The organism is Chryseobacterium sp. c4a, assembly GCF_009900745.1.
GTDB lineage: Bacteria > Bacteroidota > Bacteroidia > Flavobacteriales > Weeksellaceae > Chryseobacterium.
On the sequence record NZ_WXVU01000001.1, the window covers coordinates 288,357 to 346,027 of the forward strand.

43 protein-coding genes and 1 tRNA gene (2 of these 44 cut by a window edge) are annotated in these 57,671 nt (G+C 34.5%); 30 read left to right on the top strand and 14 right to left on the bottom strand.

Going from position 1 to position 57,671, the window contains the following annotated elements; translation table 11 throughout:
* From GTR01_RS01415 to GTR01_RS01435, 5 genes are all read left to right on the top strand, one after another.
* Nucleotides 1-427, top strand: the 3' end of a protein-coding gene (locus GTR01_RS01415; protein WP_160136093.1) for a SusC/RagA family TonB-linked outer membrane protein. Its footprint begins 2,627 nt before the window's first position; 427 of the gene's 3,054 nt are visible here — the last part of the coding sequence; the start codon falls outside the window, past its left edge; the stop codon is at nt 425-427.
* A 13-nt stretch (nt 428-440) separates the two neighbouring features.
* A complete protein-coding gene (locus GTR01_RS01420; RefSeq protein ID WP_160136094.1) occupies nt 441-2,081 on the top strand; it encodes a SusD/RagB family nutrient-binding outer membrane lipoprotein in 1,641 nt (546 codons plus the stop codon).
* A gap of 647 nt (nt 2,082-2,728) precedes the next feature.
* Entirely contained in the window at nt 2,729-5,689 is a 2,961-nt protein-coding gene (locus GTR01_RS01425) for a SusC/RagA family TonB-linked outer membrane protein (RefSeq protein WP_160136095.1), read from the top strand.
* 4 nt (nt 5,690-5,693) lie between these two features.
* Complete coding sequence (locus tag GTR01_RS01430; protein WP_160136096.1) at nt 5,694-7,154, top strand: SusD/RagB family nutrient-binding outer membrane lipoprotein; 1,461 nt, start codon at nt 5,694-5,696, stop codon at nt 7,152-7,154.
* 60 nt (nt 7,155-7,214) lie between these two features.
* Nucleotides 7,215-7,661, top strand: coding sequence for a lipocalin family protein (locus tag GTR01_RS01435; RefSeq protein WP_160136097.1), 447 nt, complete (start codon nt 7,215-7,217; stop codon nt 7,659-7,661).
* 82 nt (nt 7,662-7,743) lie between these two features.
* Here GTR01_RS01435 and GTR01_RS01440 read toward each other — a convergent pair whose 3' ends face one another.
* Complete coding sequence (locus GTR01_RS01440; protein WP_160136098.1) at nt 7,744-7,902, bottom strand: bacteriocin-like protein; 159 nt, start codon at nt 7,900-7,902, stop codon at nt 7,744-7,746.
* A gap of 162 nt (nt 7,903-8,064) precedes the next feature.
* Between GTR01_RS01440 and argS the strand changes: the two genes are divergently transcribed.
* On the top strand, nt 8,065-9,825 hold the full coding sequence (argS, locus tag GTR01_RS01445) for an arginine--tRNA ligase (RefSeq protein ID WP_160136099.1): 1,761 nt from the start codon (nt 8,065-8,067) through the stop codon (nt 9,823-9,825).
* 100 nt (nt 9,826-9,925) lie between these two features.
* Here the strand turns inward: argS and GTR01_RS01450 are convergent, their stop codons facing one another.
* From GTR01_RS01450 to ccoN, 5 genes are all read right to left on the bottom strand, one after another.
* On the bottom strand, nt 9,926-10,861 hold the full coding sequence (locus tag GTR01_RS01450; protein ID WP_160136100.1) for a YihY/virulence factor BrkB family protein: 936 nt from the start codon (nt 10,859-10,861) through the stop codon (nt 9,926-9,928).
* Nucleotide 10,862: 1 nt separating this feature from the next.
* On the bottom strand, nt 10,863-13,190 hold the full coding sequence (locus tag GTR01_RS01455; RefSeq protein ID WP_160136101.1) for a BamA/TamA family outer membrane protein: 2,328 nt from the start codon (nt 13,188-13,190) through the stop codon (nt 10,863-10,865).
* On the bottom strand, nt 13,190-18,217 hold the full coding sequence (locus GTR01_RS01460) for a translocation/assembly module TamB (protein WP_160136102.1): 5,028 nt from the start codon (nt 18,215-18,217) through the stop codon (nt 13,190-13,192). The genes GTR01_RS01455 and GTR01_RS01460 overlap by 1 nt, the downstream gene beginning before the upstream one ends.
* Nucleotides 18,218-18,516: 299 nt before the next feature.
* Nucleotides 18,517-19,404, bottom strand: a complete 888-nt coding sequence (locus GTR01_RS01465) for a cbb3-type cytochrome c oxidase N-terminal domain-containing protein (protein WP_160136103.1) — start codon at nt 19,402-19,404, stop codon at nt 18,517-18,519.
* An 18-nt stretch (nt 19,405-19,422) separates the two neighbouring features.
* Complete coding sequence (gene ccoN / locus GTR01_RS01470; protein WP_160136104.1) at nt 19,423-21,702, bottom strand: cytochrome-c oxidase, cbb3-type subunit I; 2,280 nt, start codon at nt 21,700-21,702, stop codon at nt 19,423-19,425.
* 180 nt (nt 21,703-21,882) lie between these two features.
* Here ccoN and GTR01_RS01475 point away from each other — a divergent pair, with 180 nt between their 5' ends.
* The 14 genes from GTR01_RS01475 to GTR01_RS01540 all read left to right on the top strand — a co-directional run bounded on the left by GTR01_RS01475 (nt 21,883) and on the right by GTR01_RS01540 (nt 35,816).
* Entirely contained in the window at nt 21,883-22,182 is a 300-nt protein-coding gene (locus GTR01_RS01475; protein ID WP_228452132.1) for a helix-turn-helix domain-containing protein, read from the top strand.
* Nucleotides 22,183-22,450: 268 nt separating this feature from the next.
* Entirely contained in the window at nt 22,451-25,420 is a 2,970-nt protein-coding gene (locus tag GTR01_RS01480; RefSeq protein ID WP_160136105.1) for a sensor histidine kinase, read from the top strand.
* On the top strand, nt 25,417-26,031 hold the full coding sequence (locus GTR01_RS01485; RefSeq protein ID WP_160136106.1) for a response regulator transcription factor: 615 nt from the start codon (nt 25,417-25,419) through the stop codon (nt 26,029-26,031). The genes GTR01_RS01480 and GTR01_RS01485 overlap by 4 nt, the downstream gene beginning before the upstream one ends.
* Nucleotides 26,032-26,211: 180 nt before the next feature.
* Nucleotides 26,212-27,141: a hypothetical protein gene (locus GTR01_RS01490; RefSeq protein ID WP_160136107.1), complete on the top strand. Its 930-nt coding sequence runs from the start codon at nt 26,212-26,214 to the stop codon at nt 27,139-27,141.
* Nucleotides 27,142-27,215: 74 nt separating this feature from the next.
* Nucleotides 27,216-28,040, top strand: coding sequence for a hypothetical protein (locus GTR01_RS01495; RefSeq protein WP_160136108.1), 825 nt, complete (start codon nt 27,216-27,218; stop codon nt 28,038-28,040).
* 123 nt (nt 28,041-28,163) lie between these two features.
* Entirely contained in the window at nt 28,164-29,582 is a 1,419-nt protein-coding gene (locus GTR01_RS01500) for an amino acid permease (protein ID WP_160136109.1), read from the top strand.
* Between the two features lie 86 nt (nt 29,583-29,668).
* On the top strand, nt 29,669-30,628 hold the full coding sequence (locus GTR01_RS01505; protein WP_160136110.1) for a DUF2268 domain-containing putative Zn-dependent protease: 960 nt from the start codon (nt 29,669-29,671) through the stop codon (nt 30,626-30,628).
* Between the two features lie 118 nt (nt 30,629-30,746).
* Nucleotides 30,747-31,535: a GyrI-like domain-containing protein gene (locus GTR01_RS01510; protein WP_160136111.1), complete on the top strand. Its 789-nt coding sequence runs from the start codon at nt 30,747-30,749 to the stop codon at nt 31,533-31,535.
* 104 nt (nt 31,536-31,639) lie between these two features.
* Nucleotides 31,640-32,254 carry a hypothetical protein gene (locus GTR01_RS01515; protein ID WP_160136112.1) on the top strand — a complete coding sequence of 205 codons (615 nt, stop codon included), beginning with the start codon at nt 31,640-31,642 and terminating at the stop codon, nt 32,252-32,254.
* Between the two features lie 4 nt (nt 32,255-32,258).
* Nucleotides 32,259-33,368 carry an agmatine/peptidylarginine deiminase gene (locus tag GTR01_RS01520; protein ID WP_160136113.1) on the top strand — a complete coding sequence of 370 codons (1,110 nt, stop codon included), beginning with the start codon at nt 32,259-32,261 and terminating at the stop codon, nt 33,366-33,368.
* A gap of 361 nt (nt 33,369-33,729) precedes the next feature.
* Nucleotides 33,730-34,362, top strand: a complete 633-nt coding sequence (locus tag GTR01_RS01525; protein ID WP_160136114.1) for an HdeD family acid-resistance protein — start codon at nt 33,730-33,732, stop codon at nt 34,360-34,362.
* A 142-nt stretch (nt 34,363-34,504) separates the two neighbouring features.
* Nucleotides 34,505-34,897 carry an ACT domain-containing protein gene (locus tag GTR01_RS01530; protein WP_160136115.1) on the top strand — a complete coding sequence of 131 codons (393 nt, stop codon included), beginning with the start codon at nt 34,505-34,507 and terminating at the stop codon, nt 34,895-34,897.
* Nucleotides 34,898-34,932: 35 nt separating this feature from the next.
* Nucleotides 34,933-35,253 carry a hypothetical protein gene (locus GTR01_RS01535; protein ID WP_160136116.1) on the top strand — a complete coding sequence of 107 codons (321 nt, stop codon included), beginning with the start codon at nt 34,933-34,935 and terminating at the stop codon, nt 35,251-35,253.
* Nucleotides 35,254-35,612: 359 nt separating this feature from the next.
* A complete protein-coding gene (locus tag GTR01_RS01540) occupies nt 35,613-35,816 on the top strand; it encodes a hypothetical protein (RefSeq protein ID WP_160136117.1) in 204 nt (67 codons plus the stop codon).
* A gap of 139 nt (nt 35,817-35,955) precedes the next feature.
* Here GTR01_RS01540 and GTR01_RS01545 read toward each other — a convergent pair whose 3' ends face one another.
* Nucleotides 35,956-38,361, bottom strand: coding sequence for a thiamine pyrophosphate-dependent enzyme (locus GTR01_RS01545; protein ID WP_160136118.1), 2,406 nt, complete (start codon nt 38,359-38,361; stop codon nt 35,956-35,958).
* Nucleotides 38,362-38,543: 182 nt separating this feature from the next.
* Between GTR01_RS01545 and GTR01_RS01550 the strand changes: the two genes are divergently transcribed.
* Entirely contained in the window at nt 38,544-39,434 is an 891-nt protein-coding gene (locus GTR01_RS01550; RefSeq protein WP_160136119.1) for a helix-turn-helix domain-containing protein, read from the top strand.
* Between the two features lie 91 nt (nt 39,435-39,525).
* Here the strand turns inward: GTR01_RS01550 and GTR01_RS01555 are convergent.
* Nucleotides 39,526-39,596, bottom strand: a tRNA-Gln gene (locus GTR01_RS01555).
* A gap of 98 nt (nt 39,597-39,694) precedes the next feature.
* Between GTR01_RS01555 and GTR01_RS01560 the strand changes: the two genes are divergently transcribed.
* The 5 genes from GTR01_RS01560 to GTR01_RS01580 all read left to right on the top strand — a co-directional run bounded on the left by GTR01_RS01560 (nt 39,695) and on the right by GTR01_RS01580 (nt 43,752).
* Complete coding sequence (locus GTR01_RS01560; RefSeq protein WP_160136120.1) at nt 39,695-40,723, top strand: AMP-binding protein; 1,029 nt, start codon at nt 39,695-39,697, stop codon at nt 40,721-40,723.
* A gap of 50 nt (nt 40,724-40,773) precedes the next feature.
* The gene (arfB, locus tag GTR01_RS01565; RefSeq protein WP_160136121.1) at nt 40,774-41,166 is read left to right on the top strand and encodes an alternative ribosome rescue aminoacyl-tRNA hydrolase ArfB; all 393 of its coding nucleotides are present in this window, start codon (nt 40,774-40,776) and stop codon (nt 41,164-41,166) included.
* 47 nt (nt 41,167-41,213) lie between these two features.
* Nucleotides 41,214-41,852 (top strand): hypothetical protein, encoded by a 639-nt coding sequence (locus GTR01_RS01570; RefSeq protein ID WP_160136122.1) that lies wholly within the window; start codon nt 41,214-41,216, stop codon nt 41,850-41,852.
* A gap of 294 nt (nt 41,853-42,146) precedes the next feature.
* On the top strand, nt 42,147-42,527 hold the full coding sequence (locus GTR01_RS01575) for a GreA/GreB family elongation factor (RefSeq protein WP_160136123.1): 381 nt from the start codon (nt 42,147-42,149) through the stop codon (nt 42,525-42,527).
* Nucleotides 42,528-42,777: 250 nt separating this feature from the next.
* On the top strand, nt 42,778-43,752 hold the full coding sequence (locus GTR01_RS01580) for a deoxyhypusine synthase family protein (protein ID WP_129054518.1): 975 nt from the start codon (nt 42,778-42,780) through the stop codon (nt 43,750-43,752).
* A 469-nt stretch (nt 43,753-44,221) separates the two neighbouring features.
* Here the strand turns inward: GTR01_RS01580 and GTR01_RS24475 are convergent, their stop codons facing one another.
* The gene (locus tag GTR01_RS24475; RefSeq protein ID WP_185155083.1) at nt 44,222-44,368 is read right to left on the bottom strand and encodes a hypothetical protein; all 147 of its coding nucleotides are present in this window, start codon (nt 44,366-44,368) and stop codon (nt 44,222-44,224) included.
* 88 nt (nt 44,369-44,456) lie between these two features.
* Here GTR01_RS24475 and GTR01_RS01585 point away from each other — a divergent pair, with 88 nt between their 5' ends.
* Complete coding sequence (locus GTR01_RS01585) at nt 44,457-44,753, top strand: MGMT family protein (protein ID WP_160136124.1); 297 nt, start codon at nt 44,457-44,459, stop codon at nt 44,751-44,753.
* A gap of 450 nt (nt 44,754-45,203) precedes the next feature.
* On the opposite strand, the gene GTR01_RS01590 is transcribed toward GTR01_RS01585, so the two are convergent.
* Both GTR01_RS01590 and htpG read right to left on the bottom strand, forming a co-directional pair.
* Nucleotides 45,204-45,608: a helix-turn-helix transcriptional regulator gene (locus GTR01_RS01590; protein WP_160136125.1), complete on the bottom strand. Its 405-nt coding sequence runs from the start codon at nt 45,606-45,608 to the stop codon at nt 45,204-45,206.
* A 266-nt stretch (nt 45,609-45,874) separates the two neighbouring features.
* A complete protein-coding gene (gene htpG, locus GTR01_RS01595; protein ID WP_160136126.1) occupies nt 45,875-47,767 on the bottom strand; it encodes a molecular chaperone HtpG in 1,893 nt (630 codons plus the stop codon).
* A 153-nt stretch (nt 47,768-47,920) separates the two neighbouring features.
* On the opposite strand from htpG, the gene GTR01_RS01600 reads away from it, so the two are divergent.
* Together GTR01_RS01600 and GTR01_RS01605 are read left to right on the top strand one after the other, a co-directional pair.
* Nucleotides 47,921-50,803 carry a prolyl oligopeptidase family serine peptidase gene (locus tag GTR01_RS01600; protein WP_160136127.1) on the top strand — a complete coding sequence of 961 codons (2,883 nt, stop codon included), beginning with the start codon at nt 47,921-47,923 and terminating at the stop codon, nt 50,801-50,803.
* A gap of 153 nt (nt 50,804-50,956) precedes the next feature.
* Nucleotides 50,957-52,405: a hypothetical protein gene (locus tag GTR01_RS01605; protein WP_160136128.1), complete on the top strand. Its 1,449-nt coding sequence runs from the start codon at nt 50,957-50,959 to the stop codon at nt 52,403-52,405.
* A 103-nt stretch (nt 52,406-52,508) separates the two neighbouring features.
* On the opposite strand, the gene GTR01_RS01610 is transcribed toward GTR01_RS01605, so the two are convergent.
* Both GTR01_RS01610 and recA read right to left on the bottom strand, forming a co-directional pair.
* Nucleotides 52,509-53,984, bottom strand: a complete 1,476-nt coding sequence (locus tag GTR01_RS01610) for a hypothetical protein (RefSeq protein ID WP_160136129.1) — start codon at nt 53,982-53,984, stop codon at nt 52,509-52,511.
* Between the two features lie 20 nt (nt 53,985-54,004).
* The gene (recA, locus tag GTR01_RS01615; RefSeq protein ID WP_160136130.1) at nt 54,005-55,006 is read right to left on the bottom strand and encodes a recombinase RecA; all 1,002 of its coding nucleotides are present in this window, start codon (nt 55,004-55,006) and stop codon (nt 54,005-54,007) included.
* Between the two features lie 348 nt (nt 55,007-55,354).
* Between recA and GTR01_RS01620 the strand changes: the two genes are divergently transcribed.
* Nucleotides 55,355-56,539 carry a hypothetical protein gene (locus GTR01_RS01620; RefSeq protein ID WP_160136131.1) on the top strand — a complete coding sequence of 395 codons (1,185 nt, stop codon included), beginning with the start codon at nt 55,355-55,357 and terminating at the stop codon, nt 56,537-56,539.
* Between the two features lie 10 nt (nt 56,540-56,549).
* Here GTR01_RS01620 and GTR01_RS01625 read toward each other — a convergent pair whose 3' ends face one another.
* On the bottom strand, nt 56,550-57,671 hold the 3' portion of the coding sequence (locus GTR01_RS01625) for an oxygenase MpaB family protein (protein ID WP_160136132.1). The gene runs 63 nt beyond the window's last position; the window shows 1,122 of its 1,185 coding nt (coding positions 64-1,185); its start codon lies beyond the right edge, outside the window; it ends in the stop codon at nt 56,550-56,552.

The following is a 57,671-nucleotide window of genomic DNA, read 5'->3' on the forward strand; positions in this document are numbered from 1 at the left end:
AGGGACAGCGGCAAATCCTGTATATGTAACCAATACTACTGCTGCTTTGGGTGCAAACTATACAAGTGCATCAACTTATTTCTCTGCAAATGGGTATTATAACTCAGTAGGAGAAGAATTTGTGGTAGATGGAACGGCTTTCAAAATCAGAGAAATTGCTTTAAGTTATACCTTACCTAAGTCTGTTATTGCTAATACTTTCCTTACTAACCTTACGTTTGGTGTATATGCGAGAAATCCTTTTGCATGGTATGCTAAGAGCAACAGAAACTTTGCAGATCCTGAAACGGCTAGTAACTCAGGTGCTCCTAACCAAAGACCTGGACAAGCACTTGGAATTGGAAATGTAAATGCTTATGGTGTTGCCTATACAGGGCAGTATCCTACTACAAGAACATTTGGAGTTAGTATGAGTGCATCATTTTAATTAAAATCAAAAAATGAAAAAGATAAATAAAATCAAATTAATTATGCCCTTGGCGGCGTTGGCATTAAGTTTAAGTGCTGTGTCATGTAATGATTACCTGGATATTAATGAGAGTCCAAATGCTGGGCATATTGAAAATGTTTTACCGTCTCAGGTAATTCCTGGTGCTATCAATGAATTATTCATTACGCAAGGGAGTGAAGGTGGAGGTCGTTTTGGTTCCATGATGACTTTTGGAAATGTAATGATGAACAATTGGGCTACAGATGTTTATAACGTGGGTGGTGTATATAATGCAGAATATACTTTAGGAGCTGTAAATGATAGTTTTTATGGTAGTATTTGGAATAGAATTTATCTATATGCAGCTAACCTTAAATTAGTAGAGGATTATCCTAATGCTGATCATGCTCAGGATAATTATGTAGCGATTGCTAAGATTGTAAAAGCTTTTTATATGCAATATATTGTTGATCTATATGGAGATGCTCCTTATAAAGAGGCTTTTTTACGTTCTGCGAATCTTACGCCTAAATATGATGATGATAAAGATATCTACAAGGCTTTAATTGCGGATTTAGAAGCTGCAAATGCTTTGATTGCTTTGAAGCATCCTGATGCTAAAGCGGCTACTACTGATCCCATTTTTGCTGGGGCTATGGATAAGTGGACGGCTTTTTCAAATACTATTAAGCTAAGAATGCTTCTAAGAATGTCTAATGTGACAGGAGAGATGGCAACTTATAGAGACCAAAAGCTTGCTACTCTAGCTGGAGCCTCGTTTGTTAAAGATAATGTTGTTAATAACCCGGGATATTCTTCAGCAAATAATGCAACGATGAACCCTTTTGTGAGTTCTTATAAATATACGGCTTCAGGCTCTTTGTCTTTGTCTTATATTTGTGCTTCTGAGCATATTGCAAATTGTTTGAATGGTAATCTTATGAACTCTACAGAGCCTTACTACACTAAATTTAGTGGAATTATCGATCCTAGAAGGTTTAGATTATTTACTTCTGTAACCTATAATGGAGTTGCGCAGGTGAAAGGTATCAGACAGGGCGCTAATGCAGGACAACCTGGTGCTCCAACTGATAATAAAACTTTATCTGTTCTAGCATCTGGTAATTTTGTTGGATCTACAGCAGTAACTTCTGTTGGACAGCTTATTGCAGCTGGAAATGCCAGAGGAGGAGTAGTTATGTCTTTAGCTGAAAGTGAGTTTCTACAAGCTGAGGCTGCTGTGAGATACCCTTCTTTGTTTAGTAATCCTCAAGGGCATTTTGATGCTGGTATTGATGCATCAGGTAAATGGGTTGGAGCTGTTGATGCGAATATGGTAGCGTATAAAGCTGCAATTGCTTCCAGACTTGGACTTGGTTTTGGAGGGTCTACTAGTCAGCAAATTGAAGCTATTATGACTCAAAAGTGGCTAGCTTTAACTAACGTTAGTCCAACAGAAATGTTTATTGAATACAATAGAACAGGATTTCCTGTAACACCAATGGCTGTAACAAGTTCACAAGCGAACAGACCATTGAGGTTATTCTATCCTACTTCTGAATATGGTTCAAACGCGAACAATGTACCTAAGCTAACTACAGCTCAGATGTTTACTAAGAATGCAACGACTCCTTTCTGGAATCAAAACTAATTCTATAAATTTTAATATATTTTTAAAGGCTGCTCTTTTTAGGGTGGCCTTTTTAATGTTTAATTATTTTAAAAATTACAGAATTACCTAATGGTTTATAAAAAGATTAGAGAGAAAATATCAATTATAGAAGTGTAAAAATGAAAACAGAATTGTGTAATTAATATCAATAAAAGGATTGATGTTTTAAAATATAAGTCCATTTTTTTGAAAGGATTTTATTTATGTTTTTATTATATTAATTTATTCATATTTTTCATTAAATCTGTAGTGTTTTTTTCGTTGTTTGCACGACGTTTTAACTTTTTTTAGGGATAAGAAAAAATATATGCAAAGCATGGTATGTGGTTAAGCAGTGTGAGTTTTATTCTAATGAAAGTGATTAATGTTGCTGTAAACCAATCTATTAGTGTGGTATCTGAAGATTGTGGCTATAGAAAATATCAATAATTGATGTAATTGATTTATTCAGAAAAAAATATCGATTAATTTTCCTTGTTTTTGTTAAAAAAAGTGTTTTTAACTTAATTTAATAATTTATTGATTGTTTTTATTCTTGATTATTAAAAGATCGATATTTTTTTTAAAAAATCCTTTGTGTTGTTAGGAAAGTTTTACAAATTTGTAGGGTACAAAATTAATTTGATATGAAGAAACTAACAACAGGTCTTCTTGTTTTAGTATTGTCATCTTCTATTGCAGTTGCAAATGCTCAGCAAAAGAAAGATACTATTAAAACAAAAGAGATCGAGGGCGTGGTAGTAACCGCTCTTGGGATTAAAAGAGAAAAAAAATCACTGGGCTATGCTTCAGAAGAAGTAAAGGCAGCAGAATTAACTGGAGGAACTACTAATACAGGAAACGTAGCCTCTCTTCTTTCGGGTAAGGTAGCCGGACTACAGGTAAATACCAACAACAACTTTGGTGGATCTTCCAACCTTTTGATCAGAGGATATAAATCCTTATCGGGAGGATCTCCACTTATTGTAATTGACGGATCTCCTGTTAACAACTCATCCTTATCAACAAATGCTCCATTTGATTATGGTAACTTCCTTTCTGATATCAATCAGGAGGATATTGAATCCATCAACGTATTGAAAGGTGCCGCAGCTTCTGCTCTTTATGGAGAGAGAGGTAGTGATGGGGTAATCCTTATTGTAACTAAAAGTGGAAAAGGAAACAATGATGGTAGCTGGGGAGTTACTCTAACTTCAGGAATTACAGCAGGATTTATTGATAAATCTACATTCCCTACGTATCAGACAAAATATGGAGCCGGATATGGTGGTGAAGATTGGAACTTCCCATTAAGTAAGGATGGATACCATTATGCCAATTTCCAGGATGATGCTTCTTATGGGCCTAAATTTGACCCTAGCCTTTTGGTATATCAGTGGGATTCATATGATCCATCCTCCCCAAATTATAAAAAAGCAACACCTTGGGTTGCTGCCAAAAACGGGCCAATCAAATTTTTTGAAACACCAGTCACTTATGTTAATACAGTAACCATTGAGAAAGGAAATAAGACATCAAATCTTTCCTTATCATATTCCAATATGCTTTCCAATGGTTTGTTACCAAATTCAGAATTAAGAAAAAATACAATTTCAGCTAAATTTAATCACGATTTTACGGATAAGTTACACGCTTCGGTTTTTACAACTTTAACGTTGCAGGATACAAAAGGACGTAATGAAACTGGTTATTCTGATAACATTGTTTCTGGATTCAGACAATGGTGGCAGACCAACGTGGATGTGTATGCATTAAGAAATGCCTATTTAAATAATGGGAATACGAACTTTTCATGGAACAGAACTTCACCAGATGAAGCAACTCCTCAATTCTGGAATAACCCTTATTTCCAAAGATATCAAAACTATCAGTCTGATAACAGAACGAGAGTATTTAGTTACGCTCAGTTAAAATATGATATTTCTAAAAATTTAGGAATTACAGGTAAATTATCTTATGATGATTTACAGATGGTTGTAGAAGAAAGATTAATGAACGGATCAATTCCACAGGTATTCGGTGCTTCAGGATTGAATGTTTCTTCAGGATATGCCAGAACCAACATGAAAAATTCTGAATTAAACTTCGATGTATTTTTAAATTATAAATTTAATATTACTGAGGATTTAAATTTAAGCGGAATTGCAGGTGGAAACGTTAGAAGAAATTTAATTGATAACGTATATATGAGTACTGAAGGTGGTTTATCAAAACCTGGATTGTTCGCCATCTCCAATTCAGTAAGAACAATACTTCCTCCTGATGAAAATTATGCAAAATGGCTTACTTCCAGTTATTATGCAACAGCCTCTTTAGGATATAAGAACTTCTTATTTGTAGATGCTACATACCGTCGTGATCAGTCATCAAACTTACCAAAAGGAAATAATAGCTACGGATACCCTTCTATTACTGGAGCCGTGATCTTATCAGAATTTGTGAAGCAGCCATGGTTGAGTTTCTGGAAAGTTAGAGCTAACTACGCAGAGGTTGGATCTTCTACAGGAAACTATAGATTAGTAAATACATTTAAAGCGAGAGGAGAAGGGTTATTTGATCAGCCTTACTTCCTTGCTAACCCAGACTTGAAACCTCAAAGATCGAAAGAAACCGAATTTGGTATGGAGGCGCAGTTTTTCAAAAACAGGTTAGGATTTGATTTCGCAATCTATAAGACAAAAACATTTGATCAGATTATTAATTTACCGGTTTCGCCAGCTACAGGATATAGAACATTCTTGGTAAACGCAGGACAAATTGATAATAAAGGGGTTGAAGTACAGTTAAATGGTACGCCAATTAAAACAGATAACTTCTCTTGGGATATTAATGTAAACTGGTCTAAAAATGAAAATAAGGTAGTTGCATTAAATGGAAATTCTCAAAACTATTTATTAGCAAGATATCAGAACAACGTATCTCTTAATGCACGTGTAGGAGAAGCTTTTGGAGCTTTAGTAGGATCAGATTATCAGTATGATGCTAACGGAAATAAGATTGTAGATCCTACATCAGGAAATTATCTTAGAAACAACAACCAAGTGATCGGAAATGTTACTCCTGATTGGGTTGGTGGAGTTAGAAACAGTTTCCGTTATAAAGATTTCTCAGTAAGTTTCCTTATTGATGTGAAACAAGGTGGTGATGTATTCTCTCCAGACATGGGATACGGATTAGCAACCGGACTTTATGCAGAAACTGCTGATTATAGAGAAAGCGGTGTTGTAAATCCAGGAGTAAATCCAAACGGAGCTCCTAACACAACTGTTGCAGGAGATCCAAATAGTGCTGGTAGTATAGATGGGTACGGGGTTATGCCAAACAAGAGATTCGTATATGATGCTTCTTATGTAAAGTTAAGAGAAGCAAGTATCGGATATAGCTTACCAAAGTCAATTTTAGCCAATACAGGTATCAGAGATGCTAAAGTTTCTATTGTAGGTAGAAACCTTTGGATTATTCACAAAAATTTACCTTATGCAGATCCTGAAACAGGAACAGGTAATGGTTTAGCAGCGAAAGGCCAGTCGATTGGATCACTGCCAACGACTCGTGATATTGGTATTGACGTAACTTTAAAATTCTAGAAAAATGAAAAAATTATTTTTAATGATAGGTTTTGCTTCATTGACGTTAACATTTACCTCTTGCGAAAGAGATATTACGTCCCTGAATGAAGATCCAAAACACCCAACGGTAGTTCCTTCGGGAGTACTTTTTGCAAGTGCTGAACAAGCCCTTCTTGATCAAATGTTAACTCCTAACGTTAACCGTAATATTACACGTTTCTTCACTCAACAGTGGACAGAAACAACTTATATTGACGAAGCGAGATATGATATGGTACAGAGACCAATTCCTACCAATCATTACAATCGTATGATGGCTTCTTCTTCAGCTACGGTAAATTCTCCGGGGGTTTTATCTGCATTAAGAGATGCAAGGAGATTTCTAGAATCAGAAGATGTAAGCCCTGCTCAGAAAAAGAATAATATCGCCATGATAGAATTAGTGAATGTATATGCATGGGCTAATTTAGTTGATACTTTTGGAGATATCCCTTATTTTGGAGCATTGAAAGCTACAGCAGAAAATCCAGGAAATGCAGAGATTCCTTATGATGATGCTAAAACAATCTATCTGGATCTTATCAAAAGAATTGATGCAGCTATTGCTATGATGGATACTTCTGTAAAAGGATATGATAAAGATCTGATTTACAAAGGAGATATGGTTAAATGGAAAAAAATGGCTAATTCTTTGAAATTTAGAATGGCTGTTACCTTATCAGACGTAGAACCAGGTTTGGCTAAAACGTATGCAGAAGCAGCTTTTGCTGGAGGATTATTTGCTGATAAAAGTGATAACTTTGGATTGCAGACTTTCCCATCAGGTTTATTATCTAACCCTGTTTATCAGGATGTAATCCAGTCTGGAAGAAATGACTTTTTACCTTCTGATGTTTTAGTGAACTATATGAACTCAACAAATGATCCAAGAAGAGCAGTTTGGTTTACACTTTATGAAGGACAATATGTAGGAGGAAAATATGCTAAAACGAATACTTTTGGTTTATTCTCTCACTTTACAGATGCAATTACTAATGAAAATGCACAAGGGTTCTTATTAGACTATACAGAAATTATGTTCTTAAAAACAGAGGCTGCTGCAAGAGGATTTAATGTAGGTGATACTGATGTTAATCTATATAAGAAGGCTGTTGAGGCTTCAGTAACAGAATATGGAATGGATAGTAGTGCAGCAAATGCAATTATTGCAGCAACTCCATATGATGCAACTAACTGGAAAAAAACCTTAGGTTTCCAGTCATGGGTAGCAATGTTTAACAAAGGCTTCCAAGCATGGAACTTTGCAAGAAGATTAGATTTCCCTATATTTGTAAACCCATCAAACTCTAGAGTAGAGGCAGTTCCAATCAGAATGAAGTATTCTCAGGATGAATACCTTGTGAATTCTAAAAATGTAAATGCTGCAGCTGCAAAAATTGGAGGAGACAAAGTTTCTACAAAAATCTTCTGGGATAAATATTAAACTAAATAATCATCCAGATTACTAATGTTTTTAGTAATCTGGATATAGAAATACTTAATTATGAAATTTTTTATTGGAATTCTTTTATTGACCGGAATGGTATCATGTTCAAGTAATGATGATACTCCTACAGTTGTGGATAATACAAATATAACTGGCACATGGAAACCTGCTAACTATGAATTTAGAGGGAAAACTATTCCTCTTAATGATTGTGAAAGTAGAGGTCAGATATATATTAATACAGATTATTCCGGAACTTACGAAAGAAATGAAGCAGGAGCTGGTGATACTTGTAATTTAGTAGATTCTTTTACCGGGAAGTGGGCTTATGATAAGTTATATAACGTTCTAATTCTTACCTATACAGAAGGAAATGAAACTAAAACTTTGAGAAAAGAAGTGGAGTCATATTCTGAAACTGAATTAAGAATTAAGGATAATAATAAGAACTTGGATAATGTGCCAGGAAACGATACCGGAATTTTGATATTTAGAAAAGGATAAATATTCTTATCATAAAAAGAACCGCCGAAAGGCGGTTCTTTTATTTTTTACTAAGTAAAAAAGAGGTCTTAATGACCTTTTTTTATGCAATATTACAATTTACAGACATAGGTAAGCAAGCTCCCCATTCTCTACATTGTTTATAACCGTCGGGACATCTACCCCAAGGTTCACAACATGGAGCATTTCCTGCAGTAATTTTTTTTAGTTCTGTTTTCGTGAATTTTTTTAGATTTTTCATAATAAAGTTTTGTTTAATAAGCATAATAAATATATGGAAAACTTAGGCAATGGCTTGATTTTCAATATGATTATTCAAAAAATGATCAAATAATTGAATGTCTGCCGCTGTAGTATAGAGTTGTCTTTTTTATTTCACTAAATTTGTACTTTAAATTTTGAGATGAATATTAAAGATATTATAGAACAAAAACTTTCAGAAGTCATTTTAAATGTATTTCAGTTAAAAGACATTAAGCTGGAAGTTCAGGAAAATAAAACGGAATTTGAAGGTGACTTTACCATTGTTACTTTCCCATTAGTAAAACAATTGAAGAAAAATCCTGAGAGTATTGGGGTGGAATTAGGAGAGGCTTTAACAGAGCAGACTGATCTTTTTGAAAGTTTTAATGTGGTAAAAGGATTCCTTAATGTTAAGGTTAAAAATCAATTGTTTGTCGATAACTTCAGATCTGTACATGATGGATTTTCAACAATAGATAAGAAAAACGCTACCGTAATGGTGGAATATTCTTCACCAAATACAAACAAACCTCTGCACTTAGGACATATCAGAAATAATCTGTTAGGTTTTTCTGTAGCTCAGATCTTAAAAGAAGCAGGATATGATGTGATTAAAACTCAAATCATCAATGATAGAGGTATTCATATCTGTAAATCTATGTTGGCTTGGGAAAAATTCGGAAACGGAGAAACTCCTGAAACAACCCATACAAAGGGAGATAAATTTGTAGGAAACTATTATGTAGAGTTCGACAAAAACTATAAAAAAGAAATTTCTGAGCTTGTAGCTCAGGGAGTAGCAGAAGAACAGGCTAAAAAAGAAGCTCCGGTAATGAAGGAAGCACAAAAAATGCTTCTGGACTGGGAAAATGGAGATGAAACAGTAAGAAATCTTTGGAAAGAAATGAACTCTTGGGTATACAAAGGGTTTAACGAAACTTATAAGAGATTAGGAGTTGACTTTGATCAGGTTCAATATGAAAGTAATACTTATATCTTAGGAAAAGATCTTATCCAAACTGGTTTAGATAAAGGAGTGTTATACCAAAAAGAAGATGGTTCTGTTTGGTGTGATTTGACAGATGAAGGTCTTGATCAAAAATTATTACTGCGTTCTGATGGTACTTCAGTGTACATGACTCAGGATTTAGGAACTGCCGTAGAACGTTTCAAGCAAAATAATATTCAAAAACTTATCTATACGGTAGGTAATGAGCAGGATTATCACTTCCAGGTTCTATTCAAGATCATGAAAAAATTAGGATATGAGTGGGCTGATCAATTATTCCACCTTTCTTACGGAATGGTTGAATTACCTGAAGGAAAGATGAAATCACGTGAAGGAACTGTTGTGGATGCTGATGACTTGATGCAGGAAATGTATGAAACAGCGAAATCTAAGGCTCAGGAACTAGGAAAGCTTGAAAATCTTTCTGAGGAAGATAAAGAAGCATCTTATGAAACGGTTGGTCTTGGTGCGTTGAAATATTTCATGTTAAAAGTAGATCCTAGAAAGAAAATGCTTTTCAATCCGGCTGAAAGTATCGACTTTAACGGAAATACAGGGCCATTTATTCAGTATACTTATGCTCGTATTCAGTCATTGTTATCAAAAGCAGACTTTGCTTATAAAGAAACAGCTGATGTGATGTTGAATCAATTTGAAAAAGAATTGATCATGCAGCTTGCCAATTTCAAAACGGTAGTCGCTAAATCTGCAGAAACATTAAGCCCAGCTTTGGTAGCCAACTATGTATATGACCTGGTGAAATCGTATAATTCATTCTATCAGAATAATCCTATTTTGAATCAGGATGATGAAAATATCAAACAATTCCGTTTGAATTTATCCGACCTTACAGCCAAGACGATCAAAAAATCGTTGGAATTGCTGGGAATTGGAACAGTAAACAGAATGTAAAAAGTAAGCCTCCTGATTTCAGGAGGCTTTTTTGTATGTATGTTTAATGATTTTGAAATTCTTGATTTTTTTAACACGAATCACGTAACCTGTATCATAATCATTCACTCTTCTCTTCATGCATCTGCTTTAAACTATCCGCATATAGCTTCGCAGCACTCCAACGGGCATGTTTGGATAGGGTTACCTTATATCCCTTTTTGTAGGTGTATACTTTGGTAAATTTAGCGCCAAAGAAAATAAGCATACAGGAATAATTAATCCACATCATAATCAGAATTACTGTTCCTGCAGCTCCGAATGCTGAGGTAGGCTTCACCTGATTGAAATAAAGACTCAGTAAAAATTTTCCTAATGTAAATAATGCAGTTGTTAAAAAAGCTCCCCGCCAAACAGATTTCCAGCTGATTTGTACATCCGGAAGAACTTTAAACATGAGGGCGAATAATAGCATGACCAGTCCAAAGCCAATTGAAAAGTTGACCACCTCAACCAGAAGGTAAGTTTCAAATCCAAAATATTGGGTAATGATTTTATTGAAAAGGCTGATTAATGAAGACAAGATCATGGTGATCATGAGCAGAAATCCCAGAATTAAAATCATTCCTAAGGAATTGGCTCTATCCAGTAAAAATTTAAGTAATGCTTTTTTGGGTGCAGATTCTACATCCCAAAGAGAATTCAACGTATGCTGAAGTTGAAAGAATAGGGTAGTAGAACCAAAAACCAATGCTCCCACTCCCACAGCTTTCATAAAAATATTCTTTTTATCAATGAGAGCGCCGGCCAGCATTCCTTCAATGCTTTTGGCAACATCCGGCCCCATGATTCCGCTGATTTGGGTACTGATCTGCCCTCTGATAGCTTCTTCACCAAAAAAATTACCAAGTACCCAGATAATAATGATCAATAATCCCGGGATGGAAAAGATTGCGTAATAGGCGAGACTCGCTGAATCTTTGGATGCAGAAGAGCTGTTCCATTCCGTAAAGGTGTCTTTTAAGACTTCCCAGAAAAATTTTGCATTATTAATCATATTAAAAAGGATATCCGATGGCAATATTTAAAACAAGATTGTCTTTCCTCCAGTTGGGATCTCCGAAATTAATTTTATCGAAAGCCCATCTGTCTCCCTTCTCATAGTAAGGTACTCTCAATGGCATTGCCAGATCTAATCTTAAAATCAGGATAGAGAAATCAAGTCTTAGACCAACTCCGGCTCCTACTGCAATTTCGTTCAGGAAGTCTTTTGTAAATTTAGCGCCTGGTCTATCTGGATCACTATTAAGCAGCCAGATATTTCCGGCATCTACAAAAACGGCAGCATTTAAAAACTTATATAGATTGGCGCGATATTCTGCATTTAATTCTAACTTAATATCTCCGGACTGATCAAAATAAGCCCCCTCATCTATAGTCCTGGGATCAAAACTTCCTGGCCCTAAAGTTCTCGCACGGAATGCTCTGATACTGTTGCTTCCTCCTGAGAAAAACTGCTTAGAAAAAGGTACAAATTCTGAATTTCCGTATGGATAAGCAATTCCGGCAATAAGCCTTGTTGCTAATGACGATTTTTCCGTGAGCTTATGATAAAATCTGAAGTCATTTTCAATCTTAGCATATTGGCTGAAAGGAATACCGAAAATCTTTTTCTCTTTATCTTCTTTTACGTTGGCTCCTGTTACCAATCCTGTGATATTTCCTGCCAGATCAAGCGTACCTTTGTAATAGAAGGTATTCTTTTTGGGCAACATGGTGTTGGTATAGGTATATGAATAAGTAGGACCAAAAATAAGCTGCTTCTGAACAATTCTTGCCATAGCTGGATTCCTTTCTGCAATGACATTATATTCAGCGGTAACCTTTTGTGGAGATACAAGGGTAATATCAATTATTTTAAGGTCATGTTCCTTTCTAGCATTTTCTTTCCATACATATCCGAATGAACCTGTAAAATTATTAAGGGTATAATATTGGGTTCTGTTCTGGAATTCATATCCCAATGTAATATTGGTTCTGGGAACAAACTCACTGGAAGAGTGAAAGCGGAATGGTGCTACAATTCTTGGAATGGAAAGCTGTACATTAGCTCCTCCACGGAAAATATTATTGGCATTCTGAGCTCCTCCCATCTGAAAATCAAAAGCTCCAAAGATGGCTGCTTTAAATTGTTCTGCTCCTCGGAAGAAATTTCTATGCGTCCAGTTCAGATTAAGTTCACTACCTGCATAATTGGCGGAGTTGGTTCTTCCCAACGCTTCAAGTCTTAAAGACTGAATTTGTCTTGGAGTTAATAGATAGTAAGCATCAAATTTATGATTCAATGAATCTGAAGTGATAAATTCATTTTTTACAAACTTGAATACCCCTAAGCTGATCAATCGGTTAAGAGTAAGATTATGATTGGATCGGTTATAAAGATCTCCTTTTTTAAAATATAAAGCTCTATCAAAAATCTTTGGTTTGAATTTATGTTGCGGATCAATGACATACATATCATCAAAAGCATATTTATCTAAGGAATCTTTGTTCATCGGAACGCTGTATTTCCCTTCTTTTACATCCTGAATATTATAATTAGGGAATACTACTACTTTATCAATACTGAATTGTTGAGTGGATAGAGCAGGCGTATTATCTTTCAATTTTACATTCAGTTCTACTTTATGATTTTTGTTGACGGTACTGTCTGCCTGTACAATAATATTATCCGGATGAAAATAATAAAAACCTCTTTCTTTCAGTCTGTTATCTATTCTTTCTCTTTCGGCCTTGATGACATCCAAATCAAATGGTCTACCATTTTTAAGAAGGGTCTTGCCGGCAACATTTTGAATTTCCTGATTGATGAGAGTAGAATCTTTTTGAAATTTAACTCCATCCACCAAATATCTGGCTCCAGGCTTTATGGTATAAATGACTTTTGCCTTTTTATTTTTTGAGACAGTATCATAAGTCGCTCTGGCGTTAAAATAACCTTTGTTTTCAGAGTAGTTTTCAATAATGTCTTTATTGAACTCACGATCTACATCTCCTAATAATACTGGTTTTTCACCCATCTTATATTTAAGCCAATAATTAAAGCCTTTATCTTTCTTAGGCTCCTTGGCAATATTGTAGAAATACAGCTTAGGGCGTAATCCTAAAAATGTAGAATTAGGTTTGGGAGTAAGTTTAGCTTCCAGTGCTGCCTGAAGATCTTTTTTATCTTTTTTGGAAATAGTGTCACTCTCAATCTTTACTTCTGCACCTGTGTAAAGCATCTGGTTTTCTTTTAAAAACCTGGTATTGCTACAGGAAACTACAGCCGAAGCAAATCCGGAAACCAACAGATATTTACAATATGTATGAAATGTATTACTCATTATTTAAATTCTACCACTTGATTGTTTTGATTCTTTTTAGTTTTTTTCTCTTTAGACTTTTGGAAAATCTCACGGAATTTATCATAATCCAGAGTGATGATAAATCCAACTCCGGTTTCTATGATCTGCCCCTGAAGAGCTACCTGATATTCATCCTTACGATAAGCACGTAACATATATCTTCCATCTTTGGAAAGACTGTAATCTACAGAAACATTCCCTGCAATATTTGTCATGTTTTCATTCTGGCGGGCTTGCCCTTCCAATCCGAAATTACTTCCAACCGTTACTTTCAATCTGTCATTCAATAATTTTTTACTGATATCCACATTCAGGTCGGTTCTTGTATTTTTCTGTCCTGTAGAATAATCCTCGGAAGAATCTAGTCCGAAGTTAAGATCTACTCCTTTGATCAATCCGGCTGCCAGATTATTTAATTGCTGAGAAAGGATTTTACTCACACTTTGTCTTGCCATTGTTTCAGCAGATACTCCTGCGCCACTTTCAAAAGGATTTTCACCAATAAAACGGTTTAAAAGAAGCAAGGCAAATACCTGTTTATTTAATTCAGACTCCTGGGTTCTGAGCTGAGCAAGTTTTTGATCAATAACATCCTTTACATTGGTTGACACAGCATTGTTTTTTTCATCTGTTGTAATATCAAAGGTCAGCTGTGGTTTTAACAATTCGCCTTTCATTTTTAGCAAAGTATTGAAAGGAACTCTCTGTTTAAACTGGTTCATTGTTGATGCACTCTGACCACTGATTTGCTGTTCTACAAGATCTATAGGCGGTGCTTCAGTTTTATATACTGCCGTAATATTCATAATGGCCATTGTGGGCTCTCCAGTCCAAGTGATAGTGCTTCCTTTCTGAATATCAAACTTACGTTTCAGGAAACTCACAGAAAGATCATAGCTTCCTTTGTCAACTTCATATACTCCTACCAGGGTAGTTTTTCCGGAAGGGTCAATTCCTCCGGTTAATTCTGCCTCTCCTTGTAGCTGAACGAAATCTCCGTTTGCTTTATCAATAACAATAGATAATTTTGCTTCTTTACTTACTTCAATATTTACGCTGACATCCATACCTTTAATGCGGCTTTGGGCATTAAGAGAATCAGTTTTGATGGTTTTATTTAAAACAACCTGATCCTGATCTACGAATTCTACAATTCCATCTCTTTCCTGTAATGAAGGATTAGATTGAGGAAGTACAAATGTAAAGTCTGTGTTGTCTGCAACACTTAGTCTTCCCTCCACTTTTGGTAAATCAAGGTTTCCTCGGATACGAAGGCCGGCATCAATAGCCAGTACTCCATACATCATCGCATCATTGGATTTTTGAGAGTTGACTACTTTGAAATCCTTGGCATTGACATTCAAATTGAATGCGAAATCTCTGTACGTTTGGGTAAGAACCTGTCCGTCTACCACCAAAGCATTTCCATCCTTATCTTTGATTTTAAATGTATTGAATTCAATTCCGCGGCTGGTAAAATCGATCTCATCATTTAATTTTCTGAAATCACTTCCTGTCTTGGCAATCTCAAGCCCTGCATCATTGAATTTTACCTTTCCTAAAATATTAGGTTTGTCTGTAGTGCCTGTGATTTTAAGGTTTCCGGAGAGATATCCTTCTGTATTGGTAATGGCATTCATAGAAAAACCTTGAATACTCTTCATCTGAAGCTGGTTGATGGCCATATTCAGGTCAAAAGAACTTGAAGCCGTATTGTAATCTCCAAGAATTCTTACATCATTATTGTTTCCGGAAAGGGCAATGTCAGCATTTAAAAGTTTCGGTGAAGAATTGTTCACTTTTACAGCGAGATTTCCGACAGGACTTCCATAGACAATAAGATTGGAAACATTCAAATCAGAGGTGAAAGTCATGTCTTTCATTACATCCCTGAGTTGGGCTGTACCATTGATGGTTCCTCTTGCCAGAACCGTATCTTTTTTAATCAGTTCTGTAATGGTTTCTATTTTAAAATCTTTCAGAGCAATGTTCAAAGGGCTACTTGGGATTTCACTTTCCGATTGAATAGAAATTTCGCTTCCCCCATTACTTAATCTGAAATTGTCTGCTAAAATTCCCTTTTTACTGATCTGAATTTTATTGTTTTCAGCAACATTCCAGTCTGCATAATTGAGTTTTAATCCATTGGGATTCAAAGAAACCTCTGTAATATCATTCAATGATTTGGCATTTCCTGCAATCAGGAACTGAGTGGCATCTTTATCATCTTTTGTCGTGATATTGTAGTTAATCGTATTATCTGCAATATCGCCATCAATATTGATTTTTTTCAGCGAAAAACTTGAGCTTTTTAATGCCGCAACATTCAGACTATATTGTAATGCCTGATTTTCATTTGTGACTTTCAATGCTCCTTTTTCAATGGTATTTTCACCATATAGCAATTGAGGAATCTGGCCATCGATTTCAATTTTTTGTGAATCCGCATTATAGTTTCCTGCTAGATTTATCGTTTCGAAATCCTTCAAGTCCGGAACAAACTTTCTGATCAAGTCATCATTTTTAATCTTTGCTGTAAAGGTAAAATGCTGTCCCGGATCAATTTTTTGAGTTTTATCCGGTTTCTGGAACTGATAATATTGATTGATGGTTTGAGTTAAAGCGCCAAAAATCTGAGTAAGTTTATATTTACCCTTCAATTCAACATCTGCAATTTGTGAATTGAAAATAATTTGGGTAGAATCTGTAGTAGATGAAGCTTTAAGATGAACTTCCTGTACCGGATAAACTTCTTTGGTATCTGAAAAAGCAAAATCTTTAAGGTTTAAATAACCATTCAGGTTATTCGGATCAAGGCTTGTAAAGTCACCGTCTATTTTCCCAGCAAGAATCATTGGTTTTTCGTAGAAACCAAGCTTGTTGACATCTAATTTGATGACTTCACCATTCACTTTGATGGTCGGATTTTTTTCGTGATAGATTCCGGAAGCCATCAGCTGTAAATCAGCATTCGGATCTTTTGAATTTAAAATAACATCGTAAGCACCTTTGTTGATCTTACCTGTTAAATTCATGTTCTGGTAACGATAACCTTTGTAAGCTGCAGAAGCAACATGACCTTTTAGGTTGGCATTTGCATTTTTGAAATCAAAACTTTCTCCTTTGGCAGAAATCTGGGCTGTGATGGAGCCTATATCTTTATTCTGAATAATTTTTCCAACCTGTATTCCCTGAAGATTAGCCTTTACATCATACAGTTCATGATTTTTTCTACGCATATCCACATTGGCAACAACGGCTGCATTTCCAAGAGTAGAGTAGAGGTTGAGGTCTGTATTGACCATCTTTGTTGTTCCCTTTGCATTTCCTTTGATACTGAAGTTTGAAGGAAGAGAAATAGTAGATGGAATGGTATTTTTCGGAACTAAATTGTAAATCGTTTTAGCATTGGATGAGAATTCTTCAATCCTCAGATCGTAATATAGCTGATCTGGATTCATCGCATTTTTGATTCTTCCGGATGCTGCTACTCTCAATTGATCCAGTCCGGTTACTTTAAGATCCTGGATGAGAAGATCATTTACACTCCCTTTTACATTTGCATTAATGTTTAGGGTCGCATTGGGATATTTATTGAAAGGGATCGTATTTTTTAAAGTAGGAACCAGGTTTAGAATATCAGAAAATCCGATTTTTGAATCCTTGATATTGGCTGAAATTTTTACAGCACCTAAATTGGAGGTCAGCTGATCGATGGAGTTATAATTTAAAATAACCTCATCACGTAATACCGTTTTGGGAGTTTGTAGGTATAAATCTTTTAGATAGGCTTCTTTTTCTGCGTATACAAAATCTGTATTGAATTTCTGAATATTCAATCCTCTGGCTTCTTGAATTTCTGCAGAATTAACAGTCCCCGCGAAAGTATTATTCTCCATTTTGAAGCTTCTCACCTCAACATTCATTTTGGAAAAATTCAGATGGTTGAAGTCTATTCCTTGTTGAGTAGGAGCAATCGCAGTATTGTTATAAGTTGCTTTTACATCATTCAAAACCAGTTTCCCTAAAAGAAGATTCATAGCTTTATCCTCCTTGGATACTTTGGATGGTTCCGGTTCTTTTTTATTTTTTGGATTGGCATTTTGAGCCGGAAGATAAAGGTTGGCATTGATATCAGCTCCTGAAAGAAATACATTGCCAATATTGAAGACATTATTTTCCAGATCAAGTTTGTTGACTTTTGTGCTTAATTCTTTGAATATAACCTTTGCGTATGTTTTGGTATTTTCATCGCCATAGTCAATATCAAAGTGAGTAAGTTTAATTCCTCTTAAACCAATATTCATCGGTTTTTTTTCATTGAGAGAATCTACTTTTTTCTCAACCTTTTTAGAGACTTCTTCTACAATTCCCTGTTTTAACTTTAATTTTAATCCATCAAGATTAATATCGTTAACAGCGTAGGTGTTTTTATTGAGATCGAATTTTTTTACTCTGGTATCAAAAGATTTAAAATAAAGATTGATATCATTCTTCGACTGTTGATCATTGAAGGTAACTCCAACATCGTTTAATTTAATTTTATCAAGAGAAATAATGAAAGGTTTGGAAGAGCTTTCTTCCTTGTCGTTGGTTGCAAAGGCATCAATGATATAATCGAAATTGAATTTACCATTCGGTTTTCTTACAACATTAGCACGTGCTCCTTCCAAATCTACAGAGGTAATATCTGCAGTGGAATTGATGAGTTTGAGCATGTGTAGGCCAACATCCAGTTTTTTTACTGCCAAAAGAGTGTCAACATCTTGCCCTTTGAGGTAAAGGTTTTCCATGACAAGGCTGTTGGGAAATCCGATGTAAACTCTTTCGAGGCTTACTTTGGTTTTAATTTTTTGCTCCAGGTAAACGATCAATCTGTCTTTGATGAAGTTTTGAACGGCTGGAAGTCTTAAGCTTAGTATCAACAGGGTAAGAAAAACCAATATTGAAATAAAGGTTATTGCAATACGCCTTAAGAGTTTGGTAGTGTTGATTTTCAGTTTCAAAAGTGAGAAGGTTTCTAACAAAGATAATAATACTATTTTATACGGTCTTTGTTGTGGTATCCCTTATGAATGCAAAAATCCTGCCTTGGCTGCCCTTATTATGGAATTTTTAGTTGTGTAGTTGTCAAGTGAATAGTTGAGTAAGGTGAGCCAAGGCGGGGATTGTAGTTTTAAAAAAAGCCCCCTTTTATCATTTTTTGAAATGTTGAAAAGGTTAGTTAGCAAAAATGAAAATTCAAATGTTAGTGTAGTTTCAAAGGGGGCTTGGCATGGTTTGTATTAATCAGATAATAAATCTTCTAGTTGTTTCCGTTTTCCCATTTTACTTCTTCTCCCTGTGGTGCAGCACCACCTTGGGCTTGGGTAATAGGAGCAGTTTCCTGGTTGATATGATAAATATATGCTGCAATTTTTTCTGCATCTCTTCCGGTAATGGTTCCTTCTTTGATGAAAGGTCTCATGGTAGGATTGTTTGGAGAACCATTTTCAAGCATCCAGAAAACATTCTTGAATAAACTTTTTTCCTTGATGTTGATCCAATGGGTATCAGTAAGGTTAGGCCCAATACCTCCTTTTCCTCCATCTCCATGACAGGTTACACAGTTGGTTTTGAATAATTCCTGACCTTCTGCGATGTTGTCTGCGCTGTATTTTGCAGACTCCAGATTGATCTGTGGAGCACTTTTTTCATACTCTTCAATAGATGCCAACATGGTTTTGGTCTCTTTTGTATATTCAGCTTCCGGATGGGCATAATCTGTGAAAGAAAAGGCTACCAGATACACCGCACAGAAAATACATCCGAACCAGAACAACCCTATCCACCATTTAGGAAGAGAATTGTCAAGCTCTGTAATCCCATCGAAACCATGGTCGATTAAAATATCTTTTTCTTCAGTAGCAGACTGCTTTTTGAAAGCAGAATTCCAAAGCTTTTGATAATAAGGAATATTTTTTTCTTCCAGGTAATGTTTTTTTTCTTCCTCCGATAGTCTACTGAAACTTTCATTTTCAATCATGTCTCCGATGGAGTTCATGATCATTAAAAGAATAATCGCAATCAATATCAATGCCCAGAAAAATGGGGAAGAAAAATAGCCTGAATCACTGGCGAACATTTCAAAGGCCATGATCGTTAAGCCTATGGTTGTTGCTATATATACTGAAATAGGGGTTCTCGTTTTCATTACATCAATTTTTAATGATTACTCTGCACTTGCGGTTTGGATCTGTGTCGTTTTAATATCTGTACCTAATCTTTGTAAATAGGCAATCATAGCTACGATTTCTCTTTGTTCAAGCGGTACATAAGATGTTCCTTTTACTGTTTTTTCTTTAGCCATCTGATCTTTTACATCGGTAGCCTCTGAGTAAATTCTTTGTACAATAGCTTTTGACTGGTTGTCTGCCCATTGATTAGCAGAGTCGATCTGAGCTTTTGTATAAGGAACATCAAATGAATTCTTCATTAGTTTCATCTTATCCACCATCTGAGTACGATCCAATTTATTGGTAATTAACCAAGGGAAGCGTGGCATGATAGAACCTGCTGAGGTAATTCTTGGGTTATACATGTGCTTAAAGTGCCATGAATCAGGATTTCTACCTCCTTCTCTGTGAAGATCCGGCCCTGTTCTTTTAGAGCCCCAAAGGAATGGTCTGTCGTAGATGAATTCTCCAGCTTTGGAGTATTGCCCGTTCTTTCCTTCAAATCTTGTTACTTCATCACGGAAAGGACGGATCATCTGAGAGTGGCAAGAGTTACATCCTTCACGGATATATAGATCTCTTCCTTCTAACTCCAATGGTGTATATGGTTTTACGGCGGTAATCGTAGGAACACTTTGCTTCAATGATAAGGTAGGAACAATTTCTACAAGTCCACCAATAGCGATCGTTATGAAAGCCAGGATAGAAAGTAAAGTAGGAGTTCTTTCTAGCCAAAGGTGTATCCCTTCTCCCTCTTTTCTTGTTCCCCCAATATTGGCTAGTGCAGGTGCTTCCGCAGGAACATTCTTCTGGAATGAACCAGCTTTAATGGTTTTGATAACATTAACTACCATTAAAATCGCTCCTGATAGATATAAGATACCTCCTAAGAATCTCATTTTAAAGTAAGGAATGATCGCTGTTACTGTATCCAGCCAGTTTTTCCATAATAATGTTCCGTCCGGGTTGAATTGTTTCCACATCAATCCTTGTGTGAATCCGGAAATATACATAGGTACTGCATAGAAAATGATTCCTAATGTTCCTAACCAGAAATGCCAGTTAGCTAATTTTACAGACCAAAGTTTAGTTTTCCACATGATCGGAACCAGATAATATACCACCCCGAATGCCATGAAACCATTCCATCCAAGAGCTCCTAAGTGTACGTGACCGATAACCCAGTCAGTATAGTGTCCAATTTTATTTAATGATTTTGTTGCCAATAATGGTCCTTCAAAAGTTGCCATACCATAACAAGTAACAGCGACTACGAAGAATTTAAGGATCGGATTTTCTCTTACTTTATCCCAGGCTCCTCTTAAAGTAAGAAGACCGTTTAGCATACCTCCCCAAGATGGTGCAATAAGCATGATAGAGAAACCAGTTCCTACGGCCTGTGCCCATGCCGGTAATGCTGTATATTGCAGGTGGTGAGGCCCAGCCCAAAGATATACAAAGATCAGCGACCAGAAGTGAATAATGGATAATTTGTATGAGAATACCGGTCGCTGAGCTGCTTTTGGCATAAAGTAATACATAAGACCTAATACAGGGGTCGTCAATACAAATGCTACTGCATTGTGACCATACCACCATTGTACTAATGCATCTTTTACACCTGCGTATACAGAATAAGATTTCCAGCTTGTGAAAGATAACGGAACTTCCAGGTTATTGAAGATATGAAGCATGGCTACAGCAATCCATGTGGCCAGATAAAACCAGATGGCTACATATAAATGTCTCACTCTTCTTTTGGCAATAGTTCCAAACATATTGATACCGAATACAATCCATGAGAAGGCAATTAATATATCAATAGGCCATTCATGTTCAGCATATTCTTTAGAAGTATTGATTCCCATTAAGAATGTAATCACTACAGTAACGATCATAAACTGCCATGACCAGAAGTGAATCCATGAAAGAGTATCACTATACATTCTTGTTTTCAGTAATCTCTGCATACTATAATAAGCGCCGCAGAAGAAGGAATTACAAACGAAGGCAAAAATTACAGCACTGGTGTGAAGCATTCTGATTCTTCCGAAGCCCATTGCTCCCTGAGTATTGATTAATCCCTGAATATTACCCGAAGCTAAGCTTTTAATAGTTGTATCATCTGTACCGAATAAAAATTCAGGTAATTCGGGATAAAAAAGCATCAATGCAGCAGTAAGTCCCAGCAGAAATCCGACAAGTCCGAATGCGATTGTTGCATAGAGGAATGCTCTGACAATATTATTGTCATAATTAAATTTTTGCGTCTCCATAAATTCCAATAGTGTTTACCGAAGTGATATTTGCTCTGAAAAGGGTTTATTTTTTGCCATTTTCTATGTTAAAAGTAAATATCATGTAACGTGTATAATGTTTTGCCAAAGGTATTTATTAACTTTGTTGGAGGCTAATAGATAATCTTCTAAAATATACCGAAAACTACTAAAACAGAAATGATGAAAATATGTGGACAAAATATCAGGAAAATTCGTAGGAGCAAAGATCTTACGCAAGAGTATATGGCTTTTGAAATGGGGATTTCCCAAAAGGCTTATTCCGATATTGAGAATTCAAAGGTGAAGATCAACCTTGAAATCTTAACGAAGATCTCAGATATTTTAGATATTAAGCCTTCCGATATTTGCAGTATCTCTCATAAATGCGGAACAGATGATGGTTATGAAGATAAATACCAAGGGCTTTTGGAGTACATGAAAAAAAATAATATTTCGGTTCCGAAAGAGTTTCTTTAGGTATACAAACTTAAATATACATGTAATGACCTCCTCATTTTGATTGAGTGAGGTCATTGTTTTTAGTAAAATTGTGTTTCTAGTCATGAACCTGATGACAAAGGCAATGATGAGGGAAGCTGTCTTGAGTATTCCAAATGTATCATAATTGATAAAATATTCATAAATAATTATGTAGAAAAAAGATCACATGTTTGTGGATAAATATTTACAATAATCTTAATTTTCTATAATATATTTGCTCTGAAAATAATGTAGCCTAATCGAAATGAAGCTTTTGTCCTTTATTTTATTGTTGTCTTTTCTATATAGCAACGGACAAAGCTATACAACCCAGTGGTTTACCATGGATAATGGTTTGCCTCAAAACAGTATCAAAGATATTGTGAAAGATAAATATGGCTTCATATGGTTTTCTATGGAAGGCCAAATCTTACGGTATGATGGAAGCAGCTTCGTTCAGTATAACGATTTTAAGCTGAAAAATCTAAGCTTCGGGGATTTTTATGGGAGTGTAAACAGTGATCGTATTGCTGTTTTCAATAATTCTGAAAAAAAAAATCTTTTGATTTCTCAAAGACAGCCGAAAGTTATTTCAAGTAATACCACTTTTGATTCGGATCTTCCGAAAGACAATAGAATCTATAAAAGGATTTTCAAAAATAATTTCACGGTAAGATATGTTTCTTTTATTGATTCTTACTTTGTTCAGTTGAAAACAGGAACTTACTATTTTGAAAATAATACGGTTATATATGTAGATCAAAAAAGTAAGAAACGGACAAAAATTAATATTGAACTTTCACGAAATAAATTAAAAAGGTTATTTGTTCACGAAGATCATATTTTTATTGCCGATCCCGAAGATCGAAAGATTCTTCAATTGTATCATGGAGGCTATTCTTATAAAGAGGCTCCCACTTTATATACCGATCCTGAAACCAAAATATATTGGCAGCAGATTACAGGGCAGGTTTTCATGATTAATCATGGTAAAATATACAGAAGCCAGTTTTTGAACGGAAAACTGAGTCTTAGCTATGTGCTGGAATATAAGGATATGGATAAGGAAATTTCAGGAGCAATGTTTTATGATGAGACCTTCAATAAATTATACATTGGAAGCTCTATTAATGGACTTAAAATTCTAAGCCTCTCTGATTTTTCAGTTTCTCAAAAAAAATTACCGTATCAGGATGAAGTTTGTTATGCTGCTATTCCATATAGTGGAAATTCTGTTTTGACTCAGGAGGGGATCAGGTATTATAATAATAAAACAGAAAGGTTATTTAAAGCTCCTCAATCCTATGATAAACGGTATATTTTTCAGGATGATTCGGGAAATCTTGTATACAGAGAAAATAATTCCATTCATATAAGGTATAAAAATACAGGATTTACGAAATATGATTCAGTGTCATTTAATAAGAGAGAAATTGATGGATTATATAAAAGCGGAGGTATGTATGTGGCAACTCTTTTGGATAAAAATAGATTTTACCTCTATATATTTGACCATGATGATTTTAAGAAAACCGAAAGAATCATCCCTTTTGAAGATAATATAGATACGGTTCTCAGATATAATAAGGATCTTCTTTATTTGGGCGGAAGCAATGGAATCTTCGTTTTTTCTTTAGCACAAAATAAAGTTATAGCACGGATGGGTAAAAATCTTCCGGTAAAACAAATTATAAAGACTAAAGATGGCAATGTCTGGTTTACTACGTATAATCGGGGAATATATTGGTTAAAAGATCGTCAAGCAGTTAAGCTGCCTGGTGATAAAAATGATTTTTTGGAGAATGCACATCATATATTGGAAGATAAGAATTCAAACTTTTGGATTTCCTCTAATAATGGATTATTTAAAATCAATAAAATCTCACTTTTTGAATCCATGAAATCTCCTCAAGAGCAGGTTACCTATTACCGGTATACCAAGGAACATGGTTTTTTGAATAATGAATTCAATGGCAGTGCAGATCCTTGCGCTAATATTCTGGAAGATGGGCAGTTTGTATTTCCTTCTATGGAAGGATTTGTATTTTTTACCCCTCAGAATGTTAAAACTTACTTTCCTAAAACGAATGATCTTTACATAGAAAGAGCGAAAATAAATGGTGAACTTCGTGATGTTAAAGGGGATCTTTTATTGGAAAGTGGATTCAAAAATGCAGAAATTTATATTGATATTCCTTATTATGCCGATCTTGAAAATGTGTATTTGCAGGCAAAACTTGTAGGAGAAGAAGATAGTCAATGGATCAATGTCAAAGAAGATAAAATATTCAGATTATCCAAAATAGAACCTGGTAAATACAATTTACTCATTAGATTTCTATCTTCAGAAAACGGGAAATTCGTTTACAAAAGCTTTCCAATAGAAGTTGAAGCCTATTTTTATCAAACTTTAACCTTTAAAATCCTGGTGATTGGGCTCATTATTTTTATCCTTATAGCGACTATACAAGCCAGAACAAATTTTTTAAGGTTGAAAAACAAAGTTTTAAAAAATACCCTTGTTCATAAAGATAAAGAACTTCAAGAAACAAACAATAAGCTTAAAAGTGAATCAGATTATCAGAAAAAACTGGTAGAAAGTATCAGTCATGATATTACAACTCCTGTTAAATTTATTGCTCTTCTTTCGCAAGAACTTACCCAATCGGAAGATGCCAAAACTCAGAAAAAATATTTTGACAGTATTTATAAAACCTCAGAGCAGCTTTACAAGTTCACATTAAGCTTAAAAGAATATACAGAACTGTATAAGCAGGACAATATTTCAGATGATGAATATCTGATCTATGATCTCATTGAAACTAAAAAATTATTGTTTGAAGAAATTGCAGCACAAAAAAACACGTTCATCTATAATTTTTGTGATCATCATCTTAGCATAAAACTTAACAAAAATATCCTTCTGACTGTTTTTCACAATATCATAGACAATGCTGTAAAAAATACTTCAGATGGGGAAATTGTCATCACTTCTGCTTCTTCAGAGCAAGGTATAGAAATTTGTATTGCCGATACGGGAAGTGGAATGTCTGCCGAACAGAGAACTTATTATACTGAGCTTTTTAAGAAACAAGGAAATGAACATTTGATTTTCAAAAATTATGGACTTGGCCTACACATGGTCATCCAGTTGATGATGAAAATCAATGGAGAAATGACTTTTCATGAAAATACACCCAAAGGGACAATTATTAAAATCCATATTACAATATGACAAAAAGAATATTAATTGCAGATGATCATCATGTGGTAAGAATCGGAACTGCTTTGATTCTGGAAAAGAATTTTAATGACTTCGAAATAGAATTTGCAGAAACCTATGATGAGGTAAAAGATAAAGTCGGATCCAAAAAATTTGATCTTGTCATATTGGATATTGAGCTTCCCGGAAGTACTTTCAAATCGATGGTCAAAGAGATTAAAAATATTAATGAGGATATATTAATCTTAATTTTTACTTCCTACAAAGAAAGCTTTGCTATGCAATATATTCAGGAAGGAGCGAATGGATTTTTAAATAAACTCAGTGATCCGGAGACTTTTGTGAAAACGATAGAAGGTATTTTGAAAGACGGCTATTATTATACTCCTGAATTACTCAACGAAATGATGGCGCAATTGCAAAAGAAAAGCCCCGCAGAACTTTTATCAGAAAGAGAATTGCAGGTTTTTGATCTTTTAGCAAAAGGAAATGGTAACCTTGAAATAGCCAATGTCCTCGATATTCAGGAATCCACGGTTGGAACTTATAAGAGAAGAGTATATCAAAAATTAAAAATTAAAAATCTGGTTGAATTGTTAGAAATCTATCATAAAATCCATTAGCGATTAATACTCATATGTCATAAAACACGTACGGTTTTGTGGAAAAATGTGTACAGAGCCTGTAAACGGAATCTTTATTTTTCGCAGTAAGTTAGTCTCATAAAAATTCTAATCTATATACGATTGGATTTGTATATACATGCTTACAATTCCCTTAGATTCTAAATACATTTTTTGATTATGAGAAAAAGTCTATTTTTCATTGCTTTATGGGCCTATTTAATGGGGTCAAAGTTATGCGCCCAAGTAGGGGTCAATACTCCTAACCCTACCAGTAGCCTGACCGTTAATGGATCATTTGCGGCAACTTATAAAACAGTATCTTCAAGCGGAGCTGTAGGAGCCAATGACTATTATATTGCTTATAATTCAGTAAATAACGGAACATTGACATTACCAGCAGCAATCAATGGTACAGGTAATTTTGGTGGAAGAACCTATCATTTCAAAAATACGGGAACCGGAAATCTGGTTATTGCAGCAGCTGGTGCAGAATTGATTGACGATCAGAACGGAGCAGGAGTTTCTACTCTTAGTATTCCTATAGGATATTATGCATTTCTGGTAAATAAAGGAACTACTACAGGTACAACATGGGAACTGGTTTTATTTTCGAGTTCTAATACAATGCCTTCATCAGAAAATACCTATCCTTTTGCTACAAAGGCTACAGACGTTCGTCAAAGTTGTGATGCTACTCCTAATCCTTCAGCTCCATGGATAAGAACAGCAATTGTTTATCAAAATACAATTCTTAATAAAGGTGGAGTGTTAACTCCTTCTACCGGAGCATTTAAAGCACCCAACGATGGCTATTATGTGATTAATGGAAGCACACAATTTGATAATGGAGGTATGACGGCTCCGCCACCTACTTTTACCTGGACAACATTGTATCTGATAAAAAACTATGCACCCAACAATGGCGGAACCATACTGGTTCAATCTTATCAGCCTACTGCAACTGTAGTTTTTGGATCAAGTGTTTCGTGTATGACTTATTTAAATGCTGGGGATACCGTAACAATGGCTTCTGTAGCGGGAGTTTCTAATGGTAGCAAATATGAAGTAGTCACAAGTTCAATGTACGGGTACAAAATAGCAAATTAATACACAATTCTTAATAAAAACAAGCCTTAACAAACTGTTAAGGCTTTTATCTTTTTTAATTAATTCTTTATAATATGAAAAAACTAACCATTGTATTATTCATGGGGATTACGCATTTAGCTTTTGCTCAAGTTGGAGTGAATACCCCAAACCCCAAGGCCATGTTTCATCTGGATGGAAAAAAGAACAATGAAGCATCAGGGCCAGTAAGTCCTTCCAATCAGACAGATGATGTTGTGATGACCTCCCAAGGCTATATCGGGATAGGAAATAATAATCCGGTTACAAGTCTGGATATTAAAACTAGTGGAACTTCAGTAACACCTGCATCAGGAATAAAAATAGCAGATGGAGCACAAAACGAAAACTATGTATTAACTTCAGATGCAAATGGAAATGGCTTATGGAAGCCAGCAAAATTAACCGTTATAAGAGGTGTAAACGGTGCAGGTATCAATATTCCTTTTACAGAAACCGCAACAGTCTCAAAATATACAGGATCTTACATTGATTTACCACCCGGAAAATGGCTGGTTACTGTACAACAGCTTATTATTCCGACAGGACCGGCATTAACCAGTGATCAATGGATGTGGCTGAGAACCAGTTTTTCAGATGAACCGAATATTGTGACAGGAGATACGGCTAACTATTCCCCCGATCTCAGTTCACCAAGTATGGTGAGTGGGCTTATTCAGGGACCTACTTCAGCGAAGACCAGATTCTCTATCCTGCAGGGAAGTTTGGTGATTAATAATACTTCAGGCACTGTAAAAAGGTATAAATATATTGCAGGTCACAACAGTGTAGACGGAATACAGAATGCTGCCATTTACTTTGATAGATTCAGTAGTGGCCTTTTTGGAGAGAATGTTATTTATGCAGTCCCTACAAATTAAAATTGATGGGCTTCTATATGAAAAATGAATCACGTCTTTGAGAACAGAATTCTTAATTTACCCCATGGAATGTGAATTTCTCTGAAAAGTTTTTATATATTTAGCGACCGAATAATTCATTCAATGAGCAACGAAAATAAAACAGGACAAAACGAGACTTTAGTTAGAGGATTAACAAATCGACATATACAATTAATTGCCCTTGGAGGTGCCATAGGAACCGGATTATTTCTGGGAATCGGACCTGCGGCAGTATTGGCTGGCCCCTCAGTGATTTTAGGGTATGCCTTGGCCGGAATTATTGCCTTTTTTATCATGCGCCAGCTTGGTGAAATGGTAGTTCAGGAGCCGGTATCTGGAAGTTTTAGTCACTTTGCTTATAAATATTGGGGAAATTTCCCCGGCTTTGCCTCAGGATGGAACTACTGGATTCTCTATATTCTTGTAAGTATGGCCGAGCTTACAGCCATTGGACATTATATTCACTTCTGGTGGCCGGAAATACCACTCTGGGTATCCAGTTTATTCTTTTTTGTAGTGATCACTGCGCTTAATCTTGCTTCTGTAAAGGTGTATGGAGAAACTGAATTCTGGTTTTCCATTATCAAAGTAATCGCGATTATTGCCATGATTGTTTTCGGTGTTTATCTGTTGATCAGCGGAACCGGTGGAGAAAAAGCTACGGTTACAAACTTATGGAATGATGGCGGATTCTTTCCGAAAGGATTATTCAATAAAACTGAAAACGGATATTCCGGATTATTTGCAGCAATGGCGATGATTATGTTCTCTTTCGGAGGATTGGAGTTGATCGGAATTACTGCTGCTGAAGCTAAAAACCCTGAGAAAACCATTCCACAGGCAACCAATCAGGTGATCTACAGAATCTTGATTTTTTATGTAGGGGCATTAGTTATTTTATTCTCATTAAGCCCTTGGAGAGAAATTACAGAAGGTTCAAGCCCATTTGTAATGGTATTCGAGAATTTAAATGGAATGGAGTTCAGCCTTTTTGGAAAAGTCATTCAATTCAATGTATTAATCGCGAATGTTCTTAATCTTATTGTACTGACTGCTGCTTTATCGGTGTATAACAGTAGTGTTTACAGTAACAGCCGTATGCTTTTTGGATTAGCTCAACAAGGGAATGCTCCTAAGTTTTTGAAAAAACTTAATAAAAATTCCGTGCCTATCAATGCGATCATTGTATCTTCATGTTTTGCAGGAATCTGTATTATCATCAATAAACTGGTGCCGGAAAAAGCATTTCAGTACCTGATGGCTCTTGTAGTGTCTACGCTTATCATTAACTGGATAATGATCTGTTATACCCATTTGAAATTTAAAAAATCAATTACCGAAGAAGGAATTCAATCGAAGTTCCCTTCGATATTCTATCCGATTTCCAATTATATCTGTATTGCATTTTTGGTTCTTATTTTAGGGCTGATGAGTATTACAGGAATGGAAATACAGGTAATTCTGATTCCGGTCTGGATAGGATTCTTATTCGTTATGTATAAATTATATAAACCGAATTAACAGGTTGTAAATACATATAAAGAATATGGTTTTTGGAAACTTTTTTAGGAGTACAGAAACCATTTTTATTTTAAAAAGTACTATTGATGAAACATATTTTTAGTTTCCTGTTCATGGGTTTGTTCTTTATTTCAACGGTTGCTCAGAAACGAGATTTTACTGTTTATATTGAAACTTCTGATATCAAAAATTTTTGGACAGCCTATGATGAGGTTCAGAAGTTGGATAATGAAGCACAAAAGATGTCCACTTTTCAAAAGCTATATGTGGATAAAGCAACTTCTGGACTAAAAGACTTTATTCAGTCAAGGAGCTTTACTTCCAGGCAGTGGATTGAATCTTTTGAATCAAAACCAAAGTTCTGGAATTCTGTTAGAAGCAAAACTGAAAATATTCAAAAGGATTTTAAAAATATTGAGAATCTTTATCAAAGTTTTAGCCGATTATATTCCGGATTTTCTCCGCCAAAGATTTATTTCACGATAGGAAACCTTAAAGGTGGCGGAACGGTCATTAATGGAAATCTTATTATTGGTTCTGAATTGGCATCTTCCGATAAAACCGTAGATTATTCGGAACTTTCCAAAAATTATCAGGACAGGATGAAGATGAATTCAGGCGTGATCTTTCTTACCGCTCATGAACTGGTTCATACCCAGCAAAACTTAAAAGGTACTACAACAAACTTATTAGGCCTTTGTTTAAAAGAAGGTTCTGCAGATTTTATAGCAGAGCTGTTAATCGGAAAAAAAGTGGAAGCACCTTATATGAAATATGGAATACAACATCAGGAGTCTTTGTGGGATGATTTTCAAAAAGAAATGAATGGTAAAGACTTTCAGAATTGGTTGTCTAATACAGCTGTCATAAAAGACAGGCCGGCAGACCTTGGGTATTTTATAGGGTATATTATTACCAAAAAATTCTATGAAAGATTAAAAGATAAAAAATCTGCTATCAACACTATTATGAATCTGGATTTCAGCAATACAAAAGAAACTCAAGATTTTTTAAAAAAGTCAGGATATAAAACAGACATAAAGTAATCTGCTTTTTCTTATATTAGTAATAAATTATATTCTGAAAGATTGAAGATCTAAGCTGTTTCATAATTTGGAAATAGTCTCGTAGATCACAAATCACTTCAGAACGAAATTTTATGATATGCAGACTAACTTCAATGAGATACAGGAGATCATCGACCACATTGAACTGAATTTCGATAGAGAGGTCACTGCTCATGAGATAGAGTCTATGTCTCATTATTCTTATCGTAATTTCCAACGTATTTTTTTTAAACTTTTTAATGAAACAATCTCTGGATTTCAAAAACGGCTGCGTCTTGAGAATGCCTATAAAAAATTAATATATACAGAAGATAATCTCTCTGAAATAGCTTGGCAAGTCGGATATTTCAATATTCAATCTTTTTCAAAAGCCTTCAAAAACCAATATTCTGTTTCTCCGGCAGAAGCAAGAAAACAAAAATTTGATATTTTCAAGGAATTTATAGAAGACAGGGGTTCCGATCTGAAAATTGAAATTAAGTACAAAGACGCTGTTTCGGTTTACTGTAAATTTATTAAAGCTAAAGATTATAATAATCAGGAAATAGATGCTTTGTGGAAAGAAATTGAACCTGATGCTGAAATCTTTGATGCAGCGTATGGGGTGATTCGTGATCAGCCCTTAATTACTAGCCATTCAAACTGTAGATATGGGGCAGCAGTAAAGTCTGATGAAGCTATAGCCGGGTTTTCAAAAAGTGAAATATTGGGAGGTAAATATGTGAAGTTTACCCATTACGGATCTTATGATGATGTTCTGGAAACCTATCGTTCGTTTTACCGGTTTTGGCTTGCAGGGAAACAATTTTTGTTAAACAACTCTGATGTTATTGAAGAATATGAAGAACCCGAGGTTACTCATATTTATTTCCCATTATATGAATAAGATGTCCTTTTAGGACAAGAATTGTTTTTTTGAGACTCTAATTTTGCACCAGTAAATGACTGTAATGGGAATTTAAAGTGTACAATATAAGATGACAAAGAACAATGAAAAAAAATATATTTCTCCTGATCTTGCTATTTCCTTTCTGTAGCAAAGCACAGATCTCTGTTCAGGCATACGCCGGCAACAAAGAAACCGAGGTGTTGGGAATCTACGATAAGGACTTTGGAAATAAATGGAATTATTTTGCTTCAGGAACTATAGGATATGACTACCATTTGAAAAAAGTGAATCCTGAACTGTATCAAAACATTAATTATGGAATTGGGAAAAATTGGGGAGTTTCCGCAGGAGTTCATATTTCAGATAAAGATATCATGCCGTCTGTAGGGTTGGCGTATGGAAAAGGGAATGATGTTTTTGGAATAAATGTATTTCCAGCTCTTACTTACTCTACAGATGCAAAAGAATTCGGATTGGGACTGTATACCTTGTTGGAATATACGCCTAAACTTAATGAGAAATTAAATTTTTACAGCATGCTAATTGTAGAATCTGATTTTAGTTTTAAAGAACATCAATCCAGCAGTCAGGTCATTCGTCTGGGACTGGAAAACAGAAAGAAAATGCAGTTCGGAATAGGAAGTAATATTTCCCAGACAGGACGTAGTTATGAAACCGATATCAACTTCGGAGTATTTATTGGAAAGAAATTTTAAAAATATGAATAAATTATTCACACTCACTTTTGTATTGAGTTGTATATGTACTATGACTATGGCACAGACTTATCATTTTCCTGAAGAATCTTCACTTCATGAAGGAACCTGGCTGCAATGGCCGCATCATTATCAGCATGGCACCACATACCGCCAAAGAGTAGAAAAGACCTGGGTTGATATGACGAAAGCATTACAATCCGGAGAAAAGGTTCACATTATAGCATATAATGCGGACGAAAAAAAGAGAATTACAACTCTTCTTGAGGAAAATAAAGTTCCGATGAAGAATGTAGATTTTAGAATTTATCCTACTGATGATGTATGGATCAGAGATAATGGGCCAATCTTCGTAAAAGATACAAAAGGAAATGTCCTTATTGAAGATTGGGGATTCAATGGTTGGGGCGAAAAATTCGATTTCGAGAATTGTGATGAAATTCCACAGCGCATAGGAAAAGATTTAGGAGTAAAGGTTATTGACCTCAATGAAGAAATGGTCAATGAAGGTGGATCAGTAGAAACAGATGGAAACGGCGTTTTGATGGCTTGTAAGAGTTCAGTAATCAGTCAGAAAAAAGGAGCTACAAGAAATAAAGAAATTACACAGCAGGAAGCTGAAGAAATGTTTGAAACCTATTATGGTGTATCCAAAGTGATATGGCTGGATGGAGTAACCGGATTAGATGTTACAGATATGCATATTGATGGATTTATGAAGTTTGTAAATCCTACTACTATGATAACAATGAATGAAGATGATCTTTTGGAGCTTGGGCTTTCTGATAAAGATATCAATACCCTTTATACCGCAGCGAATGTTAATGGTAAAGAATACAAAAAAGTATACCTGCCAGCGACTAAAAATAAAGTAAAGACAGCTTATGGAAAACAGCTGGACGAAAAAGGCTCCTATGTCAATTATTATGTTGCCAATACAGTGGTTTTAGTTCCTAATTATGGAGATCCTAATGATCAGATTGCTAACCAGATTATTCAGAAGCAATATCCTGGCAGAAAAGTGATTGGGATAGATGTGAGAAACTTATATGAAAATGGCGGAATGGTACATTGTGTTACCCAACAGCAGCCAGCAGGCAATCTGATGAAATAGAATAAGAAATTATAAAGGTATTATGATAAGACCTGTGGATAAGAATATCCCAGGACTTGTCATAATATTTTTTGCAAATAAATTTTATCATAGAAAATAGAAATTTAGCTATTGTATTTTCGTGGTTAAGTACAGGTGTTAGTAAAAAATATAATAATTAGAGTAAGCTTGTTTTTTTGCAGATAAATAGAAAGCTTTAGTGAATGTTTCATATAGAATATGACCGCTTAATCTATTATTTTTTTGTAAATTAGTGAAAAGGTATTATTCAAAATCAAGTGAAATTATAATACTCTTTTGAATTTCCGGCGGACGAGCCGAACACCGCATCACAAAGTAGGCATACCTAAAAAACACTCCTATGGCTAATCTATTTCAAACACTTACTAACACAGTTAAACATTGGTATATTCCATTGATCTTTGGAATCCTTTTTCTGATTTGCGGCTTTTATGTATTTAGTGTACCACTGGCAACGTATGTAACACTTTCTATCATTTTCAGTGTTTCGTTCCTGTTTTCGGGGATTACGGAAATATTCTTTTCCATACAGAATAGTAAATCTCTTCAAGGATGGGGATGGTTCCTTGTAAGTGGGCTTTTGACCACAGCAATTGGAGTTTATTTAATTGCTTATCCTCAGATTTCAATGTCTATTCTTCCATTTGTGGTAGGTTTTACCCTGCTATTTCGTTCTTTTCAGTTACTGGGTTTTGCTTTTGATTTAAAAAGTATGAAAATAATGAGCTGGGGAAATGTTGCCTTAGCAAGTGTAGGAGGTATTATTTTCTCTTTATTGCTGATATTTAATCCGATATTTACAGGAATTTCTCTGGTTACATTAACGGGTGTTTCCTTTATTTTTATGGGAATAGCTTCTATTATGCTGGCTTTAGATCTTAGAAAAGTTAAAAAGATTCCTGGAAAAGTAAGCCAGGAACTTAGGGATAAAATCAGATCTATACAGGAGGAAATTGATGATCTAAAAAAGTAATTTATTTATCATATGTTAAAAAAGGACTCCATTTGGAGTCTTTTTTATGGTAAAGTGAATGACTTTGCTAAAGGATATTGTATTTTTATCCCATTCATAAACTTGAAAAGGGATAAAAAAGTGTTCCACTAAAAAAATAATTATGGAAGGTGAAGTTAATTTACAGAATATTTTAAAAAATTTAAATCCATCTTTGAACGAAGGAAAGTATGTGTATTGCAAAGTGGATACTATTGATGAAATTCCTTTATCTAAAGTTTTGTTTCTGTTTAGGGAAGAAGAAAGTGTAACAGTAGTCGTGAAGAAAGAAGATGCCGAAGAGTTGAAGCTAGACTTTAGCTATGTCGCTTCATGGATTACTTTGGAGGTTCATTCTTCTTTATCTGCAGTTGGTCTTACCGCAAAGTTTTCCCAAGCTTTAGGTGAAGCGGGTATTAGCTGTAATGTTGTTGCTGCCTATTTTCATGATCATATTTTTGTAGATGAGAAAGATGCTGCGAATGCTATTGATGTATTGAATGCACTTAAAGGCTAATTTGGATGATATGAATCATTGATACGAATAGGAATATGGAAAATCAGGGTATAAGTGTTTTAAATATTAGGAAGCTTATCAATATTTTGTCTGATAAATTAGAAAAATTAGAAGATAAGAATGTAGCGATACTGGAAGATGATTTGTATTGGAATATTCTTGATGAAGAACTTTATAACCCTTACCATGAGCCTGCCAATCTTACAATGGGAAGTCTTACAGAAGACTGGGAATTCTTACAAAAAATAATAAACGGAGAACGTGAGATGATGGATTATGATTTGTATAAATTGTCTTCAGTTTTAAGGTTTTTAGGGAAGAGGAATATAATTAAAGAGAAGCAGAATAATGATTAAATAATATGGTACTTATAACATTATGAATAGGCTTGGTTCTTATTTATTTTAAACTAAGTTCTAAAGAAAATATCTTTAATGCAAAAAGAAATGATGACTCTGTGTATGATAAGATGCTTTATTATAGAGGATGGGTTGTAGCTGTTTTGTTAATTGTGATTTCTTTGACAGCACTTTTTAAGTATGCTATAGATTTTATTAAATGATAAATATTTATAATTACTGTCGCCATAGGAGTTCTGCTGGTGGCTAATCAATAATAAATCGGCCACATTTTATACAGATTTATATGTTATGGTTTTCCGTATTTTTTTCCATGAACTTCGATCTAGCTTTGTGAAAAATTAAAATCTGAAAACATGAAAACATTAATTGCATTGCTTGTATTGATATCAACATCTGTCATTTATTCTTGTGGAGGAAGTGGAGGAGAACCCGAATCAGGATATTGTACTTATAATGGGCACACTCTTTATACGGGTGAAAAAGGTGGCTGTTATTATTTGTCCTCTGGAGGAAATAAAGAATACGTCGATAAAAGTTATTGTCGAGGATGTAATTAAAAAAATGGAATGTAAAAAACAGAGGCTTTAGTATTTGTTTTTTTTATGAATGATTATAAAAAAAGCAAAACCATCCTGAGTAAGGATGGCTTATAAGCTCTGGGGAATTTGTATTTTTAGTGATTGTATCAAATCCAAATTAATACAAACTAGGATATTTCGAAGGATTTACCTCATGCATTATTTTGTAAACTTTTTCATATACATCCTCTATTTGTGGTTTGCTGAAATAATCACCATCTGTTCCATAGGCAGGGCGGTGCTCTTTTGAGGTTAAAGTTTGCGGTATACTATCCAGATATTGAAATCCTTTTTGTTCTTCAATTATTTTCTGTAAAATAAACGCTGATGCACCGCCAGGAACGTCTTCATCAACAATTAATAAGTGGCTCGTTTTCTTCAGGCTTTTTACAATATCATGATTAATATCAAAGGGTAATAGTGATTGTACATCAATAACTTCTACTGCGATTCCTATTTCTAGTAATTCTTTAGCTGCTTGTTCTATAATGCGTATAAGTGATCCGTAAGAAACAATAGTGATATCTTTTCCTTCTCTAATTACTTCTACAACTCCAACAGGTGTTCGGATTTCTGATAAGTTATGAGGTATCTTTTCTTTTAAACGATATCCGTTGAGGCACTCAATTAGCAAAGCAGGTTCATCACATTCCATTAATGTATTATAAAAGCCCGCAGCTTTAGTCATGTTTCTTGGAACCAAAACATGAATTCCTCTGATAGCATTAATAATCATTCCCATTGGAGAACCAGAATGCCAGATACCTTCTAATCGATGTCCCCTTGTTCTTACAATCATTGGAGCTTTTTGACGTCCTACGGTTCTATATTCCAATGTAGCCAAATCATCACTCATTATTTGAATAACATACAGTAAATAATCTAAATATTGAATTTCAGCAATGGGTTTTAAGCCGCGCATCGCCATTCCAATGCCTTGCCCAAGAATGGTAGCTTCACGTATTCCTGCATCGGAAACCCTATTTAACCCATGTTTGCGTTGTAATCCTTCCAGTGCCTGATTCACATCACCGATGTCTCCTGAATCTTGTCCAAAAATCATTACATTCCTATAAGATCCTAATAGCTGATCAAAATTATTTCTAAGGATAATACGGGCATCTACTTCTTCACTGGTGTCATTATACAGAGGTTTTACCTCTTGAATTCGTGTTGCTTTCATTTCCGATTGAGACATCAGATGAGAGCTGTATCGTGGTTGTATATTGACATAATAGTTTTCAATGAATTGCACTAAAGCAGTTTTAACAGGCTCATAAATAAGTAGTCTTAATGCCTTTTTGGCTGTAGTAATAATATCTTTTCGGATAGGCTTCCTAAGATTGGCTAAATTAGTAGCATATTTTTCTATATCTGTTTTATTAGAGCTTGAAATTGCAATTTTATTTAAAATATTGACTAATTCATTACGCTCATCTATAATGGGATCTGAATAAGCTTTCCAGGCATTCTTTTTACCATCCAAAACGCGGTTTTTAATCTCCTTATCCAGTTGATCTAGCTCTTCCGATGTCGCTATATCAGATTCAAGCATCCAACTTCTCATCTGTGCCACACAATCTTTTTCTGCTTCCCACTCTAAACGTTCGTTGGTTTTATAGCGCTCATGGGAACCCGAAGTTGAATGGCCTTGGGGTTGAGTAAGTTCCTGTACATGGATAAGAACTGGTACATGTTGTTCTCTTGCTATTTTAGATGCTTTTCTATAAGCCTCAATCAAAGCAGGGTAATTCCAACCGGATACACAGATGATTTCATATCCCTTCGCGTCATTATCTCTTTGGAAACCCTTTAAAATTTCAGAAATATTTTCTTTTGTAGTGTGATCTTTTGCATGTACAGAAATTCCATATTGGTCATCCCATATACTGATAACCATAGGAACCTGTAAAACACCAGCGGCATTAATGGTTTCAAAAAATAAACCCTCTGAACTGGATGCATTGCCAATTGTTCCCCAAGCAACTTCATTTCCTTTTCTGGAAAACTGATTGGCTATATCAGCGTCAGGAAACTCTCTGTAATATTTTGAAGCCTGGGCAAGTCCTAATAATCTGGGCATCTGCCCAGCTGTAGGTGAAATGTCTCCACTTGAATTTTTCTGTTCTGTTAATCGATTCCAATTTCCATATTGATCTATACTATGAGTGGCAAAATGGCCTCCCATTTGGCGGCCTCCAGACATTGGATCATACTCCAAATCAGCGTGGCCGTATAATCCTGCAAAAAATTGTTCTATGGATAATTGCCCTATAGCCATCATAAAGGTCTGGTCACGATAATATCCTGATCTGAAATCGCCGTCCTGAAATACTTTTGCCCATGCTAATTGCGGTACTTCTTTTCCATCCCCGAATATTCCAAATTTAGCCTTACCGGTTAAAACTTCTCTTCTGCCTAATAAACTGCATTCCCTACTAATCTTTGCAATCGTATAATCCTGAATGATCTCTTTTTTTAGTTCGCTGGAAAAAAGAGTTCTACTACTTTCATTATTTCTCATTTTCTTTTTGATATATACTTATAAAACTTAATATCTTATGATTAATACTGATCTAAATAAAGATCAAAACTACAATTTAAAGGAAGAGATCAATTATCTATTTATGGGACGTTTTGTGCGTTTTGTAATATTATATCTATATTTACTCAATATAATAGGTAGATAACATTCAATTAATAATCATGTCAAAACCGTTAACCACCGATGATTTTTACGACGTACATAATATTAATTATTCTCAGAGATCCGATGGGATTATTATTGTTAACCAAGCCTATCAAACAATGGATCAATTTGTGGATTATAAGCATTTCTTTGATGGGATTTTAATAAGTATAATGACTGAAGGCAGTATTAATGTTAACATTCATTTTCAAAAATATAATATCAAGAAAGGCGATGTAATTTTGATACTTCCTCATCTTCTTGTGGAGCTTCTGGAAACAAGTGAGGATGCACATATGATTACAATGGGATTATCTCTTGATTTTCTCAGTAATTTTCCGGTGTTAGGTAATTTTATAACAAATAATCAGGTGCGTTGGCAGCCTATTATACAACTGGATCATCAAAGTCATTTAATTTTAGAAGATTTGATTTTATTATCCCAAAAAGTATTTATTCAAAATCATAGTGAGAAAAAAACAGAAGTTTTGCATTATCTGATTTTTGCATTACTTTCTTTACTTTCCGAAAAATATTCAAACTTACCCAATGGTTCTAATTTACAGAAAAATCGGAAGCTTGAAATTATTGATAAGTTTTATATGCTGGTTTCGCAACAAGCGTACAAACAGCAGAATGTTTCTTTTTATGCAGAAAAATTACATTTAACACCACAATATCTAACCACATTATTAAAATCTGAAACAGGGAAATCTATGATACAATGGATCGATTATTTTGTGATTACCCGTGCAAAATTTTTGCTTAGATCTACCAATGATCCGATTAAGGAAATAAGCGCTGAGCTTAATTTTGGTGATATCAGTTTGTTTTGTAGATATTTTAAAAGAAACACAGGAACTACTCCTAAAAAATTTAGAATGCATTATGCTGGTGTAATAAATTAAAAGAGATTAGTTTCAAAAGTTGGAGAATATTGTTGGAACTAAAATAAAAAAGCAATCAACTGATAATCAGAAGATTGCTTGGCTTAAACTGTAGACTCACAGGGATTCGAACCCCAGATGACTGAACCAAAATCAGTAGTGTTACCGCTACACCATGAGTCTGTTTGTTTTAGTGGTGCAAATTTACAGCTTTTTTCTTTAGATGCAAGAACTTTTTGAATTTTTTTTTAAATTTACTGTGGATTTTATTTACGAAAAACATGCTGATAGACTTCAATAATCTCAATATTAATCAATTATCTTTCCATTCTGAGTTTGAAAAAAAAGTTGAATTTTTTTTAGAAGAATGGTCTTCCGAAGGAGAAACAGTAAATGTACAGACTTCAGGTTCTACGGGAGTCCCTAAAATTTTCGGGATCGAAAAACAAAAAATGATTAATTCTGCAGTGATGACCTGCGATTTTTTGAACTTAAAGGAAGGAAATACAGCATTACTATGTCTGCCTGTAGAATATATTTCAGGTAAAATGATGATCGTGCGCTCCATGGAAAGAAAACTCAAGCTAATCGTGTGTGAGCCTTCTTTACGTCCTGTTGAAAATTTGGATCAGGAAGTAGATTTTTGTGCCATGACTCCGCTTCAGGTAGAAAACTCACTGGATAAGCTGCATTTAATTAAAAATTTGATCATTGGGGGTGCCGCGGTCTCTGAAAGCTTGAAAAATAAGATTCTTCAGATGAACCTGAACCGTTCCAACCGTATCTTTGAAACTTATGGAATGTCTGAAACCCTTTCCCATATAGGCTTAAAGCAGCTGATGCCTGAACCGGAAGATTACTTCACTGTTTTTGAAAATGTTTCCATTTCTCTGGATGAAAGAGCTTGTTTAACCATCTTTGCGCCTAATGTAAATGCAGAACTGTTAGTAACTAATGATTTAGTTGAAATTAAAAATGATAAACAGTTTAAATTTCTGGGGAGAATAGATAATGTAATCAATTCCGGAGGTGCAAAAATTTTTCCGGAAGCACTGGAGAAATTAGTTAAAAAAGAAATCCCGAATGAAGCTGTATTTTTAGGTTTGCCGGATGAAAGCTTAGGGCAGAAATTGATGCTGATTATTGAAGGAAATCAATCTGAAGAGGTTATCAGAAACATTTCAGAAGTTCCTTTTGAAAAGAATTTTCATAAGCCAAAAGAAATTATTTTTATAGATCAAATTCCCAGAACTCCGAATGGAAAGGTCAATAGAATGGAATTGTATCAACTTATTAACGAAAGTATTTAAAAAGATCTTATTTTCTGACTCTGGAATCAACACGTTCAAAATGTACAACAATGAAGGATTTTTCAAAAGAACTCAGTTTTAAAACCTCACGCAGCAGCGGAGCAGGCGGGCAGAATGTTAATAAAGTAGAGACTTCAGTAACGGTACTTTGGAAAATAATGGATTCTGATTTTTTTAATGATCAGGAAAAAATATTGATTCAGGAAAAGCTTAAAAACAGAATCAACGCAGAAGGGCTTTTGTTTCTAACGGTTTCTGAAAGCAGAACCCAGTTGATGAATAAAAATAAAGCAATTGAGAAAATAACGGAGATTGTTAATAAAGCTCTTATCGTTCCTAAAAAAAGAACTGCTACGAAGCCTTCGAGAGCCCAAAAACAAAAGAGGCTAGATAGCAAAAAGAAGCTTTCCGATAAAAAAGAAAATAGAAGGTTTAAATTTTAGTTGCTTGTTTCGTGTAAAGCTCTATTTTTGCCGGAAATTTTTTAAAAATGATAAAAAAACTAATGCTATTGGGGGCTATTTTGACTTCTCTATTTTCTTTTGCCCAAAAATTTTCATTTATACCTTCTGTGGGATACGGATGGAGAGTGGCAGAGACCCCTTCAGGAGCTTCGAAACAAGAAAAAGATTATATCAAAGGATTAAAAAGCGGACTTCATTTTGATATTTCTGCTTATTATCACGTGAAGAATATTGGGATTGGTCTAAAATTTTCTAATTACAGTGCATCAAGTAATGGAATGTTATCCATGCCTAATTCTCAAGGAAATAATGTTTACTTTGCAGTGAGTACCAAAGACAATATTACTTTTATTGGGCCTTCTATCATGTATTCAAACTATAATGAGCCAACGAAACACAAACTACTTCTTGATATGGCACTAGGGGTTATTTCCTATACCACAAAAACAGGAAACATAAAAGGAACAGGATCCAATTTAGGCCTGGATGCAGGTTTTGGGTATCAATACGAATTATCTGACCATCTTTTTATAGGGCCTAAATTAAGTGTGACAGCAGGAACTTTAAACAAAATGACCTTTAATGGAACAACCGTCGACTTAAGTGATACGAAAGAAGGTTTAACCAGAGTTTCTTTGAGTGGAGTCGTTACATTCCATTTTTAAGTCTTATCTTTGGTAAAATTAAAGTAATATCATAATGACAGCAACCATCTTTTTATCTGCAGAGCGCCGACGAGCAGGATTATTGCTGTCATTATTGTATCTACATACAGATTCTTTTCTGAAAAGTTCCAAGGACTTTATCAATTAAGCCCTGTCAGGATCCAAGACAGGGAAACATTCCGATTTTCTTATTTATTTTTTTGCGGTTTTCTATAGAAGAAGGCATGGTTTCGCCTAGATTCTACATTGGATCGTTCGGGAAATACTGCATTTTTAATCTTAAAATTGAAAAAAATGTCCAATCATATTACGGTAACCACAGGAATTTACGATGCTATAAAAGATACACTTAGAAGAAAAAGAGTAAGCCTTGAAGAAGAGAAAAGATTAACTGATGAATTGAGAAAAGCAAAGCAGGTACTAAGAAGAGATCTGCCTGAAGATATTGTTACAGTTAATAAAAAAGTGACTTTAAAAGATCATACCCTGGATTTTGAACACGAATATATTTTTGTACCATCTACCAGAGAAAAATTGAAAAAAAATAAACACTCCATTCTTTCCAATATTGCTTTAGCTGTAGTAGGATACAAAGTAGGGGATATTATTGATTGGCCTTTTAAAGAAGGCGAAAGAAAAATTGAAATTGTAAAAGTGGAAGCCTGGGAAGGATAACACTTTGTCATATAGGGTTGAATTTACGAAGAAAACGTAGTCTATTTTTGGGCTGCGTTTTCTGTTATTTAACAATAAGAGCTAAGGTTGGAAGTTTTAGCTCTTATCCAACAAATTGGTCTAGCCCAAAAGCATATAAACTCACCCAACCCATTTAACAAATGATAAAAAAACATCTTCAGATGAGACTTTCTTCAAGCGCTTGGGCTGCATTCCGTTTTTAAGTTTTATCTTTGCAAAAATTAAAAAAATGAGCAAACCGATAACTGAATTCATAGAAAAGTATTACCTGCACTTCAACGCAGCTGCATTGGTGGATGCTTCTAAAGGATATGTTGCACATCTTAAAGATGGCGGAAAAATGATGATTACTTTGGCAGGAGCAATGTCTACTGCTGAATTAGGAAAAATTCTTGCAGAAATGATCCGTCAGGGGAAAGTAGATTTTATCTCTTGTACAGGAGCTAACCTTGAAGAAGATTTAATGAACCTTGTAGCACACTCGCACTATGAAAGAGTTCCTCATTACAGAGATTTAACTGCTCAAGATGAGTGGGATCTTTTAGAAAGAGGTCTAAACAGAGTTACAGATACTTGTATCCCTGAAGAAGAAGCTTTCAGAAGATTACAGAAACACATCGTGGAAATCTGGAAAGATGCAGAAGCTAAAGGAGAAAGATATTTCCCGCACGAATATATGTACAAAATGATCCTTTCAGGAGTATTGGAGCAGTACTATGAAATTCCTAGAGAAAATTCTTGGATGATCGCTGCTGCAGAAGCAAACTTACCAATCGTAGTTCCAGGATGGGAAGATTCTACAATGGGTAACATCTTCGCTTCTTACTGTATCAAAGGAGAGCTTAAAGCGACTACCATGAAATCTGGTATTGAATACATGACTTACCTTGCTGATTGGTATACTAAAAACTCAGCTGGAAAAGGAGTTGGATTCTTCCAGATTGGTGGAGGTATCGCAGGAGATTTCCCTATTTGTGTAGTACCAATGTTATATCAGGATATGGAAATGCACGACATTCCTTTCTGGTCTTATTTCTGCCAGATCTCTGATTCTACTACCTCTTACGGTTCTTATTCAGGAGCTGTTCCAAATGAGAAAATTACATGGGGTAAATTGGATATCACTACACCGAAATTCATCGTTGAAAGTGACGCAACAATCTGTGCACCATTAATGTTCTCATATATCCTTGAGAATGCTTAATAAATAAACTCTTTATGAGATTATAATAGAAGCGCTTCCATTTTTGGGAGCGCTTTTTTATTTTATACTTTAATATTTTTTTAGATCTCTAGCAGATTTAGCTGATTACGCAGATTTTGAGTAGAAAATATGATCGGAAGGTTGGAAATCGCAAAGGCGCAAATTCTTTTTTACCTGGATGATGTTTTAAGGCGCAAAGATTTTATCTGCGATAAAATTGTATACTGTATATTATATGTTTATTGATGTGTAAAAAATATCATTCATGCCTTCGTAGCAAAAAAATAGGTATACAGCTTGCTGAAGATCTTTGATCTTCTTGCGCTTTAAAATAAGCGTAATATTTGTGAAAACCCTTCGCGCCTTTGCGATTTCCAACAAATCTGCATAATCAGCAAGATCTGCGAGCCAAATATTTAAACATCATTTTAGAACTGTGAAAATCTGTGCCATCTGCAGGAAAATAAAATCAATCCAAAGAATTAACCAACACAAAATAACGATACACAAGAATTCCCTTTTCAATCTTTGTCAGCCTGTTAGGATCCTTCTTACTCAGCTTCGGAAGAACCTTTTTATTGATTACATTGAGTAAACGGAAAAATGATTTTTTCATATCTTTATCTTTTAATGAAACATCATTGGTATTGTAAGAGTTCAAAAATGATGCAAAAATTAAATATGTTTTTCTCAAGAACTAAGATATGGACGAAATTTTCAAACAACAGGTATATGAAGTAGCTAAGCTTATTCCCAAAGGAAGAGTTTCTACTTATGGAGCTATAGCGAAAGCGGTAGGGTATCCTAATCATTCCCGTCATGTAGGGAAAGCAATGGGAGGCTGTCCTGAAGATGTTCCCGCACACCGTGTTATTTCAAGTTCGGGAACATTATCTGTTCCGGAGTTTCAAAAGAAACTTGAAGCGGAAGGAATTACTGTGGAAAACTTGAGAATAAAGGGTTTCAAAAAATTGTTTTGGGATCCCATGAATGAATTATAATAAGTTTTTTATTAAACATTCATCTCAAAATAAATTCGTGCATCCGTGGCACAAAAATAAGTGTCTTTTTTAAAACGCAAAGTTTCTATTTTGATACAGCATAATTTAGAGTGAGTAAAGATGGAATCAATTTCATTGATTCTTACGAAGCGTCTGTATAGCCATAAAGCTTCATCAGCGATAAAGTCGTAACTCTTAGCCTCCTAAAAATATAAGGCATTTACCATTAAAGCTTTGCGTTAAAATAATTTCCCACAGATTTCGCAGATTACACAAAATCAATTGCTACGAGAATTTATTTGTGGCATTTGTGATTTTATTAGTGTTCTTTGTGTTTAAAAAAAGAGCTCTTAAGAAATTTTGTTTCAAAGAAATCTTTCAATACTAAAAAAATATCACTCATACTATTAATATGAGTGATACAAATATTTTTACAGTAAAACTGTATTATTATTTCTTTGCTCTTGTTGCAGGACTTTGAGAACCTTTTAATTCCTCTTTCAGTCTCGCATTTTCTTCTTTTAATAAAGCAATATAGCCTTGTAGGTTTTCAATAACAGCACCTGGAATATTGTCATAATTATTCTGGTTAGTGATTACTCCTGCAGAAGAGGATCTGTCATTGAATACCGGATGATCATTATTTACCACTACTGCAGCTGTCTCTTCTTCATAAATATCTTCTAAAGGAACATCTAAAAAGCGGGCAATTTTGTTCCACTCATCAGGGATAATTTTTACATCACCACTTTCTTTTCTGCTATAGTTAGATACATCTGTAGCGATAAAATCAGCTACCTGCTGCTGAGTATAGCCTTTTTGCTTTCTGATAAGACGTAATTTTTCTTTTTGCATGACCGACATTTTATACAAAAATGGCAAAAAAGCACAATGTATACAATAGAAAGCTGAAAAAAATGCTTATGAATTTTCACTATTGAGAGAAGATGAACCACAAAAGTCACAAAAGCTTTATGATGAATGATATCTTCAGTAAGAATAACGGATATGTTTTAGGCATTATAAAACATTATGCCTGTAAAAAAACTTGTGTCTTAGCGTTTTCCAACCTCTTCCCAAAAATAAAAAAGACTGTCTCATTCGAAACAGTCTTCAGTAAATTATTTTTCAAGTTGCTTATAGCTCCTCTGTATAAAATCTGTAAGGTCTTTTCCTTTCAGTAGATTTTGAGATAATTTGGCAAGATCCAAAGCGTATTTGATTAAGCTTTCCTTTTCCTCAGCATTCTCCGTTTTCAGGATCTGATTGGAAAGTTCACTGTTGGAATTCACTACCAGATTGTACATTTCCGGGAAACCACCCATTCCGAACATACCGCCACCGCCGGTTGCCTGCATTTCCTTCATTCTTCTCATAAATTCAGGTTGGGTAATCGTGAATGGAGCATCATTGCTGTCAAGGTCCTCAAGCTGAACCGTAAATTTAGAGTCCTGGATGGCTTCTTCTACATTCTTTTTCAATGATTCCTTTTCAGTATCATTTAGTTTTGAAATAACTGGTTCATCTTTTTTAATCAGATTATTGATGTGGTCTGCATCCACTCTCGCAAATGAAATGTTTTCCTTTGTAGTTTCCAGTTTTTGGATAACGTGTGAAATGATTGGGGAATCTAATAGCAGTACTTCATATCCTTTATCTTTTGCAGACTGAATATAGCTGTGTTGTTCATCAGCATTAGTAGCATAAAGAATTACAAGTTTGTTATCCTTATCGGTTTGAGTAGGTGTGATTTTATCTACCAATTCATTCCAAAGGAAGTATTTACCGTCTGTTGTTGGATATAATGTGAATTTATCGGCTTTCTCTGCAAATTTCTCTTCAGTAATCACTCCGTATTCGATAACTACTTTAATATCATTCCATTTTTGTTCGTAGTCTTCACGATTTTCATTAATTAGAGAAGCCATTTTGTCGGCTACCTTTTTCGTGATGTAAGATGAAATCTTTTTTACAGCACCATCTGCCTGAAGATAAGAACGGGATACATTCAACGGAATATCCGGAGAATCAATTACCCCTCTTAGGAGCATTAAGAAATCAGGAACGATCCCTTTTACTTCATCGGTTACAAATACCTGATTTTGGTACAATTGGATCTTATCCTTATCAATATTTAAGTTGTTGCTTAATTTCGGGAAGAATAAAACTCCGGTAAGGTTAAAAGGATAATCTACATTCAGGTGAATATGAAATAGAGGTTCTTCAAACTGCATTGGATACAGTTCGTGATAAAACTTCATATAATCCTCATTGGTAAGATCACTTGGTGCGATTGTCCATGCTGGAGTAGGGTTGTTGATGATATTATCCACTTCCTCAGTTTCAGCAACTGCATCTTCAGGAGCATCTTCCGGTAAAGGAAGCGTATGGGTTTTTGTTCCGAATTTAATAGGAACAGGCATGAATTTATTATACTTTAATAGGAGCTCACGGATTTTTGTTTCTTCTAAGAACTCTACAGAATCTTCTGCGATATGAAGAATAATTTCAGTTCCTCTTTCTGTTTTATCTGTTGTTTCTTCAAGAGTAAATTCCGGGCTTCCATCACAGATCCATCTTACGGCTGGTTCATCTTTATAAGATTTGGTAAGGATTTCTACTTTTTCAGCGACCATGAAAGCAGAGTAGAACCCAAGTCCGAAGTGTCCGATAATTCCTGAATCCTTTGCAGTATCTTTATATTTTTCCAAAAATTCTTCAGCTCCTGAGAACGCAACCTGGTTGATGTATTTTTCAACCTCTTCACCAGTCATACCAATACCTTGGTCGATGATACGTAAAGTCTTTTGTTCTTTATCAATTTTAACCTCAAGTTTAGGATTGCCATATTCTACCTTTGCTTCACCAATACTTGTTAAATGTTTTAGCTTTAAAGTAGCATCCGTAGCGTTAGAAATAAGCTCTCTTAAGAATATCTCGTGGTCACTGTAAAGAAACTTTTTAATAAGTGGGAAAATGTTTTCCACTGATACATTAATATTTCCTTTCGTCATAATATTTTAGATTTTTAATTTTCAAATCTTTCTCAAAAAAAATACCATGAAGGAGAAAGTGACAGAATGACATTTTTTTGATAGAGAGAAACCAGTATTTATGTGGATTTGTCAAAGAAATACCCTATTTTTAGTCCTTAAAAATTTTTAAAAATGAAGATGAAATGTACAGTTTTTATTCTGTTCATAATGGCCTGTTGCCTGTATGGACAGAAAAAGCCATTAGACCATTCTGTGTATGACAGTTGGCAAAATATTGGCTCGAGAAAAATCTCAAATGATGGAAAATGGGTGGCCTATTCTGTAGATGTTCAGGAGGGAAATTCTAACCTTTTTCTATATTCAGTTAAAAATAAAACTTCAAAGAATTTTGCCAGAGGAACAAAGGTAGATTTTACCAATGATTCCAGATTTGCTGTTTTTCAGATCCGTCCACTATATAAAGATATAAAAGCGGTAAAAGATAAAAAGCTTAAAAAGAATAAATTAACGAAAGACAGTTTGGCAATCGTTGATTTTGTGAGTGGGCAAACGGAGAAAATTGCAAATGTGAAAACATTTAAAATTCCTGAAAAAGCAGGATCTTATGTGGCTTATATTCTGGAAGATACAAAAGATAAATCCTCAGATAAAGAAGATGGTGATGAAAATAAAGAAGAAGATAAAAATGTAAAGCCACTTCAGTTGGTTGTACGTAATCTTCTGGACGGGAAAAGTACAACGTATGATAATGTCATTCGCTACGAATTCAGTAAAAATGGAAAGCAACTTGCCTTTGTAACGAAGAAGCCGGACGAGAAAAAAGATAAAAAAGAAGGTAAAGATTCAACAGATGAAAAATCTGCGGATAAAAAAGATACGGATAAATCTAAACCAAAGAAATACGCCCTTGAAACCGTTCAGGTGGTAGATCTTCAGAAAGGAACAGTTACTAAAATTTCAGAAATGGAAGGTGATTTTTCACAATTATCCTTTGATGAAGAAGGAAATCAATTGGCATTTGTAGGGACTTCTTCTGCGCAGAATGATTTGGTGAAGCTATATAATCTGTATTATTTTAATCTTAAAGGAAATAAAAAAGAGCTTGTAACGAATGAAAATACTCAAATGAAAAAAGATTGGGTAATTTCTGAAAATCGTTTGCCACTATTCAGTAAAAACGGAAAGCAGTTGTATTTCGGAGTGGCTCCAAGACCTGTTGCAAAAGATACTGCAATGATTGCGAATGATCATGCGGTTGTAGATATTTGGAATTACAGAGATGATTATTTGCAGACTGTACAGCTTAAGGAGTTGAAAAATGATTTGAAAAAGTCTTACGCTGCGGTAATGCAAACAGAAAAACCAAACTTTTTTAGAAATATAGATGGTGACGATTTAGATACTTTACGAGTAGTGAATGAAGGAAATGCTGAATTTGCTTTGGGGGTTAGCAGTTTAAATAACCGTATTTCTTCACAATGGGAAGGATCAACAAAGAAAACCTATTTCCTTATTGATAATAAAACTGGGGACAGAACGGAAATTATTAAGAATTTGGATGGTTCAGTTGCTGTATCTCCACTGGGAAAATTTATTGTCATTTTTGATAGAGAAAAAGGAAGATGGTTGAGCTATAATGTTAAAACCAAGCAAACACTTCCTCTTAGTGCAGGATTACCGGTTTCTTTTGTGGATGAAGAGTTTGATATGCCGGATTTCCCTTACTCTTATGGCATTGCCTCGTGGACGGATAATGATGAATCTGTCATTATCAAAGATCGCTTTGATCTTTGGGAGTTTTTCCTGAATGGCTCGAAAAAGCCAAGAAATATTACGAATGGATATGGTCGTAAAAATAAAATAACATTTGATACCTACGATTTAGATAAAGATATTAAAAGTTTAAACCGAAAGTCTCCTATTTACTTATCAGCTTTTGACAATGCAACCAAAGCAAACGGGATTTTTAAAACCTCTATTCAGTCTGATACTGATCCTGTAAAAATTCAAATGGAAGATGTATGGGGTTACCGTAGCTCACAAAAGGCTAAAAATGCAGATGAGTATATTGTTGTAAAAGAATCTTATACTGCTTCCCCCAATATTTTTGTAACATCCAATTTTTCGGATCAGCAAAAAATAAGCAATACCAATCCACAGCAAAGTCTTTATAATTGGGGAACAGACGAATTGGTAAATTGGACAACACCAAAAGGGAATACCTCTACAGGGGTTTTATTCAAACCGGAGAATTTTGATCCGAACAAAAAGTATCCTATGATTGTTTACTTCTATGAAAAACTTTCGGATAATTTAAACCGTTATGTAGCACCGTCTCCAACACCTTCAAGATTAAATATTTCTTATTTTGTAAGCAACGGATATTTGGTTTTTACTCCTGATATTTCTTACGTAGATGGCTTGCCTGGAGAATCTGCAATGGAATACATCAATTCCGGAGTTGAAAAGCTGAAACAAAATGCTTGGGTAGATGGTTCTAAAATAGGAATTCAGGGACAAAGCTGGGGTGGTTATCAGGTTGCTTACCTTATTGCTCATACCGATATGTATGCTGCAGCCTGGACGGGTGCTCCTGTTGTGAATATGACTTCTGCCTATGGTGGAATCCGATGGGGTTCTGGAATGAATAGACAATTCCAGTATGAAAAATCACAAAGTAGATTAGGAAAAAATCTATGGGAAGCACCGGATCTTTATATTAAAAATTCACCGCTTTTTGCCATTGATAAAGTAAAAACTCCCGTAGCCATTATGAGTAACGATGAAGATGGAGCAGTGCCATGGTACCAGGGAATTGAAATGTTTACGGCATTACGCCGTCTTGGAAAACCTGCGTGGCTTCTGAATTATAATGGGGACGATCATAATCTTATCAAGCGCCAAAACAGAAAAGATATCCAAATCCGTGAACAGCAGTTTTTTGATTATTATCTTAAAGGTGCAAAAGCTCCGGTCTGGATGACCAAAGGTATTCCAGCTACCAAAAAAGGAAAAGATTGGGGATTTGAGTTAACAGATGAGAAACCTAATTAATCATAAAGTCGGCAGAGCAGAAAGCTCTGCCGACTTTTTATTTTTAAATATTTATTAAAAACAACATGAATGATAAGCTGACACAATGGCATTTTTTTTATGATGAGTCTATTGTGAGCTTTTATTATATTTACCGCCAATTTTAACAACAATATGGGAATCTTTGATTTTTTTAAGAAGAAAAACAACAGACAGGAAAATGTCAGTGCTCCGGTTCAGCAGCAGGAAATGCCAGAGGAGAAAATAGTAGAACAGATCGTGGAAGAAGAAGTGGTGGAAATCATACCGGAAACACCTATTCAATCACAACCTGCAGAAGAGAAAAAGGTGAATGAATTATATGAAAAAATCAAGATTTACAGTGATTATATCGTGTATTCTATTGCACTTCAATTAAGAGGAGATTTTGCTCCGATTTCAGCATTTGAAAATGAGAATGGAGAGGTTGAAGGATTTACTTATACCATTACTGATCCTACTTATGGTCTTGCACCGCAGGTAGTATTGAGCAATATGAAGGAAAAGTTTGAAAATGAATTGAAAGAAGGAAAGATCAAGTCATATGCTATCTTATACCACTCTCAGTTTAATGATGATGGTAACCATGCTTTGGCAATTAATCCGGAGGATCTTAAAGCGATTACCCTTTCTTATCATTTTAATGGTTCTGAAGAAGGTAATATTGCTTTACCTTATGTTTTCGAAAACGAAAATATTACTTTTAAAGGATTTACAGGATTTTCTCACGAGGAAAATAATGAGATCATGAATACTCAGTTGGTAGATGGCAAAGATTATTTTACCCACAGAGAAGAGATTAAGAGCCCTGAAATAATTAATGAAGCTGGAATCAAAATAAAGAAATCAAATGTTCATTCTCTTGCCAATATGTGGGGCGGAATTTTTGGTTTTCAAAATTTTCAGACTCAGGAAAAATATTCTCAATATTTGATGGAAACTATGGCTTTATGCAGAGTAGATGAGATCTCTGCTGATGAAAAGGCTAAACATACAGAGTTTGCAGATATCAAGTTCAAAACGATTATTTCAGATGAATTTAATACTATTTATCCGGAAGTAAAAACCAATTTCTCTCTTGATTTTGAAACCAAAGAAATCCGTGAATGGGAAAATGTAAATAACAATGAAGCTATTGTAGCTGGTCCCGCAAGAGATACATTTGGACTTTGGTTTTTTCCTACAGATTATGCAGAAAACAAAAATAAATATCAGACACAGAATAAAATAAATGTTAATGTGAGCGGAATTATTTTTGTGCTAGATCTTCACGAAAGCTTTGAGTTACCGGATGGAACTAAAACTGACGAAGAATTTACTGCATACAAGCCAAGCGAGGATCTTCCTGATTATGGATGTATTGACTTTATCGGTAAAGTGCTTGATATTAAAGAAACACAAGTATTGGAAGATGGTAGTGTGAAAGGGTTTATCCTGAAATTAAGATTGATTACGAATTCAGAAATGGAAGATTTCTTTACAGTTGATGCCTTTGTGAATAAAGAAAATATGCGATTTGAAACACTTACAGTAGGTATGCAGGTAGCAGGAGCCATGCAGCTGCAAGGTAGAATGGCAGAATAATATATAATATCTGTATAAAAATAAAAAACGGTCTGAATATTCAGACCGTTTTTTTATTATTTGTTTATCCTGAAAATGTTTTTACATTTTTAGAGTTGTACAATTAAAGTATCTTATCATTCCAAATTTGAAGATTATTCAAATCTTTTACATGATTGTATCTAAATATTTCTATTTGATATTCTGGGTAAGATGGATCCTGCTTATGCTTTATTTGATAGTAATCATCTTTGCCAATTTTATGAATGACAGGCTTTTCATTTTTATTATGAATCTGATCTAAACTAATCATCAGAGAATCATAGTGCGGCTTTGGAATTGAGCCTATAAATGATTTAAGAACTATCACTTTCTCTATAGAACTAGTGTTGATTTGTTCTTTATTATTTATATAAGGATTATAAATTTTATATCCTTTCTTTATAAGAACATCACCAATTAAAGGATCATGATTTAAAATAAGTGTTGTATTTTTATTTTCTTGCGCAAGATTGTTCAATAAATCATCTATAGGAAGATTCCAACTATTTTTAGTAGTATTGATATGGAAACTTACATTATACATTCCCCAAACATTTGCACAAAAGATTAATGCCAACGCAGATAAATATAAACGTTTATATTTACTTTGATCAGGATTAAAAAAAAGTGAATTTTGAAGTGGACTTAAAGCAACAAAATTTCTCATTTTTCCGGCAATACCTGTGATAAAAAAAACAATTACTCCTATTAAATAGGCTATAATGCCAGTCTCTATTTTTTTCTGCTTAATTATAAGTAAAAAATCTCTTATATATAGCAATGTAAATCCTATTATTGATAAAATCCCTGCTACAGATGTTGGAAATACTCCTTGATTACTTATCTGTGTTATAATAAAGCCAATAGCAGACTTCGTAAGCGAAAAAATTTGACCATCACTATTTTTAACCTGATAGTTAATTAGTATATAAAATTGATAACTGTATAGTAATCCAAAAGTAACTAAACTAGCAAGTGCGAATTTTATTTTTTTATTAGTTTTGGATTGATCTTTTACCCAATGTATTATAAATAATGATGGAATTAAAAATACTCCTGCATATCCTATATAGCTCATTAAAGTAATGGCAATTGTAAAAAGTAACCAATGCTTTAAAGAGCTTTCTGTTTTTTTTGCTGACAATAAAACAAAAAGTACAGGTATAAAATAAGCATACCAACGTATACTTGTACCCCAAAGTAAAAATGCAGGGTTAAGTGCTACAATGGTAATGAGTGTAAAATCTTCAATCAACGAATTACTCTCTCTAGTTTTTTCAATATAAAAGAAACCAGAAAAGCATACCAATATTGCAGAAATAATTCTCAGTGTACTCCAACTGCCAAAGATATCAAACAGCCATTTATTTATCAAATAATGAGTGGGTGGATGAACATCTCTTGCAATAACATGATTGGATATAGCCGATTCTGTTTTTAAATTATTTATGAGATCAATATTGATTAACTCATCGTCATATCCATAAGAATTATAGGCAACAAATATATATACTAGTAAGATTAAAAAATAAATTAAATATCGATATTTTTTATTCATGGTTAAATATAATATCCTTATTATTTATTTTTTAACTCTTCTTTGATTTTGTTTTCCAGTTCTTCAGCAAGTTCAGGATTGTCTTTTAAAACATCTTTTACAGCATCACGTCCTTGACCTAATTTAGATTCTTCATAACTGAACCAAGAACCGCTTTTCTTCACAATTCCCATATCTACCGCTGTATCAAGAATTTCTCCTACTTTAGAAACTCCTTCCCCATACATGATGTCAAATTCTGCTTGTTTGAAAGGTGGAGCTACCTTATTTTTAACGATCTTCACTTTCACACGGCTTCCGATTGCTTCATCACCTTGTTTAATTGGTGCACTTGCTTTTCTGATATCAATTCTTACGGAAGCATAGAATTTAAGAGCATTACCACCGGTAGTTGTTTCAGGGTTACCAAACATTACACCGATTTTTTCTCTTAACTGGTTGATGAAGATTACAGTACATTTCGTTCTTGAAATCGTAGCCGTTAATTTTCTTAATGCCTGAGACATCAATCTTGCGTGAAGACCCATTTTAGAATCTCCCATTTCTCCTTCAATTTCTGCTTTTGGAGTAAGAGCAGCAACAGAGTCAATAACAACAATGTCAATAGCTCCAGAACGGATTAAGTTATCAGCAATTTCTAATGCTTGTTCTCCGTTATCCGGTTGAGAAATGATAAGGTTTTCCAAATCGATTCCTAATTTTGCAGCATACGTTCTGTCGAAAGCGTGCTCAGCATCAATGAATGCCGCAATACCACCCGCTTTTTGAGCTTCAGCAATAGCGTGAAGTGTTAATGTTGTTTTACCTGAAGATTCTGGGCCATATATTTCAATGATTCTTCCTTTTGGATATCCTCCTATACCTAATGCGATATCTAATCCTAAAGACCCGGAAGGAATTACTTCTATTGTACTGTCAATAGATTCATCACCTAAAGTCATTACAGTTCCTTTTCCGTATGTTTTGTCTAGCTTGTCAAGCACTAATGCTAGTGCTTTTTTCTTATCATCAATGTTACTCATCTTTATTAAAATAATTTCTCCAAAAATACATAATTTATAGATCAAAAACTAATGTTATTTACCTCTAAAAACGGTTTTAAAGGTTGATAATAATAAAATTTATAGACTTATATTGTTCATAACGAATGAGATGTGGAATGAGGTGCTGGTGAATTAAGCTTAAGATAGGAAAGTTATAGCTGTAAGCAGAAATAGGAAAGTCGGAAATTTTTATTGGAAGGTGATTTTCAGGAATTATTGTCTTAACAACTTATACAGGTAATTTTTTATATTGAAGAAAGCGAGCAGGGTTTTGTTTATACGATAAAAAAATGCTTATCTTAAAACATTCTTTTTTAAGATCATTCTATGGACAGAAAATTAAAATTATTCCTGATTAAATCTTTTGCAGTATTAGCAGTTATACACATGGCTTACTTCATTTACGGATATGTAAAGTTTAAAGGCCTTAAGGATATTAATATTTATACAGAATTTTATAGGTTCAAATTTTATGATGATGTCTCGATTTCTCATGTTTTCGTAACTGGCCTTTTTTTGTTTTTCTTCGTTATTTTTCTTCTTAGAAATCATTCCAAAAAAAAGTATAAACTTTCTCAAAAATTAGGAATAGGTATTATACTTCTGTTGGTGTCCTTTTTCTCTCTGACTTTTTTCATCAGTTATAGTTTCGGTTTCAATGCGAAATTAAGAACTGACCTGCCTGAAAAAGATCTTAATAAAGACAAAACGCTTCTGAATGTCTTACAGCCTTTTTTATATAATTATACTTCCTATAGTTCGGAGAAACTCTTTAACCCTGAAAATATTTTATATCCTAAACCTTACCCTGTAATTGAGCAGATAGATACGGTGTACTACGATCCAAACAATAAAGAATATTATTCAACAGAATCCACCTATTACAGTATTGATACCCTAAAAATGCTGAGTACTGATCATAGCAAAATAAGTAAGAAAGCGGGATCAGTATTTGAATTTATTGGGCTTGATCCTAATGAGTTGGAAAAAAGAATTATTTCTAAAAAGAAGATAGGAGACAGTACTGAAATTGTATTTAAAGGGGTAGAAGTAAATCCCCAATATGATGATAAAATGTGTATTTTTCTTGAAAACAAGTTTTTGTTTTTTCCATTGCATAATGTTCCTGAACGACAGCAACAGTACCAAAATGCAGTCAAAAGGTATGATTTACTTTATAAATATAGTCAGGATTCATTGCTTTCCTCCTTTCAGAAATTGGATGTTCTTTTAAAAAAATACAATATAGAATCGCAGATTGTCCCAAAAGATCTGAGCAAAGATGTCTTTTATTATAGAGATCATAAGCAAGAACCTTTGAATGCGATACGAAATACTTACGAAAGAAATGATTTAAAAGATAAATTCAAAACCCTTGACCGTTTGTTCTACAAACCCAATTATCTTCATCCTTCCATTATGGAAATTTTCATCAGTGCTGTTATTGGCGTGTGGGTTGTTTTATTGTTATTATATTCGATCTGGAATTTCAGGAACAGAAAGCTTTCCTGAAAAATGAGTACTAATGAAAATTTGAATTTTTTGTAATGTTCAGATAATCTTCCAGTACTTTCATCTGATCTTTATTTCCTCTTTTTATTCTTGAATTTCGGCTGACAAGTTTATCATAGATCTTGTTGAAAAGTATTTTTGATTTTGGAAATAGTTTTCTGTTGGATACCTCCGGGATCTGAAGTCGTTTGCAAACTTCATCATCCAGGAGAAACCAGGTACAGCAGATGTGAAGGTATCTCAAATTTTTCCTTTGAAATTCAAATTTTAAAATAGGATTCTCCAGGGATTCATCCAATAAAGAATGAGCCAAAAGAACAGAGTCTTTATCTGATGGAGGCTGGATGGAAGTCCATAAATAAAAATATGCTGTTGCCTGTTTTTTATCATCAGGAAGAAGTTGTTCCGGGATTCCAAGCAAGTAGCCTACATATTTCCATAGGTGGAAAATACCCTGCTCTTCTTCAACAGAGAAAGTGTTTCCTAATTTTTGAAGACTATGAAGAAAAACGAGGCTGAAACCAATATAAGTGGCCATCATATCCCAGGAATTGATGGGCTCACCCCAGTTTTCTGTATCCCATTCTTTATAATGTTTTTTGATAGAAAGTCTTGCGTAAGAGTGAATCAGACGGGTTTTAATAGCAAATTCATATCCTTTGGCGTGGAGATCTAATGCATTATAGCGGGTAACGTTCACCCAGAAATCCAAGGTTTCTGAAAGACGTTTTACAGCTCCTTTTTTCAATGCTTCCGTGACAATGAGAGGTTTATTGAGGTAAGCATAATCATAGCCTCCGATCAGACAATAATCTCTTAGGGAAATTAAAGAATCCAGATTACTTCGCATGCAAAGTTCAGCGCCGTTTTTTAAAAGGTTATAATCGAGCCATTCAGGAATTCTTTGGGTTTGGGCGAACAATTTTTTTACACTTTCAGGAACATCATCATGTTCGGAAATTCCATTTCGGATATACCCTTCTATTTCTCTCGATGCTTCATGAAATTTTTTAGTAAAATAAACCTCTTTTACCACCGCATCTCCGATTTCATCTACATGATAAAAGAAGGGAGCATATTTTTCAAAATCTTTAAAACCCACTTCAGCACCAGAAAATTCAATCAATAGTTT

Coding starts and splice junctions, on each gene's coding strand:
- GTR01_RS01465 (WP_160136103.1), bottom strand. CDS start 19,404: ATGAAAACGAGAACCCCTATTTCAGTATATATAGCAACAACCATAGGC.
- GTR01_RS01450 (WP_160136100.1), bottom strand. CDS start 10,861: ATGATTAATAATGCAAAATTTTTCTGGGAAGTCTTAAAAGACACCTTT.
- GTR01_RS01570 (WP_160136122.1), top strand. CDS start 41,214: ATGATAAAAAAACTAATGCTATTGGGGGCTATTTTGACTTCTCTATTT.
- GTR01_RS01480 (WP_160136105.1), top strand. CDS start 22,451: ATGAAGCTTTTGTCCTTTATTTTATTGTTGTCTTTTCTATATAGCAAC.
- GTR01_RS01475 (WP_228452132.1), top strand. CDS start 21,883: ATGATGAAAATATGTGGACAAAATATCAGGAAAATTCGTAGGAGCAAA.
- GTR01_RS01585 (WP_160136124.1), top strand. CDS start 44,457: ATGGACGAAATTTTCAAACAACAGGTATATGAAGTAGCTAAGCTTATT.
- GTR01_RS01620 (WP_160136131.1), top strand. CDS start 55,355: ATGGACAGAAAATTAAAATTATTCCTGATTAAATCTTTTGCAGTATTA.
- GTR01_RS01435 (WP_160136097.1), top strand. CDS start 7,215: ATGAAATTTTTTATTGGAATTCTTTTATTGACCGGAATGGTATCATGT.
- GTR01_RS01440 (WP_160136098.1), bottom strand. CDS start 7,902: ATGAAAAATCTAAAAAAATTCACGAAAACAGAACTAAAAAAAATTACT.
- GTR01_RS01495 (WP_160136108.1), top strand. CDS start 27,216: ATGAAAAAACTAACCATTGTATTATTCATGGGGATTACGCATTTAGCT.
- GTR01_RS01510 (WP_160136111.1), top strand. CDS start 30,747: ATGCAGACTAACTTCAATGAGATACAGGAGATCATCGACCACATTGAA.
- ccoN (WP_160136104.1), bottom strand. CDS start 21,702: ATGGAGACGCAAAAATTTAATTATGACAATAATATTGTCAGAGCATTC.
- GTR01_RS01580 (WP_129054518.1), top strand. CDS start 42,778: ATGAGCAAACCGATAACTGAATTCATAGAAAAGTATTACCTGCACTTC.
- GTR01_RS01575 (WP_160136123.1), top strand. CDS start 42,147: ATGTCCAATCATATTACGGTAACCACAGGAATTTACGATGCTATAAAA.
- GTR01_RS01525 (WP_160136114.1), top strand. CDS start 33,730: ATGGCTAATCTATTTCAAACACTTACTAACACAGTTAAACATTGGTAT.
- GTR01_RS24475 (WP_185155083.1), bottom strand. CDS start 44,368: ATGAAAAAATCATTTTTCCGTTTACTCAATGTAATCAATAAAAAGGTT.
- GTR01_RS01430 (WP_160136096.1), top strand. CDS start 5,694: ATGAAAAAATTATTTTTAATGATAGGTTTTGCTTCATTGACGTTAACA.
- GTR01_RS01540 (WP_160136117.1), top strand. CDS start 35,613: ATGAAAACATTAATTGCATTGCTTGTATTGATATCAACATCTGTCATT.
- GTR01_RS01425 (WP_160136095.1), top strand. CDS start 2,729: ATGAAGAAACTAACAACAGGTCTTCTTGTTTTAGTATTGTCATCTTCT.
- GTR01_RS01420 (WP_160136094.1), top strand. CDS start 441: ATGAAAAAGATAAATAAAATCAAATTAATTATGCCCTTGGCGGCGTTG.
- recA (WP_160136130.1), bottom strand. CDS start 55,006: ATGAGTAACATTGATGATAAGAAAAAAGCACTAGCATTAGTGCTTGAC.
- GTR01_RS01520 (WP_160136113.1), top strand. CDS start 32,259: ATGAATAAATTATTCACACTCACTTTTGTATTGAGTTGTATATGTACT.
- GTR01_RS01590 (WP_160136125.1), bottom strand. CDS start 45,608: ATGCAAAAAGAAAAATTACGTCTTATCAGAAAGCAAAAAGGCTATACT.
- GTR01_RS01505 (WP_160136110.1), top strand. CDS start 29,669: ATGAAACATATTTTTAGTTTCCTGTTCATGGGTTTGTTCTTTATTTCA.
- GTR01_RS01500 (WP_160136109.1), top strand. CDS start 28,164: ATGAGCAACGAAAATAAAACAGGACAAAACGAGACTTTAGTTAGAGGA.
- htpG (WP_160136126.1), bottom strand. CDS start 47,767: ATGACGAAAGGAAATATTAATGTATCAGTGGAAAACATTTTCCCACTT.
- GTR01_RS01545 (WP_160136118.1), bottom strand. CDS start 38,361: ATGAGAAATAATGAAAGTAGTAGAACTCTTTTTTCCAGCGAACTAAAA.
- GTR01_RS01535 (WP_160136116.1), top strand. CDS start 34,933: ATGGAAAATCAGGGTATAAGTGTTTTAAATATTAGGAAGCTTATCAAT.
- GTR01_RS01455 (WP_160136101.1), bottom strand. CDS start 13,190: ATGAGTAATACATTTCATACATATTGTAAATATCTGTTGGTTTCCGGA.
- GTR01_RS01605 (WP_160136128.1), top strand. CDS start 50,957: ATGGGAATCTTTGATTTTTTTAAGAAGAAAAACAACAGACAGGAAAAT.
- argS (WP_160136099.1), top strand. CDS start 8,065: ATGAATATTAAAGATATTATAGAACAAAAACTTTCAGAAGTCATTTTA.
- GTR01_RS01610 (WP_160136129.1), bottom strand. CDS start 53,984: ATGAATAAAAAATATCGATATTTAATTTATTTTTTAATCTTACTAGTA.
- GTR01_RS01600 (WP_160136127.1), top strand. CDS start 47,921: ATGAAGATGAAATGTACAGTTTTTATTCTGTTCATAATGGCCTGTTGC.
- arfB (WP_160136121.1), top strand. CDS start 40,774: ATGAAGGATTTTTCAAAAGAACTCAGTTTTAAAACCTCACGCAGCAGC.
- GTR01_RS01550 (WP_160136119.1), top strand. CDS start 38,544: ATGTCAAAACCGTTAACCACCGATGATTTTTACGACGTACATAATATT.
- GTR01_RS01485 (WP_160136106.1), top strand. CDS start 25,417: ATGACAAAAAGAATATTAATTGCAGATGATCATCATGTGGTAAGAATC.
- GTR01_RS01515 (WP_160136112.1), top strand. CDS start 31,640: ATGAAAAAAAATATATTTCTCCTGATCTTGCTATTTCCTTTCTGTAGC.
- GTR01_RS01560 (WP_160136120.1), top strand. CDS start 39,695: ATGCTGATAGACTTCAATAATCTCAATATTAATCAATTATCTTTCCAT.
- GTR01_RS01490 (WP_160136107.1), top strand. CDS start 26,212: ATGAGAAAAAGTCTATTTTTCATTGCTTTATGGGCCTATTTAATGGGG.
- GTR01_RS01530 (WP_160136115.1), top strand. CDS start 34,505: ATGGAAGGTGAAGTTAATTTACAGAATATTTTAAAAAATTTAAATCCA.